General features: G+C 64.1%; 56 protein-coding genes (1 of these 56 running past the window's edge). 26 read left to right on the top strand and 30 right to left on the bottom strand.

Features of this window, described 5'->3' with window-relative positions; translation table 11 throughout:
- Positions 1–151: sigma 54 modulation/S30EA ribosomal C-terminal domain-containing protein (locus ACT6QG_RS14535; RefSeq protein ID WP_444978584.1), on the top strand; the 151-nt coding region annotated here is incomplete at its 5' end.
- 87 nt (positions 152–238) lie between these two features.
- Positions 239–703: a PTS IIA-like nitrogen regulatory protein PtsN gene (ptsN, locus tag ACT6QG_RS14540; RefSeq protein WP_444978308.1), complete on the top strand. Its 465-nt coding sequence runs from the start codon at positions 239–241 to the stop codon at positions 701–703.
- Positions 704–846: 143 nt separating this feature from the next.
- On the opposite strand, the gene rplS is transcribed toward ptsN, so the two are convergent.
- From rplS to ACT6QG_RS14555, 3 genes are all read right to left on the bottom strand, one after another.
- Positions 847–1,257 (bottom strand): 50S ribosomal protein L19, encoded by a 411-nt coding sequence (gene rplS, locus ACT6QG_RS14545; protein ID WP_444978309.1) that lies wholly within the window; start codon positions 1,255–1,257, stop codon positions 847–849.
- Between the two features lie 126 nt (positions 1,258–1,383).
- On the bottom strand, positions 1,384–2,253 hold the full coding sequence (locus ACT6QG_RS14550) for a carbon-nitrogen hydrolase family protein (protein ID WP_444978310.1): 870 nt from the start codon (positions 2,251–2,253) through the stop codon (positions 1,384–1,386).
- Positions 2,253–2,831, bottom strand: coding sequence for a GNAT family N-acetyltransferase (locus tag ACT6QG_RS14555; RefSeq protein ID WP_444978585.1), 579 nt, complete (start codon positions 2,829–2,831; stop codon positions 2,253–2,255). Before ACT6QG_RS14555 ends, ACT6QG_RS14550 begins: the two co-directional genes overlap by 1 nt.
- 109 nt (positions 2,832–2,940) lie before the next feature.
- On the opposite strand from ACT6QG_RS14555, the gene ACT6QG_RS14560 reads away from it, so the two are divergent.
- From ACT6QG_RS14560 to ACT6QG_RS14595, 8 genes are all read left to right on the top strand, one after another.
- Positions 2,941–3,342, top strand: a complete 402-nt coding sequence (locus ACT6QG_RS14560) for a ketosteroid isomerase-related protein (RefSeq protein ID WP_444978311.1) — start codon at positions 2,941–2,943, stop codon at positions 3,340–3,342.
- Between the two features lie 479 nt (positions 3,343–3,821).
- Positions 3,822–5,759: a TRAP transporter large permease gene (locus ACT6QG_RS14565; protein ID WP_444978312.1), complete on the top strand. Its 1,938-nt coding sequence runs from the start codon at positions 3,822–3,824 to the stop codon at positions 5,757–5,759.
- A 92-nt stretch (positions 5,760–5,851) separates the two neighbouring features.
- Positions 5,852–6,862 carry a TRAP transporter substrate-binding protein gene (locus tag ACT6QG_RS14570; RefSeq protein WP_444978313.1) on the top strand — a complete coding sequence of 337 codons (1,011 nt, stop codon included), beginning with the start codon at positions 5,852–5,854 and terminating at the stop codon, positions 6,860–6,862.
- A 710-nt stretch (positions 6,863–7,572) separates the two neighbouring features.
- A complete protein-coding gene (locus tag ACT6QG_RS14575) occupies positions 7,573–8,370 on the top strand; it encodes an SDR family NAD(P)-dependent oxidoreductase (RefSeq protein WP_444978314.1) in 798 nt (265 codons plus the stop codon).
- 253 nt (positions 8,371–8,623) lie between these two features.
- The gene (locus tag ACT6QG_RS14580; protein ID WP_444978315.1) at positions 8,624–9,487 is read left to right on the top strand and encodes an IclR family transcriptional regulator; all 864 of its coding nucleotides are present in this window, start codon (positions 8,624–8,626) and stop codon (positions 9,485–9,487) included.
- Entirely contained in the window at positions 9,484–10,653 is a 1,170-nt protein-coding gene (locus ACT6QG_RS14585) for an acetyl-CoA acetyltransferase (RefSeq protein ID WP_444978316.1), read from the top strand. Before ACT6QG_RS14580 ends, ACT6QG_RS14585 begins: the two co-directional genes overlap by 4 nt.
- Positions 10,650–12,275 carry an acyl-CoA synthetase gene (locus tag ACT6QG_RS14590; protein ID WP_444978317.1) on the top strand — a complete coding sequence of 542 codons (1,626 nt, stop codon included), beginning with the start codon at positions 10,650–10,652 and terminating at the stop codon, positions 12,273–12,275. Before ACT6QG_RS14585 ends, ACT6QG_RS14590 begins: the two co-directional genes overlap by 4 nt.
- Before the next feature lie 36 nt (positions 12,276–12,311).
- The gene (locus ACT6QG_RS14595; RefSeq protein WP_444978318.1) at positions 12,312–13,076 is read left to right on the top strand and encodes an SDR family NAD(P)-dependent oxidoreductase; all 765 of its coding nucleotides are present in this window, start codon (positions 12,312–12,314) and stop codon (positions 13,074–13,076) included.
- Positions 13,077–13,150: 74 nt separating this feature from the next.
- On the opposite strand, the gene ACT6QG_RS14600 is transcribed toward ACT6QG_RS14595, so the two are convergent.
- The gene (locus ACT6QG_RS14600) at positions 13,151–13,672 is read right to left on the bottom strand and encodes an Lrp/AsnC family transcriptional regulator (RefSeq protein ID WP_444978319.1); all 522 of its coding nucleotides are present in this window, start codon (positions 13,670–13,672) and stop codon (positions 13,151–13,153) included.
- A gap of 325 nt (positions 13,673–13,997) precedes the next feature.
- On the opposite strand from ACT6QG_RS14600, the gene ACT6QG_RS14605 reads away from it, so the two are divergent.
- The 4 genes from ACT6QG_RS14605 (at position 13,998) to ACT6QG_RS14620 (ending at position 16,815) form a co-directional block, all read left to right on the top strand.
- On the top strand, positions 13,998–14,555 hold the full coding sequence (locus ACT6QG_RS14605; protein ID WP_444978586.1) for a PPC domain-containing DNA-binding protein: 558 nt from the start codon (positions 13,998–14,000) through the stop codon (positions 14,553–14,555).
- Between the two features lie 43 nt (positions 14,556–14,598).
- Positions 14,599–14,961 (top strand): PPC domain-containing DNA-binding protein, encoded by a 363-nt coding sequence (locus tag ACT6QG_RS14610; protein ID WP_444978587.1) that lies wholly within the window; start codon positions 14,599–14,601, stop codon positions 14,959–14,961.
- 276 nt (positions 14,962–15,237) lie between these two features.
- Positions 15,238–15,930 carry a GntR family transcriptional regulator gene (locus ACT6QG_RS14615; RefSeq protein WP_444978320.1) on the top strand — a complete coding sequence of 231 codons (693 nt, stop codon included), beginning with the start codon at positions 15,238–15,240 and terminating at the stop codon, positions 15,928–15,930.
- 81 nt (positions 15,931–16,011) lie between these two features.
- Positions 16,012–16,815, top strand: coding sequence for a phytanoyl-CoA dioxygenase family protein (locus ACT6QG_RS14620; RefSeq protein WP_444978321.1), 804 nt, complete (start codon positions 16,012–16,014; stop codon positions 16,813–16,815).
- A 202-nt stretch (positions 16,816–17,017) separates the two neighbouring features.
- Here the strand turns inward: ACT6QG_RS14620 and ACT6QG_RS14625 are convergent, their stop codons facing one another.
- Complete coding sequence (locus ACT6QG_RS14625; protein WP_444978322.1) at positions 17,018–17,947, bottom strand: PPC domain-containing DNA-binding protein; 930 nt, start codon at positions 17,945–17,947, stop codon at positions 17,018–17,020.
- Positions 17,948–18,181: 234 nt separating this feature from the next.
- Between ACT6QG_RS14625 and ACT6QG_RS14630 the strand changes: the two genes are divergently transcribed.
- Positions 18,182–18,658 (top strand): Lrp/AsnC family transcriptional regulator, encoded by a 477-nt coding sequence (locus ACT6QG_RS14630; protein WP_444978323.1) that lies wholly within the window; start codon positions 18,182–18,184, stop codon positions 18,656–18,658.
- 74 nt (positions 18,659–18,732) lie between these two features.
- Here ACT6QG_RS14630 and ACT6QG_RS14635 read toward each other — a convergent pair whose 3' ends face one another.
- From ACT6QG_RS14635 to ACT6QG_RS14655, 5 genes are all read right to left on the bottom strand, one after another.
- On the bottom strand, positions 18,733–20,307 hold the full coding sequence (locus ACT6QG_RS14635; RefSeq protein ID WP_444978324.1) for a 2-isopropylmalate synthase: 1,575 nt from the start codon (positions 20,305–20,307) through the stop codon (positions 18,733–18,735).
- Positions 20,308–20,657: 350 nt separating this feature from the next.
- Positions 20,658–21,143: a MaoC/PaaZ C-terminal domain-containing protein gene (locus tag ACT6QG_RS14640; protein ID WP_444978325.1), complete on the bottom strand. Its 486-nt coding sequence runs from the start codon at positions 21,141–21,143 to the stop codon at positions 20,658–20,660.
- Positions 21,144–21,158: 15 nt separating this feature from the next.
- A complete protein-coding gene (gene ychF / locus ACT6QG_RS14645; protein ID WP_444978326.1) occupies positions 21,159–22,256 on the bottom strand; it encodes a redox-regulated ATPase YchF in 1,098 nt (365 codons plus the stop codon).
- 180 nt (positions 22,257–22,436) lie between these two features.
- Positions 22,437–23,045 carry an aminoacyl-tRNA hydrolase gene (gene pth / locus ACT6QG_RS14650; protein ID WP_444978327.1) on the bottom strand — a complete coding sequence of 203 codons (609 nt, stop codon included), beginning with the start codon at positions 23,043–23,045 and terminating at the stop codon, positions 22,437–22,439.
- Between the two features lie 50 nt (positions 23,046–23,095).
- Complete coding sequence (locus ACT6QG_RS14655; protein ID WP_444978328.1) at positions 23,096–23,701, bottom strand: 50S ribosomal protein L25/general stress protein Ctc; 606 nt, start codon at positions 23,699–23,701, stop codon at positions 23,096–23,098.
- Positions 23,702–23,939: 238 nt separating this feature from the next.
- Here ACT6QG_RS14655 and ACT6QG_RS14660 point away from each other — a divergent pair, with 238 nt between their 5' ends.
- Both ACT6QG_RS14660 and ACT6QG_RS14665 read left to right on the top strand, forming a co-directional pair.
- Positions 23,940–24,773 (top strand): universal stress protein, encoded by an 834-nt coding sequence (locus ACT6QG_RS14660; RefSeq protein WP_444978329.1) that lies wholly within the window; start codon positions 23,940–23,942, stop codon positions 24,771–24,773.
- 101 nt (positions 24,774–24,874) lie between these two features.
- Entirely contained in the window at positions 24,875–26,029 is a 1,155-nt protein-coding gene (locus tag ACT6QG_RS14665; protein WP_444978330.1) for an NAD(P)/FAD-dependent oxidoreductase, read from the top strand.
- Between the two features lie 24 nt (positions 26,030–26,053).
- On the opposite strand, the gene ACT6QG_RS14670 is transcribed toward ACT6QG_RS14665, so the two are convergent.
- The 4 genes from ACT6QG_RS14670 to rplU all read right to left on the bottom strand — a co-directional run bounded on the left by ACT6QG_RS14670 (position 26,054) and on the right by rplU (position 28,212).
- Positions 26,054–26,569 carry an RNA pyrophosphohydrolase gene (locus ACT6QG_RS14670; RefSeq protein WP_444978331.1) on the bottom strand — a complete coding sequence of 172 codons (516 nt, stop codon included), beginning with the start codon at positions 26,567–26,569 and terminating at the stop codon, positions 26,054–26,056.
- Between the two features lie 166 nt (positions 26,570–26,735).
- The gene (locus ACT6QG_RS14675) at positions 26,736–27,368 is read right to left on the bottom strand and encodes a GNAT family N-acetyltransferase (protein WP_444978332.1); all 633 of its coding nucleotides are present in this window, start codon (positions 27,366–27,368) and stop codon (positions 26,736–26,738) included.
- A 168-nt stretch (positions 27,369–27,536) separates the two neighbouring features.
- On the bottom strand, positions 27,537–27,806 hold the full coding sequence (gene rpmA, locus ACT6QG_RS14680; RefSeq protein ID WP_444978333.1) for a 50S ribosomal protein L27: 270 nt from the start codon (positions 27,804–27,806) through the stop codon (positions 27,537–27,539).
- Between the two features lie 22 nt (positions 27,807–27,828).
- Positions 27,829–28,212: a 50S ribosomal protein L21 gene (gene rplU, locus ACT6QG_RS14685; RefSeq protein WP_444978334.1), complete on the bottom strand. Its 384-nt coding sequence runs from the start codon at positions 28,210–28,212 to the stop codon at positions 27,829–27,831.
- A 382-nt stretch (positions 28,213–28,594) separates the two neighbouring features.
- Between rplU and rpmH the strand changes: the two genes are divergently transcribed.
- From rpmH to yidC, 3 genes are all read left to right on the top strand, one after another.
- The gene (gene rpmH, locus ACT6QG_RS14690) at positions 28,595–28,729 is read left to right on the top strand and encodes a 50S ribosomal protein L34 (RefSeq protein ID WP_444978335.1); all 135 of its coding nucleotides are present in this window, start codon (positions 28,595–28,597) and stop codon (positions 28,727–28,729) included.
- 74 nt (positions 28,730–28,803) lie between these two features.
- Entirely contained in the window at positions 28,804–29,493 is a 690-nt protein-coding gene (gene rnpA / locus ACT6QG_RS14695; protein ID WP_444978336.1) for a ribonuclease P protein component, read from the top strand.
- On the top strand, positions 29,490–31,316 hold the full coding sequence (gene yidC, locus ACT6QG_RS14700) for a membrane protein insertase YidC (RefSeq protein WP_444978337.1): 1,827 nt from the start codon (positions 29,490–29,492) through the stop codon (positions 31,314–31,316). Before rnpA ends, yidC begins: the two co-directional genes overlap by 4 nt.
- A 285-nt stretch (positions 31,317–31,601) precedes the next feature.
- On the opposite strand, the gene coaA is transcribed toward yidC, so the two are convergent.
- The 8 genes from coaA to ACT6QG_RS14740 form a co-directional block, all read right to left on the bottom strand.
- The gene (gene coaA / locus ACT6QG_RS14705) at positions 31,602–32,585 is read right to left on the bottom strand and encodes a type I pantothenate kinase (protein WP_444978338.1); all 984 of its coding nucleotides are present in this window, start codon (positions 32,583–32,585) and stop codon (positions 31,602–31,604) included.
- A gap of 38 nt (positions 32,586–32,623) precedes the next feature.
- Positions 32,624–32,950, bottom strand: a complete 327-nt coding sequence (locus ACT6QG_RS14710; RefSeq protein ID WP_444978339.1) for a phosphoribosyl-ATP diphosphatase — start codon at positions 32,948–32,950, stop codon at positions 32,624–32,626.
- A 171-nt stretch (positions 32,951–33,121) separates the two neighbouring features.
- Positions 33,122–33,898 (bottom strand): imidazole glycerol phosphate synthase subunit HisF, encoded by a 777-nt coding sequence (hisF, locus tag ACT6QG_RS14715; RefSeq protein WP_444978340.1) that lies wholly within the window; start codon positions 33,896–33,898, stop codon positions 33,122–33,124.
- Positions 33,899–33,907: 9 nt separating this feature from the next.
- Entirely contained in the window at positions 33,908–34,645 is a 738-nt protein-coding gene (hisA, locus tag ACT6QG_RS14720; protein ID WP_444978341.1) for a 1-(5-phosphoribosyl)-5-[(5-phosphoribosylamino)methylideneamino]imidazole-4-carboxamide isomerase, read from the bottom strand.
- Positions 34,633–35,292: an imidazole glycerol phosphate synthase subunit HisH gene (hisH, locus tag ACT6QG_RS14725; RefSeq protein WP_444978342.1), complete on the bottom strand. Its 660-nt coding sequence runs from the start codon at positions 35,290–35,292 to the stop codon at positions 34,633–34,635. Before hisH ends, hisA begins: the two co-directional genes overlap by 13 nt.
- Entirely contained in the window at positions 35,289–35,819 is a 531-nt protein-coding gene (locus tag ACT6QG_RS14730; RefSeq protein WP_444978343.1) for a DUF2628 domain-containing protein, read from the bottom strand. The genes hisH and ACT6QG_RS14730 overlap by 4 nt, the downstream gene beginning before the upstream one ends.
- A gap of 5 nt (positions 35,820–35,824) precedes the next feature.
- Complete coding sequence (hisB, locus tag ACT6QG_RS14735; protein ID WP_444978344.1) at positions 35,825–36,418, bottom strand: imidazoleglycerol-phosphate dehydratase HisB; 594 nt, start codon at positions 36,416–36,418, stop codon at positions 35,825–35,827.
- A gap of 82 nt (positions 36,419–36,500) precedes the next feature.
- Positions 36,501–36,953, bottom strand: coding sequence for an HIT family protein (locus ACT6QG_RS14740; RefSeq protein ID WP_444978345.1), 453 nt, complete (start codon positions 36,951–36,953; stop codon positions 36,501–36,503).
- A 329-nt stretch (positions 36,954–37,282) separates the two neighbouring features.
- Between ACT6QG_RS14740 and ACT6QG_RS14745 the strand changes: the two genes are divergently transcribed.
- From ACT6QG_RS14745 to ACT6QG_RS14755, 3 genes are all read left to right on the top strand, one after another.
- On the top strand, positions 37,283–38,683 hold the full coding sequence (locus ACT6QG_RS14745; protein ID WP_444978346.1) for a porin: 1,401 nt from the start codon (positions 37,283–37,285) through the stop codon (positions 38,681–38,683).
- 202 nt (positions 38,684–38,885) lie between these two features.
- Positions 38,886–40,181: an adenylosuccinate synthase gene (locus ACT6QG_RS14750; protein WP_444978347.1), complete on the top strand. Its 1,296-nt coding sequence runs from the start codon at positions 38,886–38,888 to the stop codon at positions 40,179–40,181.
- A gap of 38 nt (positions 40,182–40,219) precedes the next feature.
- Entirely contained in the window at positions 40,220–41,605 is a 1,386-nt protein-coding gene (locus ACT6QG_RS14755) for a hypothetical protein (protein ID WP_444978348.1), read from the top strand.
- Positions 41,606–41,887: 282 nt separating this feature from the next.
- Here the strand turns inward: ACT6QG_RS14755 and mutS are convergent, their stop codons facing one another.
- Together mutS and ACT6QG_RS14765 are read right to left on the bottom strand one after the other, a co-directional pair.
- Positions 41,888–44,620 carry a DNA mismatch repair protein MutS gene (mutS, locus tag ACT6QG_RS14760; protein ID WP_444978349.1) on the bottom strand — a complete coding sequence of 911 codons (2,733 nt, stop codon included), beginning with the start codon at positions 44,618–44,620 and terminating at the stop codon, positions 41,888–41,890.
- A 130-nt stretch (positions 44,621–44,750) separates the two neighbouring features.
- A complete protein-coding gene (locus ACT6QG_RS14765; protein WP_444978350.1) occupies positions 44,751–45,764 on the bottom strand; it encodes a zinc-binding alcohol dehydrogenase family protein in 1,014 nt (337 codons plus the stop codon).
- Between the two features lie 95 nt (positions 45,765–45,859).
- Between ACT6QG_RS14765 and ACT6QG_RS14770 the strand changes: the two genes are divergently transcribed.
- A complete protein-coding gene (locus ACT6QG_RS14770) occupies positions 45,860–46,216 on the top strand; it encodes a winged helix-turn-helix transcriptional regulator (protein ID WP_444978351.1) in 357 nt (118 codons plus the stop codon).
- A 111-nt stretch (positions 46,217–46,327) separates the two neighbouring features.
- Here the strand turns inward: ACT6QG_RS14770 and htpX are convergent, their stop codons facing one another.
- The 3 genes from htpX to aptA all read right to left on the bottom strand — a co-directional run bounded on the left by htpX (position 46,328) and on the right by aptA (position 49,287).
- The gene (gene htpX / locus ACT6QG_RS14775; RefSeq protein WP_444978352.1) at positions 46,328–47,365 is read right to left on the bottom strand and encodes a zinc metalloprotease HtpX; all 1,038 of its coding nucleotides are present in this window, start codon (positions 47,363–47,365) and stop codon (positions 46,328–46,330) included.
- 118 nt (positions 47,366–47,483) lie between these two features.
- Positions 47,484–47,921 carry an EamA family transporter gene (locus ACT6QG_RS14780; RefSeq protein WP_444978353.1) on the bottom strand — a complete coding sequence of 146 codons (438 nt, stop codon included), beginning with the start codon at positions 47,919–47,921 and terminating at the stop codon, positions 47,484–47,486.
- 28 nt (positions 47,922–47,949) lie between these two features.
- The gene (gene aptA, locus ACT6QG_RS14785; protein WP_444978354.1) at positions 47,950–49,287 is read right to left on the bottom strand and encodes an omega-aminotransferase AptA; all 1,338 of its coding nucleotides are present in this window, start codon (positions 49,285–49,287) and stop codon (positions 47,950–47,952) included.
- 421 nt (positions 49,288–49,708) lie between these two features.
- Between aptA and ACT6QG_RS14790 the strand changes: the two genes are divergently transcribed.
- Both ACT6QG_RS14790 and ACT6QG_RS14795 read left to right on the top strand, forming a co-directional pair.
- On the top strand, positions 49,709–51,739 hold the full coding sequence (locus ACT6QG_RS14790; protein ID WP_444978355.1) for a tetratricopeptide repeat protein: 2,031 nt from the start codon (positions 49,709–49,711) through the stop codon (positions 51,737–51,739).
- A gap of 88 nt (positions 51,740–51,827) precedes the next feature.
- Positions 51,828–53,264, top strand: a complete 1,437-nt coding sequence (locus ACT6QG_RS14795) for a sigma-54-dependent transcriptional regulator (RefSeq protein WP_444978356.1) — start codon at positions 51,828–51,830, stop codon at positions 53,262–53,264.
- Between the two features lie 29 nt (positions 53,265–53,293).
- On the opposite strand, the gene ACT6QG_RS14800 is transcribed toward ACT6QG_RS14795, so the two are convergent.
- The 3 genes from ACT6QG_RS14800 to ispG all read right to left on the bottom strand — a co-directional run.
- Positions 53,294–53,659, bottom strand: coding sequence for a helix-turn-helix domain-containing protein (locus ACT6QG_RS14800; RefSeq protein WP_444978357.1), 366 nt, complete (start codon positions 53,657–53,659; stop codon positions 53,294–53,296).
- 231 nt (positions 53,660–53,890) lie between these two features.
- Positions 53,891–54,691 carry a DUF2076 domain-containing protein gene (locus tag ACT6QG_RS14805; RefSeq protein ID WP_444978358.1) on the bottom strand — a complete coding sequence of 267 codons (801 nt, stop codon included), beginning with the start codon at positions 54,689–54,691 and terminating at the stop codon, positions 53,891–53,893.
- A gap of 110 nt (positions 54,692–54,801) precedes the next feature.
- A protein-coding gene (gene ispG / locus ACT6QG_RS14810; protein WP_444978359.1) for a flavodoxin-dependent (E)-4-hydroxy-3-methylbut-2-enyl-diphosphate synthase crosses the window boundary here: on the bottom strand, positions 54,802–55,730 show its 3' portion. It continues 433 nt past the right edge of the window; 929 of the gene's 1,362 nt are visible here — the last part of the coding sequence; its start codon lies off the right edge, out of view; its stop codon occupies positions 54,802–54,804.

Consider the following 55,730-nt stretch of genomic DNA (forward strand, 5'->3'; position numbering starts at 1 on the left):
TTCGGTGGCTGATGCGGTGGTGGAGCTTGAGATTACCGGCGCGCCGGTGGTGGTGTTCCGGCATGCCGGACATGGCCGCATCAGCGTGGTGTATCGGCGTGCCGATGGACATGTCGGCTGGATCGACCCCGCCGCAGACCAAGGCCATTGACCCGTGTCCGGCTCGGGATTAGCGTCCGCGGCTTCAAAGAGCCCGTCCAATTCCGAGCCGGGATCACTTGTCGCCAGGACCCGAGCAATGCCTCTTGCCGATATTCTCGTGCCGAACGCGGTGTTTCCCATGTTGCGTGCGAGCAGCAAGAAGCAGCTTCTTCAGGAGCTGGCGCAGCATGCCGCCGCGCTGATGGGGCGCGACTCGCGGGAGATCTTCGAAACGCTCCTGCAGCGCGAGCGGCTGGGCTCCACAGGTGTCGGCAACGGCATCGCCATTCCCCATGGCAAGCTGCCGGATATCAACAGGCTGTTCGGCATGTTCGCCCGGCTGGACACGCCCATTGATTATGATGCGCTGGATGGGGAGCCGGTTGATCTGGTGTTTCTGCTGCTTGCGCCGGAAGCCGCGGGTGCGGATCATCTGAAGGCGCTGGCGCGGGTCGCCCGGCTGATGCGGGACCCGGAAATGGTGGAAAAGCTGCGCGCCACCCATGACTCGGCCCTGATGTACCGGCTTCTGACCACGACAGCCGAGGCCAGCGTCGCCTGATACCCTTGCGCGGGGCAAGAATCCTTCAGGGCATGAAAAAGCCGCCGGAAACGGCGGCATCAGGCAGATATGGCAGATATGGGCTGCACGCGGTTGCCGCGTGTGAAGCGCGGAGGCTGCGCATGGCAGCCTCCGGCCTGATCTCACTTCGCGGCGGGCTTGGAAGGCTTCACGCGCTTCTTGCCGTCAACCGTGATGTCCGTACGCTCGGCGATACGGGCGGACTTGCCGCGACGGTCACGCAGATAATACAGCTTGGCGCGACGCACCTTACCGCGACGCACGACCTTGATGGAGTCGATCAGCGGGCCGTAAACCGGGAACACGCGCTCGACACCCTCACCATAGGAGATCTTGCGAACGGTGAAGTTCTCGTTGATGCCGCCGCCGGAGCGGGCAATCACGACGCCCTCATAGGCCTGCACACGGGTGCGCTCACCTTCGCGGACCTTCACATTGACGATGACGGTATCGCCGGGAAGGAAATCGGGAATCGGGCGCAGTTCGGCCAGGCGGGCAGCCTGTTCGGCCTCGAGGGTCTGAATAATGTTCATTGTCGCCAACCTTTTAGGGCTTACCGGTTGATGCAGGCTGTCCGGCCTGCCCGGCATCCCGTCATGTCGTTTTCAGTTCAGGGGACGCGGCTCCATACATGATAAAGCCGACCCTGTCATGTCTTTTCACAGCAGGAACTGTTCCGGCCAGTCGCGGAACAGGGCGACCTGACCCTGTGTGCGCAGGGCCCGGACGCCGGAAAGGTCGATCTCCCCGCCCAGCCAGCAGCGCGTATCCGTGAACATCCGGGGGCTTTGTGCGAAGATCCCGTCGGGCGGCATGCCATAATCGGAAGGCACATAAAGGGCGGCGCGGCCGAAATTCTCATCCACCGCCGGAGACCATGGCGCCTTGCCGGCCGTGGGGGAAACCAGAACCGCGAACTGGTTCTCCAGCGCGCGCGCCTGCGCCCCGATGCGCACCCGGTGTGCGCCGGCCTCTGTATCTGTACAGCTGGGGGCGAGCACCAGATCCACCTCCCGCTCGGCCAGATGGCGCGCCAGCATGGGGAACTCATTGTCGTAGCAGATGAGAATGCCCAGCCGCCCAATGGCGGTTTCAAACACCTCCAGCCCCTCGACGCCCGCGCCGATGAACCACTGTTCGCGCTCGAAGCGCGTCATGATGATCTTGTCCTGATGGCCGATCAGCCCTTCCGGCCCGAACAGGAAGGCGCGGTTGCGGTAGATGCCGTCCTCATCCAGCACGGGGGCGGAACCGGGGCAGAAATGGATCTGGTGCCTGCGGGCCAGATTCTCGCACAGCTCCAGCCATTGCGGAATCAGCGGCTGCAGGGCCGAGATGGAATGATGCAGGTCTCCGCGCTCCTCCCCGGGCAACAGGCCGGTGAGGGCCATGGCGGCATATTCGGGCAACAGCAGGAGGCTTGCGCCGTCCCTGGCTCCCTCGGCCACGCAGTCTTCCAGATGGGCGGCATAGGCCGCCCAGTCCGGGCACAGGGGAAAGACATATTGGCAGGCAGCAAAACGCAGCATCAGCGGATTTCCTTCAGCCAGAACGACATGGGCTTGGCGGTCTCGGTGGTTTCCCCCACATCACGCCATGAAAACTGCGTGCGCAACTCCGGGTGGTGCACATAGCCACGCCTGGCCCAGAAGGCATTGAGGGGTTCATGGTCTGCCGGGCGCAGCTTGTGGTCATCGGGCCGCTCCACGGCGCAGAAGCAACAGGTGCGGAACCGGCCGAGACGGCGTGCATGGGCCTCGCGCTCCTCGAAGAAGCGCACGCCGATTCCCTGCCCGCGATAGTGCGGCAGCAGGACGGATTCGCCGAAATAGAAGATCTCTTGCGGGTTCAGCCCGGCTTTCAGGAAGGGAGCCTTGAAGGCCTCATTCTCCGCGCTCATGGGCAGGCCGGTTGAAACACCCACCACATCCTCTCCATCCAGAGCCAGCACGAACACGCTGTCGGGCGTGCGGGCATAGTCGGTCAGATAGGTCTGCTCATATGCCCTGTCGCCTTCATAGAGATAGGGAAAGGCCCGGAAGACCGTGATGCGCAGGCGCGCCAGGTCATCAATGAAGGGGGCCGCGCCTTCGCCCTGCCGCACCATGATCCGGATATCTGTCACGCTGGTCGTCTCCCGTCTTTCAATATACTCCCCCCCTGTATATATCACAGGGACGGCCGCAATCCATGGCCGCATGAAAAGAGGAGAGGATATGAGCGCCAGGGATGTGATCCGCGCCTATTATGAAGCTTTCAACCGGCAGGATGTCGAAGCGTTTCTCGCGCTGCTGGCCGATGATGTGGCGCATGATGTGAACCAGGGGGAGCGCCGCACTGGCAAGGCGGCCTTCCGTGAGTTTCTGGAGCACATGAACCGCTGCTATCGCGAAAGGCTGACAGATATGGTCATCATGGAAAATGATGACGGCACGCGCGGCGCGGCGGAATTCGTGGTGAATGGCACCTATCTGGCAACCGATGAGGGGCTGCCTGAAGCGAAGGGCCAGACCTATGTGCTGCCTGCCGGGGCCTTCTTCGAGATTCGCGACGGCAAGGTTGCGCGCATCACCAATACCTACAATCTCAATGACTGGATCGCGCAAGTGCGTGCGTGAATGCACATGTGAGAACCGCACGGGCGCGTGCCGGGCCGGCCCCGGCCGCGCCCCTTGCCGGACCTTTCCCGGCAACAGGCCGGATGGCGCAAGGACCAGTCGGCTTCAGCCTTGCCACCCGCGCCTCCTCATCATTGCCATACGGATATATTGCGCCGCACCATGATGCAGGGCCGAGGCCGGTTCTGCACAGGTCTTGTGCTGTCGTCCCCATGCCCGCGAACAATGACATTACATTGCTGGAATCGGGACTCCCGAGGTTGTAATCCATATTGTGGATCATCAACAATCCGTGTGCACCCGCAAAACATCAATCTCCTGCTCAATTCTGGATTTGCAACGGCCGAAAAACAGGCTAAGCATGTTCTAAGCAAATAAATAGATCCGCTATATGGATCAATATACGCCACTTCATCCCGGCGTATTCCAGGGGAAGGATGATCAGGATGCCATCAACCGGGCACCAGAATAACAAGACCATGGCACTTGCTGCCGGGGGGACGGGAGCGGCCCCTGACGTGGCCGACGCCAGCAGTGAAATCGTCCATCACGGTTCGCATGGTGGCGGGCTGGGCTTTTCGAATTCACCCCTCGCCAATGTCGCCGGGCGCATCGAAAACGTTCTGGGTGTGCTGGTCGAGATTCCTGTCGCGTGCATTGTCGCGATCGAGATCGTCATCCTGCTTGCGGGCGTGATTGCCCGTTATGTCTTCCACCAGCCCCTGCTGTGGTCGGATGAACTGGCTTCCATCCTCTTCCTGTGGCTGTCCATGATGGGTGCGGCTGTCGCCTTCCGGCGCGGCGAGCATATGCGCATGAACGCCATCTCCAGCAAGATGAGTCCTGCCGGGCAGGCGTTTCTGGATGTGGTGGCGGTGGTGGTGGGTCTGGCCTTCTGCCTTCTGGTGCTGCCGCATGCGCTCGAATATGCGCATGAGGAAACCTATATCCGCACACCCACGCTGGATATCCAGAATTCCTGGCGCGCCTCGGCCATGGTGGCCGGCCTCTCGCTGATGGCCGCCTTCGCGGTGCTGCGTCTGGTGCGTTATGGCCGCCCGAAGCTGGTGCTCTCCGCGCTGGTGACGGTGGGTGTGATTGTCGGTGTTTTCTGGCTGCTCGGCCCGGCGCTGAAGGGTCTGGGCAATATCAATCTGCTGATCTTCTTCGTCGGCGTGGTGGGCTGCTCGGTTTTCGCCGGCATGCCGATCGCCTTCGCCTTCGGCATGGCCACTGTCGGCTATCTGGCGCTGACCACGACAACCCCGCTGCTCATTGTGGTGGGCCGCATGGAAGAGGGCATGAGTCATCTCATCCTGCTCTCCGTGCCGCTGTTCGTGTTCCTGGGCATGCTCATCGAGATGACCGGCATGGCGCGCGCCATGGTGGCTTTCCTTGCGACCCTGCTGGGCCATGTGCGCGGCGGCCTGCACTATGTGCTGATTGGCGCGATGTATCTGGTGTCCGGCATTTCCGGCTCCAAGGCGGCCGACATGGCGGCTGTGGCCCCGGTGCTGTTCCCGGAGATGAAGGCCCGTGGCGCGAAGGAGGGCGATCTGGTCGCACTGCTCGCGGCAACCGGTGCGCAGACGGAAACCATCCCGCCGTCCATCGTCCTGATCACCATCGGTTCTGTCACCGGCGTGTCGATTGCGGCGCTGTTCACGGGCGGCCTGCTGCCGGCAGTGGTCGTGGGCGCCATGCTCTGCTTCGTGGTGTGGTGGCGTTATCGCAATGAGGATCTCAGCCATGTGCAGAAGGCGAGCTGGGGTGAGGTCGGCAAGACCTTCATCATCGCCCTGCCGGCCATCGCGCTGCCCTTCATCATCCGCGCCGCCGTGATCGAGGGCGTGGCGACGGCCACCGAGGTCTCGACCATCGGCATCGCCTATTCCTTCGTCGTCGGCCTGCTGCTGTATCGCCAGTTCGACTGGGGCCGCCTGAAGGCCATGCTGGTGGACACCGCCTCCCTTTCGGGCGCCATCCTGCTGATCATCGGTACGGCAACCGCCATGGCCTGGGGCCTCACCCAGTCCGGCTTCTCCCGCTCGCTGGCCGATTTCATGATGAGCCTGCCCGGTGGCGCCATGACCTTCATGATCGTCTCTGTCCTGGCCTTCATCATTCTGGGTTCGGTGCTGGAAGGTCTGCCCGCCATCGTGCTGTTCGGCCCGCTGCTGTTCCCGATCGCGCGTGATGTGGGCATTCACGAGGTGCAGTATTCGATGGTGGCGATCCTCGCCATGGGTATCGGCCTGTTCGCGCCGCCCTTCGGCGTGGGCTACTACACTGCCTGCGCCATTGGCCGGGTGGATCCGATGAAGGGTATCCGGCCCATCATTGCGTACATCATTGCCCTGTTCATCGGTACAATCGTTGTCGCAATGATTCCGTGGATCTCGATCGGCTTCCTGTGATCCTTGCCGCACCCCGGTTTTCGGGCCGGGGTGCAGATGTCCTGAACAATCAAAACTACAGCGCCCGAGAGCGCGAACCGGGGAAAGAAAACATGTTGAATCGCCGCCAGATGCTGACGATGACCGCCCTTGGCGCGGGTGTTTTGGCCATGCCGCATATCGCGCGTGCAAAGGGCCCGGAATTCACCTTCAAATATGCCAACAACCTGCCCATCACCCATCCGATGAACCTGGAGGCCAAGGCGGCTGCGCTGCGGATCAAGGAACAGACCGACGGGCGTTTCGAGCTTCAGGTTTTCCCGAACAACCAGCTTGGTTCCGATACCGACATGCTCAGCCAGCTGCGCGCGGGCGGCATCGAGTTCTTCACCCTTTCGGGCCTGATCCTCTCCACTCTGGTGCCGCTGGCCGCCATCAGCAATCTGGGCTTCATCTTCCCGGACTATGCCGCCGTGTGGAAGGCGATGGACGGTGGCCTCGGCGCCTTCATTCGTGAGCAGATCGCCAAGGTCAACCTGCATCCGATGGAGAAGATCTGGGACAATGGCTTCCGCCAGACGACCACCTCCACCGTCGCGATCGAGACCCCGGACAACTTCCGCGGCCTGAAGATCCGTGTTCCGCCGAGCCCGATCCTCAGCTCCATGTTCCGCACCCTTGGCGCCTCCCCGGTGGCGATGAACTTTGCGGAGGTCTATTCCTCGCTCCAGACCAAGGTCATTGATGCGCAGGAAAACCCGCTCGCGGTGATTTCCACGGCCAAGCTGTATGAAGTGCAGAAGTATCTGTCCCTCACCAATCATGCCTGGGATGGATACTGGTTCCTGGCCAATGGCCGCGCATGGCGCCGCCTGCCGGATGACCTGAAGGAAATCGTGGCCAACAACATCAATCAGGCCGGCATGGCCGAGCGTGTTCAGGTGGAAAAGCTGAACATCGATCTGGCCGAGGGCCTGAAGAATGACGGCATGTCCGTCAATTCTGTCGACACCACCCCCTTCCGTGAGGCGCTGCGCGCCGGCGGCTTCTATGAGGAGTGGAAGGGCAAGTATGGCGATGCGGCCTGGGACGTTCTTGAGAACTATACCGGCAAGCTGATCTGATCGATGCGCGGATACGCCATCGTATCCGCCAGTATTCAGGATGCGGGAAAGGTCCGCCAGACTGGTCCCGCATCCGGCCTTTCCCTGTAAAGGATGCGCTCCGGCCAAGGCCGTCGCGCCATAATATAAAGATCAAAGCGCCATACAGAGCGTGATCGGGAGAGAAACATGCTGAACCATCGTCAGATGCTGACGCCTGGTGCAGTCAGTGCGGGGATGCTGGCCTTGCCGCATGCCGCACGCGCCGGGGAGCCTGAATTTACATACAGCTCTGCAGGCAGCCTGCCCCTTTCGCGCGCCATGAACAGTGTCGCCAGGCGCGCGGCAGTGCGGGTTCGCGCGCGGACCGACGGGCGGTTTGGCCCGGGTGCGTTCATGCCTGGCCCGCTGCGTGCGGGAAGGGATGAAGCTCCCGGTCTGCCGGAATGTCTTCTGTCCATTCTGGTTCCGGTTGCCGCGATCAAAAGACCCGGTTTTTCCGGCCCGGCCTGAATGGCGCACCATGGCCGGGGGACATGAACATTGTTCTGGAGAATAAAGTTCGTTCCGGCTGCTGGTGAACAGTATTGATGCATCCGCATCCAGACAAGCGCATGGAAGATGCAGCTTTATCGGGCGTGGATCCGGAATTTCAAGGATAAATCCCTGTATGCGCTGGGCGCTGCACGGGCAATCTGGTCTGATGTGTGAAGATATCTGGAGAATGTGACATGGCAGGTCGTATGAGCGGTAAGCGCGTCCTTGTGACGGGTGCCGGCTCCAGTGGCGAGGGGTGGGGCAACGGCAAGGCCGCTGCTGTCCTCTATGCACGGGAAGGCGCTCAGGTTCTGGCGGCCGATCTGCGTATCGAGGCCGCGGAGGAAACCCGTGACATCATCCGCGCCGAGGGCGGTGCGTGTGAGGTGGTGGCCGGCAATGTCGCCAAGTCGGCAGATTGCGCCGCCATGGTGCAGGCCTGTGTCGATGCGTTTGGCGGCATCGATGTGCTGCACAACAATGTGGGCATTGCCGAAACCGGCGGCCCGGTGGAGGCGAGCGAGGAGAGCTGGAACCGCGTGATCGCGGTGAACCAGACCAGCGTGTTCCTCACCTGCAAGCATGCGCTGCCGCACATGATCGCGCAGCAGCGTGGCGCTATCGTCAATGTGTCCTCCATTGCCGGCCTGCGCTGGATCGGCTTCCCCTATGCGGCCTATTCCGCTTCCAAGGCGGCGGTTCTGGCGCTGACGCAGAACATGGCGCTGCAATATGCGGCACAGGGCATTCGCGCCAATTGCGTGCTGCCCGGGCTGATGCATACGCCGATGATCAAGGCCCCGCTGGTGGACAGCTATGGCGGGGATCTCGACGAGATGATCGCCAAGCGGGACCGCATTTCGCCCACGGGCAAGATGGGGGATGCGTGGGATACCGCCTATGCCGCCCTGTTCCTGGCCTCTGATGAGGCGCGTTACATCAATGGCGTGAACCTGCCGGTTGACGGTGGTCTGGTCGCCCGTTGCGCGTGAGTTTGAACACGGCCCGCAGGGGCTGAGAACAAGAACGGCCTGCCGCAGGAAAGAGCAGGCCATGGTGTGGCGCCCATGCGGCGAAAGCGGAAATGAGCGGCCCACGCCGAACTGGGTCTGATGTGGTCCATAATATGGATTACATCAGACAATATTCGCAAGCTGAGACTGCTTTTTCGTGGCAAAACTCTTTTGATAGGCCTATCCTGCGGATGGTTCTGACTCATAAAGAGTTCCATTAAGTGGACCGTCAATGACTATGAGCGATGACAAACGGGATGGGGCCCAGAGCATCGAGCGGGCATTGATGCTCATGCAACTGGTTGGCCGCGCCGGGCAGGATGGTATCCGCCTTGCAGATCTCATTGCACAATCCGGGCTGGTGAAGCCGACAGCGCGGCGGCTGCTTCTGGCGCTGATCCGCGGCGGTCTGGTGGAGCAGGACGAGGTGTCCCGGCGCTATTTCATCGGGCCTGAGGCCTATCTGCTCGGGGTCTCGGCGAGTGCGCGTTTCGGCATTCATGCCCTGTCCCTGGGCGGGCTGTCGCGCATTGCGCTGGCCAGTGGCGACAGTGCGTTTCTCTCGGTGCGCCGGGACAGCTTCTCGGTCTGTCTCCATTGCGAGGAAGGCGCGTTCCCCATCCGCACGCAGGTGCTGAAGGCGGGTGACCGTCATCCGCTGGGCATTGGCGGCGGCAGTCTTGCCATTCTCTCCGCGCTTTCGGATGAGGAAATCACACAGGTTCTGGAACAGAACGCGCAGATTCTGAAAGACAAATACCCCACCTATTCGCCGGAAATACTCTGGCGCTGTGTCGAGGAAACCCGCGCGAACGGATATGCCTGCAATCCCGGCATTCTGATGCCGGGCTCATGGGGCATTGGCCTTGCGGTGCGTGATGCGCAGGGCCGCCCCATTGGTGCGCTGTCCATCGCCGCCATCGAGAGCCGGCTGCAGGAAGCGCGGCGCACGGAACTTGTTCCCCTTCTGCGCGAGGAGGTCAGCGCGCTGGAGGCGGCATTGAGACAGCCCTCGTCACGGGCTGGGGAAACACATTCCAATATCAAGCGTAGCCCGGCCATGGGCGTTACGCGCAACAGAAAGGTGTCCAAATGACGCGAGCCTGCATTGTGGGTTATGCCCATTCGCCGTTCGGGAAGCTGGAAGACCCGGATACCGAGAGCCTGATGGCGCGCGTTTCCGGCGCGGCGCTTGAACATGCCGGCGTCTCGCCGGAGCAGGTGGATGGCATCTATGTCGGCGTGATGAATTCCGGCTTCCAGAAGCAGGATTTCCAGGGCGGTCTGGTCGCGCTTGCAGATGAGCGCCTGTCCTATACACCGGCCACGCGCCTTGAGAATGCCTGCGCCACCGGTTCGGCCGCCATCTATTCCGCGCTTGATTTCATCGAGTCCGGCCGTGGCCGCGTCGCGCTGGTCGTCGGTGCGGAGAAGATGACCGCAAAGCCCACGGCGGAAGTCGGCGATATTCTTCTCAATGCCTGCTATCGCAAGGAAGAAGACCATATCGAGGGCGGTTTCGCCGGGGTATTCGGGCAGATCGCGCAGAACTACTTCCAGCGTTATGGTGATCGCTCGGAAGAGCTGGCGCGCATCGCCGCCAAGAACCACAGGAATGGCGTTGCCAATCCCTATGCGCAGATGCGCAAGGATCTGGGCTTCGAGTTCTGCAACACCGTTTCCGAGCGCAATCCGCTTGTGGCCGGCCCGCTGCGCCGCACGGACTGCTCGCTGGTTTCCGATGGTGCGGCCGCGCTTGTGCTGGCCTCGGAAGATATTGCCCGCGAGCTGCCGCGTGCCGTTGCCTTCCGGGCGCGCGCCCATGTCAATGACATCATGCCGCTTTCGCGCCGTGACCCGATCGCGTTCGAGGGGGCACGCCGCGCCTGGGCATCTGCCCTGGAGAAGGCCGGCATGACGCTGGACGATCTGAGCCTTGTCGAAACCCATGACTGTTTCACCATGGCCGAGCTGATCGAATATGAGGCGATGGGTCTGGCCCGTCCCGGCGAGGGCTACAAGGTGGTGCGTGAAGGCATCGCCGAGAAGGGCGGCCGCCTGCCGGTCAATCCCTCCGGCGGCCTGAAGGCCAAGGGGCATCCGGTTGGCGCCACCGGCGTGTCCATGCATGTGCTGTGCGCCATGCAGCTTCTGGGCGAGGCCGGCGACATGCAGATCCCGGACGCATCCGTGACCGGCATCTTCAATATGGGCGGCGCTGCCGTCGCCAACTATGTGTCTATCCTGGAGCGACTGAAGTGAGCACTGTTGCACCCAAGGGCGGCGTTGCGCCCTATAGCAAGCGGGTCATGAACCTTGCGCACTTTCTGCGGCAGTCGGCGCGTCGGTTCCCGCAGGAGGTGGGTTTCGTTCATGGCGATCTGGTTCTGGACTGGAGCCGGCTCGATGCGCGTGTCGATGCCATGTGCGTGGCGCTGGCCAAGCGTGGCGTGACCAAGGGCGACCGGGTTCTGGTCCAGTCCAAGAACTGCGTGCAGATGTTCGAATCCATGTTCGCCTGCTTCCGTCTGGGCGCGGTATGGGTGCCCACCAATTTCCGGCAGACGCCGGATGAGGTGGCGTATCTGGCCGAGGCCAGCGGCGCGACGGCGATGATCTGCCATGCCGATTTTCCCGATCACGTCACCGCGGCGCGCCGCGATGCGCCGGGCATCAGCACGGTGGTGGCCATTGGGGATGCCGCTTTCGGCGAATCCTATGACGCGCTGGTGGAGGAGAATCTCGGCACGCGCTTCACCCCGGCGGATGTGGAGCATGATGACCCCTGCTGGTTCTTCTTCACCTCCGGCACCACCGGCCGCCCGAAGGCCGCGGTGCTGACGCATGGCCAGATGGGCTTTGTCGTCACCAACCATCTGTGTGACCTCATGCCCGGCACCACGCAGGCGGATGCCTCGCTGGTGGTGGCGCCGCTCTCCCATGGGGCCGGCATCCACCAGCTGGTGAACACGGCGCGTTCCGTGAAGACCATCCTCCTGCCGACCGACAGCTTCGACATTGCCGAGGCCTGGCGCATCGTGCAGGACTGGAAGGTGACGAACATCTTCACCGTGCCCACCATCACCAAGATGCTGGTGGAGCATCCTTCCGTGGATCAGTTCGATCATTCCACGCTGCGCTATGTCATCTATGCCGGCGCGCCGATGTATCGTGAAGACCAGAAGCGCGCGCTGAAAAAGCTCGGCAAGGTTCTGGTGCAGTATTTCGGCCTTGGCGAGGTGACCGGCAACATCACCGTGCTGCCGCCGGCCCTGCATGAGGTGGAAGACGGCCCGCATGTGAAGATCGGCACCTGCGGCTTTGAACGCACCGCCATGCAGGTGCAGATCCAGGACGAGCAGGGCGTGGAGCTGAACCCGTTTGAAACGGGCGAGATCTGCGTCTGTGGTCCGGCTGTTCTGGCCGGTTACTACAACAATCCGGAAGCCAATGAGAAGGCTTTCCGCAAGGGCTGGTTCCGCACCGGCGATCTTGGACACATGGATGAGCAGGGCTTCGTGTATATCACCGGCCGTGCCTCGGACATGTATATCTCGGGCGGGTCGAATGTGTATCCGCGCGAGATCGAGGAAAAGCTCCTCACCCATGCCGCGATCGAGGAAGTGGCCATTGTCGGCGTGCCGGACCCCAAATGGGGCGAGGTGGGCATTGCGGTGTGCGTGGCCCGCGCCGGCACGGCGGTGTCCGAGGCGGATGTGCTGGCTTTCCTTGAGCCCAAGGTCTCCCGCTACAAGCTGCCCAAGCGGGTGATCTTCTGGGAGAGCCTGCCCAAGTCCGCCTATGGCAAGATCACAAAAAAGATGGTGCGTGAAGCACTTGAGGAACGCGGCGAGATTTCCTCGCAGGGTGTGGCGGCTCAGTAGAGCCGCCCTTGCTCAAGGATGGATGGAGAACAGATCTTGTCTCGTGAAGGTACGATCATCGTAACTGGCGGTGCATCCGGTATCGGGCTCGCGCTGGTTGAAAATCTGCTCAATGAAGGCTGGCGGGTGATTGCCGCCGATATTGGCGAGCAGGCCATTGCGGCTGCGCGCGGCCATCTTGCCGCATTTGCCGACAGGGTGCATTTCACCCGCCTCGACGTTTCGGATGAGGCTGCGGTGATGTCCGCCGTTGAATCCTGGGCGGAGGAGTTTGCACCGCTGCGCGGGCTGGTGAATTCCGCCGGTATTGGTGCCGTGACGCCGGCGCTGGAAACAACTGTGGAGCAGTTCCGCCGTATTCTCGATATCAATCTGGTGGGCAGCTTCGTCATTTCGCGTGAAGTGACGCGGGCCATGAAGCAGACTGGCGGTGGCTCCATCGTCAATATTGCCTCTGTCTCCGGTCTTGTTGGCAGCCTTGGGCGCACCGCCTATGGCTCTTCAAAGGGCGGCGTCATCCAGATGACCCGTATTCTTGCGGTTGAGCTGGCGGAATATGGCATTCGCGTCAATGCGGTTGCGCCCGGCCCCATCGAGACGCCGATGGCCAAGGCGATGCATTCGGCCAAGGTGCGCAAGCAGTGGGAAGATCGTGTGCCGCTGCGCCGCTATGCGGCCCCGGAGGAAGTCACCGGCACGATTGCCTTCCTTCTGGATGACACAAAGTCCAGTTATGTGACTGGACAGACCATCGCCGTGGATGGCGGTTTCAGTATTGGTGGCCTGTTGCAGCCTGAATAGTTTTTTCGAAACCTGTCTGCCCGGACGGATGAAAGGCCCTGCATCTCGTGTGCGGGGCCTTTCTCTTGTCCGGGTCATGTAAAGTCCGTGGGATCAACCGATATGGAGCGCTTCAGGGCGCGCAGGGCGAAAGTGGAGCGGGACTGGCGGATGCCCTCGATACGGTACAGATGCTCGCGCAGGAAGCGTTCATAATGCTCGGTTCCGGCAACAGCGACCTTGACCAGATAGTCATACTCCCCGGTGACGAGATGGGCCTCCACCACCTCGGGTATGCGCGCGAGCAGATCGCCGAACCGGTCCAGCATCTTGTCGTCATGGCGCTCAAGGGAAATCTCGATGAAAACGATGTCTGTCAGGCCAATCGCCTTGTGGTCCAGAACGGCGACATAACCCTCGATCACGCCAAGCTGTTCCAGCCGTTTTACCCGGGTCCAGCAGGGGGACTGGGACAGGCCCACCTTCTGCGCCAGCTCCGCCATGGTGAGGCGTGCATCGGCGCGCAGGGCGGAGAGAATCTTGCGATCCATCGCATCAATGGGGCGGCCCGCCGGAGGGGTGGGCTGGGGGGCAGATCGCCTGTTCTGCTGTTTCATCTTTTTCCCCGGTTTCGTTCCGTTCATTCTGCCATCAGTCGAAAAATAAGAAAGAATTTTCTCGCATCTCCGTATATGATGAAAAAACAATCTGGCGCTGAATGTATATGCCGGGAAAGCATCCTGAAGAAGATGCCCAGTTGCAGGTGAGGAACATATTCGTTGTGCACTGCGGAAAGGATTGCGCGCTGCGTACTTCAGGGTGCGATCTTTGCGTGTGTATCCGCCAGATGCAAGCGAAGTAAAATCACGATAATGCAATCAGGGCGGGTGTGTCCCGGTTCAGGTCACTGCATGCGGGCATGCAGGATTTTGGAGACCCATGATGAGAGCCGCAGCATCGTCCCAGTTTCCGCGTTCAAGAACACTGATCCATCCGGGGCGCTTCAATCCTGTGCGCATCCAGAGCATGTCCTCGCAGGCCGCCCGGCATATTCGCCTCGCGCTGGAGCCGGGGCAGAGCCTGTTTGATGCACTGGTGCGGCCGCTGGCGGATATCGGTATCACGAACGCCTCCACCACCATTCTGGGGGGCTATTTCGAGTCCCTGGACTATTGCGTCGCGCCGCCCGATCCGAGCGGCAATGCCGTCATCGCCTATACCCGGCCGATCCATGCGGGGCAGACCTATATGGTCTTCGGCAATGCCACGATCGGCGTGAACATGAAGGGCAACCCGCTGGTGCACTGCCATGCCGCCATCCGCACCGAAAGCGGCGTGGTGAAGGGCGGGCATATCCTGACCGAAGCCTCGATCGTCGGCCCCACGCCCATTCCGGTGCTGGTGACCTCGCTCGACAGTTTCGAGCTGCGGCAGGCCTTTGATCCTGAAACCAATATTCCTCTTCTCCAGCCCCATGCGAAGGCGGATCTCCATGACTGATACAGCGACAACTGAGCACAATCTTGTGGTTGAGGCCGGCCGCATGGGTCGTGTGGCCTATGCCCGCATCGCCCCGAATGAAGATCTGGTGCAGTGCATCGAAAAGCTCTGTCTGGCCGAAGGGTTCCGCAATGCCTTCGTGCGGGGGGCGCTGGGCAGCCTGGTGGATGGATGCCTCGGCACGCTGGAGGGTAAATATATCCAGATCAAGGGGCCGGCGGTTGAGATCGTCAGCCTTGCCGGGGAAGTGCGCGAGCAGCCGGACGGCTCGCTGACAGCCGCGCTCACCGGCGTGGTGGCGGACCCGGAAGGCAATGTCTATGGCGGTCCCTTCATTGCCGGCTCCAACCCGGTCTGCATGACCTTTGAAGTCACTCTGGAAGAGTGGTTGCCCGAAGCGGCGTGAGTACAGTGCCTCCTCACTGATCGGATAACTTTCAGGCCCTTGTCCGGCAAAACCGGGCAGGGGTCTTTTTCATTGTATCTTGCAGGTTGCATCGCCTTTACTGCGAAGGCGGAAGTATTTCAGGATTCACCATGTGGATCACGACCTGTGCGTGCATCTGAAAAAGCTGAATTTCTGACCCTTCTCACATTTTCCTGTTCGCAGAGCTTGACCAAAGAGCGGATCTGAGTCCAGAATTCGGAATTCCAAATTCAGAGTTCAGAGTGTGAAGCCGCCATGACAACCGCCATGAACCTTCTGGACCAGTCCCCCATCCTCGTGGATCGTGTCTATGAACAGCTGGTGTTCGCCATCACGGCGCGGCGGCTGGAGCCGGGTGCGCGGATCCTGCAGGCCGAGCTGGCCGACCAGCTCGGTGTTTCCCGCCAGCCGGTGAGCCATGCGCTCCAGCTTCTGAAAAAACAGGGGCTGGTGCAGGAGGCGGGGCGCAAGGGGCTGGAGGTCACGCCTCTGGACCCGCAGCATATCCGCAATCTCTATCAGGTGCGTAGTGCGCTGGATGCGCTGGCCTCGCGCCTTGCCGCTGGCCGTATCCGTGCAGGAGAGATCGCACAGGCGGAAAAGACCGCTCTGGACAAGATCGTAAAGGCCGGGCTGAAGCTGGATCTGGGTGCCCCGCCCATCGATTTCGTGCTGGCGGATGTGGAGTTTCACAACGCGATTTATCGGCTTTCGGGCAATGCCAGCATTGTGGAAACGCTTGAGCCGCAGATGCCGCACATCATGCGCGCCATGCATGTGGTGCTTCAGGCGCTGGATGTGCGCACGCTGCGCAACCGCGTGTGGGCCGAACATGCCGCCATTGCCGATGCCGTCCTGTCCGGGGATGCGGACAGGGCCGCGCAGGCCGCCTTCGCCCATGCCGATGTGGCGGGCAGCGAGACGGAACGGCATTTGAGATCCGCCTGAACCAGATGCCGCGGTTCAGGCCACACGGGTTTTCCGGCACAAGAAAAACAGCCGGAGAACAGGCCCCAAAGGGAGGAAAACATGAAGCTTACCCCAGAACAGCTTGAAGTGTTCGATCGTGAAGGCTGGATCTTCATTCCCGACGCCTTCAGCCCCGAAGAAGTGGAGCTGATGCGCGAATCCGCCAATGAGGTGTTCAGAACACAGCGCCCCGAGATCTGGATGGAGAAATCCGGTGTGCCCCGCACCGCATTCGCCTGCCACACCTATAATGAATGCTTCCGCATTCTGGCGAACGATCATCGCCTCGTGGAGCCGCTGGAGCAGATCTTCGGCGAGAAGTGCTACATGCACCAGTTCAAGATCAACGCCAAATCATCCTTCTCCGGGGATGTGTGGCAGTGGCACCAGGACTTCCCGACCTGGCACAAGGATGATGGCATGCCCGAGCCGCGGGCCATGAACATCTCCGTGTTCCTGGATGATGTGATGCCCATCAATGGCCCGCTGATGCTGGTGCCGCGCAGCCACAAGAGTGGCACCATCGATACCGAGCATGACACATCAACCACCGCCTATCCGCTCTGGACGCTGGACAATGCCAAGGTGGCCGAGCTGGTGGAGCAGGGGGGCATCGTGGCACCCACCGGCAAGGCCGGCGGCCTGCTGATGTTCCACGCCAATCTGGTGCATGGCTCGGCGGGCAATATCACGCCCTTCCCGCGCAAGATCGTCTATCTCACGCTCTCGGCCCTCTCCAACAAGATCCAGAAGCCGACGCGCCCCGAATTCATCGCGCACACGGATTTCACCCCCGTGAGCACCCTGCCCGAAGACACGCTGGCAAACCATGCCCGTGCCCGGAAAGCCGAAGCTGCGGCCTGAAGGGAAGGCTGCCGCGCATGGGTCTGCCATGCGCGGTGGGCTGGCAGGGGATCCGGCGGTCCGTGCGCACGCGTCGGAAGCTGCTCCGGCCTGCTGCCTGAAGAGCGCGGCCACGGGCAGAAGCCCTGAGGGGGCAAGTGTGATCAAATGTGGTCGTGTGTGGCCGTCGCCTGCGGGCGGCGGCCTTTTCTTAATGTTGCTCTCAGGCGCCCCGGGCCAGAACGAGAAGCTCGGCGGTGACACAGACAGGATTGGCGCCCCGGCGGATCCGCCCCATGCGCATGGTGCCATACACATCCACCACGCTCATCTGGATGCGCGTGATGCCATCTTCCAGCCGGCCATCCTCAATGGCGATTTCGGTGATGGGGCAGGTGATGCGCTCCGCATCCTCGAATTCGGGCGAAATCACGCTGCCAAGCCCGAAGATCTGGCCATGGGTGATGCCATGCGCCCGGCAGGCCGCCTCTATGGCGTGGGACAGATCCTCATGCGGGCGGATGCGCAGGAACAGGCCCATGGCCCGGCTTTCATCCGCATGCGCCTTGCCGGCGAGGGTGTAGAGGGTGAAATTCGTTTCCGCATCGGGCTGTCCGTCAAACCATGCGGAGGGGCAGCCCAGCGCTGTCACGGCAATCGGCTGATCCACAATGCAATCGGTGGGCAGCATGTGCCCCATGGGCGGCACATGGCCATCTGCAGTCCAGCGGCCATGACAATGCACGAAGGGCACCCCCTCGCGCCGGCCCACCGTGGCCGTGGCGGCCAGAAGCGTGGCGTTGCCTTGCGGGGTGCGCGTCTCGCTGTACCAGGCGGCGTGCGTGTCATCACTGGGAAAGGCGGGGCCGACGAAATGGAACGGCCTGAAAGCGCCCCCCTGCATCTGCGCCACGCCGCCCTGACAACCGGCCGCGCTGAAGATGCGGTGCAGGCCATCGGTCAGGGTTTCACCCGGCTTCAGTTCCCCGGAAAGGGGAATGAGGCCGGTGCGCAGGCTTTCCACCCGCTGTGTGGAGGGGGGGCCGGGATGGCGGATAGGGCAGGGGGCATTCTGCGTGGCACCGGCGAAAGATGCGGCATGAATCTGCGCATCTTCTCGTTCCGGGGCATCCGGGATGGCGATATCGGTCATGGTTCTGCTGTGCCTTGGGCCGTTGCGTGCTGTGTTTGTGGATCGGGCTGAAGCGCTGTCCGGGCAGATGCCGCTCCCGCTTTTATCCCGTTCCGGTTATGGCCACACCTGTGCGAAGGTGTTCTCCCTATGGCCATTATACGCCTTCCTTGCTCGGATTCATGTGCGTTTTGATTTATCATCAGATTGTATTTTGGATCATTTGATCCACATTCTTGAAATTTACGGGATCATATGAACTCAGAACGCGAACTCGATGTTTTCGACCTGCGCATTCTTCAGGTGCTCTCCAGCGAGGGGCGCATCAGCTGGCGTGAGCTGGCGGAGAGAATCGGCCTTTCCTTTTCCCCCACCCTGCGGCGCGTGCACCGGCTGGAGGCGGAAGGCACCATTCGCGGCTATATGGTGGATATTGATGAAAGACGCATTCTCGGCAGCATGACCGTGTTCATCTCGGTGACGCTGGAGCGGCAGGTGAAGGAGATTCTCGATCATTTCGAGGCCCGGGTTGCGCAGATGCCGGAAGTGGTGGGCGGCTTCCTCATCAGTGGCAGCACGGATTACATGCTGCATGCGGCGGTGCGTGACCTGGCGCATTATCAGGCGACGCTGGATTACCTCACCACCCTGCCGGGGGTTGCGCGCATCCAGTCCAATTTTGCGGTGAAAACCTTTGTGCGGCGCACCAATCCGCTGATTGCGCCGGGCTGAACCAACCTGCGCCACGCATGAAAAAAGCGCGGCCCGAAGACCGCGCTTTTCTGCATTCCTTCAATGCGGGAGGCTCAGCTCGCCACGCTCTGGGCGTTCACGCTCTGGCGCTTCACCTGCAGCTTGTTCAGGGCGCTGATATAGGCGAGGGCGGAAGCCACCAGCGTGTCCGGGTCTGCCGCACGGGCGGTGACAGCCTTGCCATCCTCTTCCAGACGCACTGAAACCTCGGCCTGTGCATCGGTGCCGCCGGTCACGGCATGCACCTGATACAGCTCCAGCTTGGCGGAGTGGGGCACCAGCGCCTGAATGGCGTTGAAGATGGCATCCACCGGGCCATTGCCTTCGGCTTCCTGCGCGCGGGTCTCGCCTTCCACCTCGATTTCCATGGTGGCGCGCTGCGGTCCGCGGGTGCCGGCGATGATCGACAGGGATACCAGGCGGATATGCTCGCTGGCGGTGGCGATGCCGCTGTCCACCAGCGCCTCGATATCCTCGTCATAAACCACCTTCTTGCGGTCAGCGAGGCTCTTGAAGCGGGTGAAGGCGTCGTTCAGGGCATTCTCGCCCAGCTCGTAGCCCAGTGACTTCAGCTTGTCGCGGAAGGCGGCGCGGCCGGAATGCTTGCCCATGACCAGCGAGGTCTTGGTGACGCCGACACTCTCGGGGGTCATGATCTCATAGGTCTGGGCGTGCTTCAGCATGCCATCCTGATGGATGCCGCTTTCATGCGAGAAGGCGTTGCGACCGACGATCGCCTTGTTGTACTGCACCGGGAACGAGGTCACGGCAGAGACCAGCTTGGAGGCGCGGGTCAGCATCCGGCTGTTGATCTCGGTCTGGTAGGGCAGGATGTCCCGGCGCACGCCCAGCGCCATGACCACCTCTTCCAGCGCGGCATTGCCGGCGCGCTCGCCGATGCCATTGATGGTGCACTCGATCTGCCGTGCGCCGGCGGCGATGCCGGCCAGCGAGTTGGCGACCGCGACACCCAGATCATTATGGCAATGCACGGAGAAGATGGCCTTGTCGGCGTTCGGCACCTTCTCGATGATGGCGCGGAACATGGCGCCATATTCTTCCGGCATGGCATAGCCCACCGTATCCGGCAGGTTGATGGTGGTGGCGCCGCAGGTGATGGCCATTTCCACGCAGCGGGCCAGATAGTCGATCGGCGTGCGGGTGGCGTCCATCGCCGACCACTCGACATCCTCGACCAGATTGCGGGCCTGGGTGACGGTGGCCTTGATGATGTCCAGCACCTCTTCCTGGGTCTTGCGCATCTGGAATTCCAGATGGATGGGAGAGGTGGAGACGAAAGTATGGATACGCCCGCGCTGGGCATGGCGCACGGCTTCGCCAGCCCGGGCGATGTCGGCGGGAATGGCGCGAGCCAGACCGGCAATGGTGGCGCGCTTGGCGTGGCGGGCAATTTCAACGACGCTTTCGAAATCGCCCACCGAGGCGATCGGGAAACCGGCCTCGATGACATCCACACCCATCTCGTCCAGCAGGTCCGCCACTTCCAGCTTCTCTTCCATGGTCATGGAAGCGCCGGGGCACTGCTCGCCATCGCGCAGGGTGGTGTCGAAAATGATGACCCGGTCCTTGTCGGAAACGGCGGCGGGGGTGTTTGCGGATTCAGTCATGGTAACGGTCCTTCTCACATTCCGGCGACGCGCGAGGCGCAAGGTTCAGCCGGTTGTCTTGCCGATTCAATGGCCGGGTCGCGTCCCCGGCATGACGATCCCCTGAGCGCCCAGGCACAAGCCCGGCCGGCCCTCAGGGGCGGCTAAGGAGGAGAAGCGAAAGCAGAACGGTCGCGTTGCCCGTGGCCAGGCTGGCCCGGGGGAGAGAAGTGGCAGTCATGGTCGTGCAGAACGACACGGGATGCGGACTCTCATCTTTGAACGCGATGTGACACTGAAATAGACGCCCGTCCGGCAAAATGCAAGGCCGGGCATCTCATGCCTTCGGGTGAGAGGGCTGAAGACGGGCCTCAGCCTCCGGTGGAAGGGGTGCGTATGGGCATGAGATGGGTGATCTCATGGCTCATCGCCACTGTGCCATCCTCAAGCCGGGCATGGTTGCGCCGCACGATGACCTCCCATCCGGGACGGCTTGCGCTGGTGCGGCGCGAGATCACCTCGGTCTCGAAGATGAGGGTGTCATTCACCCGCACGGGCGCATGCCAGCGCATCTTGTCGCAGCCGATTCCCAGACCGGCAGGGCACAGGAAGCGGGCCTCGTCCGTCTCCATGCCCTCCACATGATCGGGCGGCATGCCGACATGGCGGACAAAATGGGCCATCCACTCCATCGCCACATGCCAGCCCGAGGCGATCAGCATGCCGAACATGCCCCGCCCCGCCGCTGCCGGATCCGTATGGAAGGGCTGGGGGTCATACAGGCGGGCGAACCGGACGATTTCATCCTCGGTGAAGGTGAACCGGCCCAGTTCTTCCGGTCCCGAAGCTTCAGGCATGGGGCCCTTCCTCCATCAGTTGGCGAAGCGGAAATGCAGCACGTCGCCATCCGCGACGATATAGTCCTTGCCTTCCAGACGGAAGCGCCCGGCCTCGCGCGCGCCGGCTTCGCCCCGGTGCTTCACATAGTCCTCATAGGCGATGGTTTCGGCGCGGATGAAGCCCTTCTCGAAATCCGTATGGATGACGCCGGCGGCGGCGGGGGCGCGGGTGCCCTTGGTGATGGTCCAGGCGCGCGCTTCCTTCGGGCCGACAGTGAAATAGGTGACCAGATCAAGCAGCGCATAACCCTCGCGGATGACGCGGTTGAGGCCCGGCTCGTCAAGCTCGATGGCCTCCAGATAATCCTTCTGCTCGTCGGGCGGCAGCACGGCGATCTCGCTCTCGATCTTGGCGGAGACCACAACGGCGCGCGCGCCTTCCTGCTTCGCCCGCTCGAACACCTGCGCGGAAAGGGAGTTGCCCTCGGCGGCGGAGGCTTCCTCCACATTGCACACATAGAGCACCGGCTTGGCGCTCATCAGGCCCAGCATGTCGAAGGCCTTCTGCTCCTCCGGCTTGATGTCCGCAAGACGGGCCGGCTTGCCCTCGCGCAGCAGAACCAGCGCGCGGTTCATCAGCTCCAGCGTTTCCTTGGCTTCCTTGTCCGCGCCCTTGGCCTTCTTCTCCAGCGCGGTGGCGCGCTTCTCAAGGCTTTCAAGGTCGGCGAGCATCAGCTCGGTCTCGATGGTCTCGATATCGTCGAGCGGCGAGATCTTGCCGTCCACATGGGTCACGTCGCCATCCTCGAAGCAGCGCACCACATGGGCGATGGCATCGCATTCGCGGATATTGGCAAGGAACTGGTTGCCCAGCCCCTCACCGCGCGAGGCGCCGCGCACGAGGCCGGCAATGTCCACGAAGGTGAGGCGGGTCGGCAGGATCTGGCCCGAGCCGGCGATCTCGGCCAGCGTGTCGAGGCGGGCATCGGGCACGGCCACATCGCCCACATTCGGCTCGATGGTGCAGAAGGGGTAGTTGGCGGCCTGGGCTGCCGCGGTCTGGGTGAGTGCGTTGAACAGGGTCGACTTGCCGACATTCGGCAGGCCGACGATACCGCATTTGAAGCCCATGATGCCTTACCTGATCTGGTCCGCCACGCTGGCGAGAGGAAAGTGAAAGCGCAGGGCGGACATGCTCCGCCGCGCAAGGAGGAAAATCTGGCGCAGCTTGGCCGGAACGCCTCGCAAGTCAAGCATTCCGGTGGCCTCGCGCGGGTAAAACCGGCATGGGCAAAGCGGCAGGACGCGCTGTCAGGCCTTCTCGCCCACCATCTTCGGATCGGCGAAGCCCTGCGCTTCCATGAAGACATGCACGCGATTCTGGAAGGCATCCGCCTTGCCGCTCACCAGCAGGCCGGCATTGTCGGCGCAGGCATCGCCCAGCGCATCGACCCAGCCCTTTTCAGCCTTGGCGAAATCACTCAGCACATAGGAGTGCACGCGCGCCTTGTCTCCGGGATGGCCGATGCCGAGGCGGATGCGCCAGTACTCATTGCCGCACTGGGCGGTGATGGAGCGCAGGCCATTATGCCCGGCATTGCCGCCGCCCTTCTTCAGGCGCAGCTTGGCGGGGGCAAGGTCCAGCTCATCATGCAGGACAAAGACATTCTCGAGCGGGATCTTGTAGAAGCGCATGGCTTCCGCCACGGCTCGCCCGCTTTCATTCATGAAGGTCTCGGGAAACAGGGCAAGAACCTTCCGGCCCTCGATCTCGCCTTCAGCCGCGATGCCCTGAAAGCGCCGGCGCGGCGGCCCCAGGCGATGACGGCGGCAGATGGCGTCCAGCGCCATGAAGCCGATATTGTGCCGGTTTCCGGCATATTTCGGGCCGGGATTGCCCAGCCCTGCGAACAGGAACATATGGCGCCTCCAGCCCGAAAAAGTATCCAGTGGAGTGAAGACGAAGCCGATCAGGCCTCGGCTGCACCCTCTTCTTCGCCCGGCTCTTCCGAGACGGTCGGCGGAACGATGGAGGCCAGCGTGTCTTCACCACGGCCGGTCCACACCACGCCCTTGGGCAGCTTGATGTTGTCCAAGTGGAAGATGGTGTCGAAGTCGGCGCCGGTCAGGTCCACCTCGATGCCATCGGGGATGGCGTCGGAGGGGCATTCCACTTCCAGGGTGTGGGCAATGATGTTGAGCACGCCGCCTGCCTTGATGGCCGGGGAGGCTTCTTCATTGCGGAAGTGCACCGGCAGTTCCAGCGTGATGGTCGCGCCCTTGGCCACGCGCAGGAAGTCCACATGCAGCGGGATGTCGCGCACGGGGTCGAGCTGGTAGTCGCGCGGGATGACGCGGTGGGGGGTGCCTTCCACGTCGATCTCGAACAGGGTGGAGAGGAAGTGACCGGAATAGATCGCCTTGTTGAGGGCGATATATTCGAGCGAAATGGTCACCGGCTCCTGCTTGTCGCCATAGATCACGGCGGGAACGCGACCGGCGCGGCGCTCTGCACGGGCGGCCCCCTTGCCGGCCCGCGGACGCGCCACAGCGCTCAGCTTCTTGGTGGCAGTCATGATACAAGTCCTGAATTCTGGATAAAAGAATTTCGCGCGCGGGCACGCCTCCAGGGGGGCGCATGCCGGCCACGAAGGCGCGCTTATAGCGGCCCGGGGCGGCAATTGCAACAAACGCCCGGAACGCCAGAACGGGAAATCATGCCCCCGGCAGAGGTTTCCTCTGGCCGCAGAGCACTCTACACTTGCCACGGGAGCAAGTTGAAAGACCGGGGTTCCCCGGATTCGAGGAGGCAATATGCTGCGACGTGTTCTGGTTCTGCTTGGAGAAACCGAGCCGGCAGTAGCGGCCCGTGACTATGCTTTCCGCATGGCGCGGGAAAACAATGTGGGGCTCACCGGGCTTGCCGGCATCGACCCTTCCGCTCTCTATGTTCCCAATCTGGCACGGGCTGGCGCATCCGGCATCCAGCAGCAGATCGAGGAGGAGCTGCGCCAGCAGGCCGAGGATCTGCGCCGGCGGCTGCATGAGAATTATCAGCGCGCCTGCGCCGAGCGGGGGATCACCTTCGAATGGCAGACCTTTGACGGAGACCCGGACGAGGCGCTGGGCCTTGCGGTGGAAACGCGGGATCTGGTGATTGCCGGGCATGATGCCAGCTTCCATCCGCGTTCCGGGAGACCCCTGCCGGATACGCTGGCGCGTATGCTTGCGGCAACGCCGCGCCCCTTCATCCTGTGCGGGCCGCATGTGCCGGAGGATGGCGGGGTCGTGGTGGCCTATGATGGCAGTGTGCCGGCCATGCGGGCCCTGCAGATGTTCACCCTCATCGGCCTTGCCGGCGGGCAGGAGATCAAGGTGCTCAGTGTTGATGCCGATGCCGGGGAGGCCGAGCGCCGGGCCGGGGGTGCGGTCTCCTATCTGCACAGCCATGGGCTGAAGGCAACGGCTGTGGCTGTCGCCGCGCGCACCAATCCGGCCGAGGTGGTTCATGAGGAAGTCATCGCCCTGAAGGCGCGGACTCTGGTGATGGGTTCTTACGGGCGCCGGGGTTGGCGGCAGGTGCTGTTCGGCTCCACCACCAGCCGGCTGGTGGAAAAGCCGCCCTGCGCGCTGTTCATCTATCACTGATGATCTTGCGGTGAGGATGCGCGCCCGGCTCGATAAAGGCTGCCGGGCGCCGTCTTCCGCAGGCGCGGGCGGAAGGGGGCTGTGATGGGGAGGGGCAGGCCATGGGCGCACCATTGATCATCATCGGGGCCGGGCAGGCGGCGGCGCAGGCCATCGCCTCGCTGCGGACAGAGGGCTATGGCGGCCCCATCATCCTGCTGGGTGATGAGCCCTGGCTGCCTTATCAGCGCCCGCCCCTGTCCAAGGCCTATCTGGGCGGGGAGATGGAGGAGGAGCGCCTCGCCCTGCGGGCGCCCGGCTTTTACACCCAGCATGGCGTGGAAGTGCATGTGGGGGTGCGTGTTGTCCGCATTCTGCCGCAACAGAGGGAAGTGGAGCTGACCGGCGGGGTGCGCCTGTCCTATGGCGCGCTGCTGCTGGCGACAGGTACCCGCGCCCGCCCGCTGGATGTACCGGGGGCGAAGCTCGCCGGCGTCCATTCCATCCGCACCATTGATGATGTGAAGCGGTTTCGCGCCGAATGTCATCCCGGAGGCCGGCTGGTGATCATCGGCGGGGGATATATCGGGCTGGAGGTGGCCGCCAAGGCCCGGAGGATGGGGCTGGAGGTGTGTGTGCTGGAAGGGCGCGAGCGCCTTCTGGCGCGGGTCGCCTGCCCGGATGTGTCGGCCTTCGTTTCCGGCCTGCATCGCGCGCATGGCGTATCCCTGCGGACCGCTATGTCTGTTGTGCGGCTGGTGGGCGAGGAGCGGGTGCGCGGCGTGGAAGTCGCCGGGGGGGAGATTCTGGAGGCCGATATCGTGCTGTCCGCGGTGGGGGCCCTGCCCAATATGGAGCTGGCGCAGGCGGCCGGGCTGGAGCTGGACAATGGCGTGAAAGTGGATGCCGCCACCCGCACCAGCGTGGCGGATATCTATGCTGTCGGCGATGTCGCATCCTTTCCCAGCGCCCGCTATGGCCGCAGGGTCCGTCTCGAATCGGTGCAGAACGCCATTGACCAGGCCAAGGCCGCCGCACAGGCCATCACCGGGCAGGAGGTGGTGTATGATCCGGTGCCGTGGTTCTGGTCAGACCAGTATGACGTGAAGATCCAGATTGCCGGCCTTCTGGATGGCTATGAGAGCACACGGATCGAGGGCGACCGCGAGGCCGGCCGCTTCAGCGTGCATTATTATGCCGCCGAGCGCCTGCTCGCGGTGTGCTCCATCAATGATCCGCGCAGTCACATGCTGGCCCGGCGCGCTCTGGCGGGCTGAGCGGCTCCCGCTTGCACCCGCCTTTCAGCCCTGCGCCACGGCAAAGGGCTGAAAGTGGCGGGCGACCTGCAGGTAGACATCGCGCTTGAAGGGCACGATGAGATCCGGTGCGCGCGCCAGTTCCTCCCACCGCCATTCCACGAATTCCGGCTTGTGCATGCCGCCACCGGGCGTGTGGATATTGATTTCCGAGTCATCGCCGGTGAAGCGCAGGGCGAACCATTTCTGGGTCTGGCCGCGATAGCGCCCCTTCCATGCATTGCCCACCACATCTTCCGGCAGATCATAGGGCAGCCAGTGCTCGATCTCGCCCAGAAAGGCGATGGAGCGCACGGAGGTTTCCTCATAAAGCTCGCGCAGCGCCGCGGCATAGGGATCCTCCCCCTTGTCGATGCCGCCCTGAGGCAGTTGCCAGGCATGGGCAAGGTCGATCTGGTCCGCTCCGCCCGCGCGCCGCCCCATGAACACCTTGCCCGCGCCATTGAACAGGCACAGGCCCACGCAGGGGCGGTAGGGGAGCGGCTCTTGCTGGTGGCTCATGGTGCTCTCTCCGGCGATTCTCTCGGGCGGGACTGCGGGATGGATGACCCGACAGGCCATTCCGCGCAAGAGGCGACACATGAAAAGAAAAGGCGCGACACGCAACAAAAGAAGGGCATGAGCGGTCCATGCCGGTCATGCCCTTCCGAATGACGTCGCGAATCCCTCAGTGCGGGAAGGGGACGATCTTTGCCTCGGCCGCCCGTTCTGCCTGCCGGGCAAGCCAGACCTTGCGTTCCAGCCGCATGCGATCCACCGGGAGTGAGGCGCCCAGGGCCTTGACCTGCCACAGGCCCACGCCCTGCCACTCAAACCCGCACTTCTCCAGCACCCGCCGCGCGCCGCTGTTCACCACGCGGGTGGAACTGGCCAGCGCCTCCAGCGGAGTGGCGTTGAAGGCGTAGTCGATCACCGCATTCAGGGCTTCAGTTGCCAGTCCCTGTCCCCAATAGGGCTCACCCAGCCAGTAACCGATGACCGGGTCCGGGCTGTAGGCGCGGGAGGTGTAACCGCACATGCCCACAAGGCTCAGCTCCTCCCCCCGCTTCAGCAGCAGGGAAAAGATGGCGGAATCAGCCGTGAAGGCGGCCTGGCTCACGAAAGCGCGGGCATCCTCGGCGGTATAGGGAAAGGGCAGGGTCGCGGTCATTTCCGCGATTTTGCGATTGTTGGCGAGCTCTGCAATGGCGTTTACGTCCTCGATGCACGGCATGCGGAGCACCAGCCGGTGGGTTTCGAGGACGGGGGTACTGCTGTTTTCCTGCAGTGTCGCGCGGGGCGACGGCTCGACAACGGACATGGGGCAGACTCCTGTAAGGCAGATAAACGAAAACCGGGAAGACGCCCGTCTCCCCGGTTCCGGAAATCCTGCCCCTGAACATGCCTTCTGGCGGCTCAGGTTCCCAGACAGGTTTTCCCCGGTTCGACGAGACCGGCGGAAAACTTCATGTCGAGGTCTTTCGCCGGCTTACTCTGCTGCTTCCGCAGCGGGTACGACCGATACATAGGTACGGTCGTTCGCTTTGGTACGGAAAGCCACGCGCCCGTCAGTCAGCGCGAAAATGGTGTGGTCCTTGCCGATGCCGACATTGTCGCCGGGGTGCCACTTGGTGCCGCGCTGACGCACGATGATGTTGCCGGCAACGACTGCCTGGCCGCCCGAGCGCTTCACGCCAAGACGACGGCCTTCCGAGTCGCGGCCGTTGCGGGACGAACCGCCTGCCTTTTTATGAGCCATAGTCGCTCTCCTTGTTCAGTGATCAGGCGCTGGCAGCGGCTTCAGCAGCCGGCGCGCCTTCGGTCTTGGTTGCGGCGGGCTCAGCCTTCACGGACTTGCCCAGGCCGGAAATCTCGGTGATGCGCACCACGGTCTGCTCGGCGCGGAAACCGCGCTTGCGGCGCGAGTTCTGGCGGCGACGCTTCTTGAAGGCGATGACCTTCTTGGCGCGGCTCTGCTCGATCACTTCACCGACCACGCTGGCGCCTTCCACGAGGGGAGCGCCCACGGCAGTGGTCTCGCCGCCCAGAAGCAGCACGGGGAAGGTGAGGGTCGCGCCGGCTTCGGCTTCAACCTTGTCGATGGTGATGACATCGGCGGCGGCAACGCGATACTGCTTGCCACCCGTCTTGATGACCGCGAACATCTTATGTCTCGCTTTCGTGTTCAGCCACACCTGCGAGGGCGGGCTTTTTCCGGTCCTGCGGGAGTGCGGCCGCCTTCTTCTGAAGACAGACCGCGCGAAGGGAAGCGCCTACAACATTCAGCCCGTCCCCGTCAATGCGCACCGCACACTGCGCCGCCTAAAATGACAGGGGGACATTGACGGAAGGGCGCGGCACCCCTATAAGCCCGATCCGAACTCAGGCGGCCCCGGCAGCCGGAGCCCGACTTATCGTTCCCTCTCATGTTTCATTGCAGGCATGGCAGGGCGGGTGATGCGAAAAGCATTGCCCTGTCGGGGTCCAGTAGCCATGCGGTCGCCTTGATCCTTTGTGATATCAATCAGCTAATCCGGAGATGAAACCGTGAAGCGCACCTATCAACCCAGCAAGCTCGTGCGCAAGCGCCGTCACGGCTTCCGTGCGCGCATGGCGACTCGCAGCGGCCGCAAGATCATCGCTGCCCGCCGTTCGCACGGCCGTCAGCGCCTGTCGGCCTGACAAGGACACGCCACGGAGCCGGCCTGAACAGGGTCGGCCCGCCATGGAACGTCCTCGCCGCTGTTGCGCCTGCCTTGGATCGCCTTTGTAAACGCCGGGATTTTCTCGCTGCCGCGAAAGCGCGACGGGCGGGTGTCGGCTGTTGTCTCATGCAGGGGCGGGACCGGGGTGATGCCGGCACCGTTCGTGTCGGCTTCACCGTCACGAAAAAAATTGGCAACGCGGTGGTGCGCAATCGCATCCGCCGCCGTTTGCGTGAGGCTGTAGAGCATGTCCTGCCCAAGGGAACACATCCTGGGCATGATTATGTGCTGGTCGCCCGCCATCAGGCCCTGAGCGCCTCTTTCGATGATCTCGTGCGCGATATCGCACGCGCCTTGCGCAAGCTTCATGACCCCGGTTCCGGCCCCGCCAGAGCCGGCGCGCACAAGCCGGGTGGCCACAAAAGCGGTGCGCCGCCCGCATCCGCTTTCGAAGGCCGCTCTCCCGCACAGCGTCAGCATTCCCGTGCGACACCTGTTTCTCATGTGCGTGATGCACATGGGGGCCTTGATGGATGCGTTCCAACCGGCGATACACAGTTGGCAATCCGCAATCCGCCTGACCTGTCCGCATCGAAGACGCGGCCGGGAGCAGGGCAGACCGATCAAAACCAGACCCTTGAAACTCAGATGCGCATATGCCCAGCGCCTTCCAGCCCGGATGGGCCGGGAAGCGCGCGCTCCGAGTCGCCCAGCGCCACCGACGGAGGCAGTCCGGCATGAGTGACAACCGAAATATGATCCTCGCCGTCGTCCTTTCGTTGGCGATTCTTCTCGGCTGGCAGTATTTTTTCGCCCTTCCGCAGGCAGAGCAGCAGCGTGAGGCCCAGCAGGCCGCACAGCAGGCGGCTTCCCCTGCTGCCGCAGCCCAAGGCCAGGCGCCAACACCGGCCACTTCCGGGCCGGATGCGGTGCCTCAGGCCGGACAGGGTGTGACGCCCGGTGTGGAGATGACCCGTGCGCAGGCGCTTGCCGCTTCCCCGCGCGTGGCGATCGAGACCCAGAGGCTCAACGGCTCCATCTCGCTCAAGGGTGGGCGTATCGATGACCTGCTGCTGATCCAGTATCACGAGACGGTCAACCCCACGAGCCCGAACATCGTTCTGCTTTCCCCGTCCGGTGCGCCGAATCCCTTCTATGCCGAATTCGGCTGGGCCTCCTCGGCCGGCGCCACGGTGAAGCTGCCCGGCCCCGACACGCTGTGGACCGCGGAAAGCACCACCCTGACCGACAAGGCTCCGCTGGTGCTCACCTATGACAATGGCGAGGGCCTGATCTTCCGCCGGACCTTCACGGTGGACGATCACTACATGTTCGCGGTGAAGGACGAGGTGGAGAACACCACCGGTGCGCCGGTGACGCTCTATCCTTATGCGCTGGTCTCGCGCCATGGCGTGCCGCATGTGGAAGGCTTCTTCATCCTGCATGAGGGCCTGATCGGCGTCGTCGGCGAGGAAGGTCTCCAGGAAATCGGATATTCCAAGCTTGAGGCCGGCAAGCCGCAAGCCTTTTCTGGCGTGACGGGCGGCTGGCTCGGCATCACCGACAAATACTGGGCGGCGACCGTTATTCCCGACCAGAATGTGAAATATGACGCGCGCTTCTCCACCGCCATGCAGGGCAACAAGCCCACATATCAGGCGGACTTCCTCGCCGGCCCGATGACGGTTGGCGCAGGCGAGAGCGCCACCGCCAAGTCCCAGCTCTTTGCCGGGGCCAAGGTGGTGAATGTGGTGGACGGCTACCAGACCACCTATAATATCGACCGCTTCGACCTGCTGATCGACTGGGGCTGGTTCTACTTCATCACCAAGCCGCTCTTCCTGCTGATCGACTGGATCTATCGCGTCGTCGGCAATTTCGGCGTGGCCATCCTGATCGTCACGGTCATGCTGAAGATCGTCTTCTTCCCGCTGGCCAACAAGTCCTACGCCTCCATGGCCAAGATGAAGGCTGTCCAGCCTGAACTGGTCGCCATCCGCGAGCGCTACGCCGATGACAAGGTGAAGCAGCAGCAGGCCATGATGGAGATGTACAAGAAGGAGAAGATCAATCCGATCGCCGGCTGCCTGCCGATCCTGATCCAGATCCCCGTCTTCTTCGCGCTGTACAAGGTGCTGTTCGTCACCATCGAAATGCGTCACGCGCCCTTCTTCGGCTGGATTCGTGACCTTTCGGCGCCGGACCCGACCACCATCTTCAACCTGTTCGGCCTGATTCCGTGGGACCCCTCCACGGTTCCGGTGATCGGTGTCTATCTCATGCTCGGCGCATGGCCGCTCATCATGGGTATCACCATGTGGGTGCAGATGAAGCTGAACCCGGCTCCGACCGATCCCACCCAGCAGACCATCTTCAACTGGATGCCGGTGATCTTCACCTTCATGCTGGCGCATTTCGCTGCGGGTCTGGTCATCTACTGGGCGTGGAACAACACCCTCTCGGTGGCGCAGCAGGCCTTCATCATGAAGCGCCATGGTGTGAAGATCGAGCTTTGGGACAATATCAAGGGCATGTTCCGCAAGAAGAAGCCCGCAGCAAAATAGGCCCTGTGGCGCAAGCCACACGGTGCCAGACACAAGGCGCGCTCCCGCAACCGGGAGCGCGCCTTTTCTTTTTGCCGGACGCATGGGCAAGGCCCGCCCGGTAGACTCCGGAGGGCTGTTGCGATCATGACGGCAGGAGAAGAGCAGGAGGCAGTGCAGGGCTGAAGCCGGCACAGGCGGACAGGCCCGGCTCCATGCAGGAGCAAGGCCGGGGCTGGAGGTCTGCCCCTTCAGCGTGAAGGAATAGCCCGGGCAGCAAGGCGCGCCATGGGGCGCGCCTTCAGCTTACAGGCGTCGCAGGCTCACTTCCGCCACTTCATGATCTCCCGCCTTGCGCAGGATGAGATCCGCCCGCTGGCGGGTGGGCAGGATATTGGCGGTGAGATTCGGCAGGTTGATGGTGCGCCAGATGGAGAGCGCCCGTTCGCGCGCGCCATCTTCCGTCAGCTCCGAATAGCGATGAAAATAGGAGAGCGGATCACGGAAGGCCGTGTGGCGCAGATGCATGAAGCGGTCCACATACCAGTGCTCCAGCACGTCTTCATCGGCATCGATATAGATGGAGAAGTCGAAGAAGTCGGAGACGAAGGGAATCGCCTTCCCATCCTTGGGCGGACGGGTGGTCTGCAGCACGTTCAGCCCCTCGACGATGAGAATGTCGGGCCGGTCCACCTCCACCATCTGGTCGGGCAGAACATCATAGAAGAAGTGGGAATAAAGCGGGGCGCGCACCCGGCGGCGGCCGGCCTTGATCTCGGAGAGGAAGCGCAGCAGCAGCGGCAGGTCATAGCTTTCCGGGAAGCCCTTCTTCTCCATCAGCCCCTCGCGCCGCAGCACGGCATTGGGGTAGAGAAAGCCGTCCGTGGTCACCAGATCCACCTTGGGCGTGTTGGGCCAGCGCGCCAGAAGCGCCTGCAGCACGCGCGCCGTGGTGGACTTGCCCACAGCCACGGAGCCGGCAATGCCGATGATATAGGGCATCTTGCCCTCACCATCGCGGGTCTCCTCACCCTTTCCTTCCGGCCGGTCCAGAAAGTAGCTCATGGCGCGGAACAGCTTCTGTGTCGCGGCCACATAGAGCGAGAGCAGGCGCGAGAGCGGCAGATAGATCTGTTCCACCTCCGCCAGCGAGAGATGCGCGTTCAACCCGTCCAGCCGCTCGATATCGGCTGGCGTCAGGGTCATTGGCGTGTCCTGGCGCAGGGTTGCCCATTCCGCACGCGAGAAGGTGCGGTAGGGCGAAAGACTGGGGTCGAGGGGCTGATCCATGGCAGGCTGCCTCGGCAGAGGGTAAAAACCCTGGAATGTCAGTCGTGCGGGCGGCTGGCCTTTTCCGCAAGACCGGACTGGCCGGTGCGGCGGGCAAGCTCTGCATGAATCTCGGCCAGCGTGATATTGCGGGCCTTCAACACCACCATCAGGTGGTAGAGCAGGTCAGCAGCCTCGCTGATCACCTCGTCGCGTGCGCCGCTGACAGAGGCAATGACGGTTTCCACGGCTTCCTCGCCCAGTTTCTGGGCGCATTTGTTGATGCCCTTGTCGAGAAGGCTGCGGGTATAGGACTGGCCCGCATCCGTCCCCGCACGCGCGGCGATGGTTGCTTCAAGGTCCGAAAGGGTGAAGGCGTCGCTCACGGCGGTCTCCCCAAGAGTCTTCAGATCTGCCCGCAGGCGGGGCAGGAAACAGAATGCGCGGGGCGTGGTCCGCACAGAAAGGATACAGAACCGGCGCAGGCTGGGGGCACACCGGGAGACAGAAGGGGCATCCTGCCAGATTGCACAGTCCGCGGGCGCGGGCGATACGTCTTAAGGATCAAGACGCACCGGAAGGCCGGCTGCGGCCAGATGTTCCTTGGCCTCGCGGATGGTGTAGGTCCCGAAATGGAAGATGGACGCGGCCAGCACGGCCGAGGCCCCGCCATCGCGAATGCCTTCAACCAGATGGTCGAGATTGCCGACACCGCCCGAGGCGATGACCGGAACGGAAACGGCATCCGAGACCGCGCGGGTCAGCGCGCAGTCAAAGCCGATTCCCGTGCCGTCGCGGTCCATGGAGGTGAGCAGGATCTCGCCGGCGCCCAGCTCCACCACGTCACGCGCGAATTCAATGGCGTCGATGCCGGTGGGTTTGCGCCCGCCATGGGTGAAGATTTCCCAGCGGTTCTCCTCGCCCTCGGCACTCACCTTCTTGGCGTCGATCGCCACCACGATGCACTGCTGGCCGAATTTCTCGGCAGCCTCGCCCACAAAGGCGCGGTTGTTGACGGCGGCGGTATTGATGGACACCTTGTCTGCACCCGCATTCAGCAAGGCGCGCACATCCTCCACCGTGCGCACGCCGCCACCCACGGTGAGCGGCATGAAGCACTGCTCCGCCGTGCGGCGCACGACATCCAGAATGGTGCCACGGTTCTCCTGGCTGGCGGTGATGTCCAGAAAGGTCAGCTCATCCGCCCCGGCCGCATCATAGGCGCGGGCCGCCTCCACCGGGTCCCCGGCATCGCGCAGATCGACGAAATTGACACCCTTCACCACGCGACCGTCTTTCACGTCGAGGCAGGGGATGACACGCACCTTCAGCATGATGTCCTCTCAGCGTCCGGCGATGAGGGCGAGCGCCTCACGCGGGTCAAGTCGGCCATCATAGAGCGCCCGGCCGGAGATGGCGCCTTCAAGCTTTGCCGCGCGCGGTTCCAGCATCGCTTCCACATCCTGGAGGGAGGCGAGGCCGCCGGAGGCGATGACGGGAATGGAGATCGCCTCGGCCAGCGCAATGGTGGCATCAAGGTTCAGGCCCTTGAGCAGGCCGTCACGGGCGATGTCCGTATAGATGATGGCGGCGACGCCGGCATCCTCGAAGCGGCGGGCAATATCCTCGGCGGCCAGATCGGATGTCTCCGCCCAGCCTTCCACGGCCACCCGGCCATCACGCGCATCCAGCCCCACGGCCACGCGGCCGGGATGAGCCCTTGCGGCGGCCTTGACGAATTCCGGGTCGCGCACGGCGGCGGTGCCCAGAATGACGCGGGTGATGCCCTTCCCCAGCCACATCTCGACAGTGGCCATGTCGCGGATGCCACCGCCCAGCTGCACCGGAATGGAGACGGTTTCCAGAATCCGCTCCACCGCGGCCCCGTTCACCGGCTTGCCGGCGAAGGCGCCATTCAGGTCCACCAGATGGAGATAGCGGAAACCGAGGGTCTCGAACTCCTCCGCCTGGGCGGCGGGGTCGTGGTTGAAGACGGTGGCGCGCGCCATGTCGCCCTGTTCGAGGCGAACGGCGAGGCCGTCCTTCAGATCAATGGCCGGAAAGAGAATCACGGATGCCACTTCAGAAAATTGGCGAGCAGGGCAAGACCGAGGGTCTGGCTCTTCTCGGGGTGGAACTGGGTGCCGGCCACATTGCCGTGGGCAACCATGGCGGTGATGGTACCGCCGTAATCGGTTGTGGCCACGAGGTCCAGCCCGTTGGCGGGTTTCAGGTGGTAGGAATGCACGAAATAGGCGTGCAGGCCCTTTTCCCCGGTGGGAATGCCGGCGAGCAGGGGATGCTCACACCGGGTGGAAAGCGTGTTCCAGCCCATATGCGGCACTTTGAGCTGCGGATCGGAAGGCATGATGCGGTCCACTTCGCCGGGCACCCAGCCGAGTCCCTCGGTCACGCCATGCTCGCGGCCACGCTCGGCCAGAAGCTGCATGCCGACGCAGATGCCGAGAAACGGCTTGCCGCGGGTCTGCACCGCTTCATGCAGGGCCTCCACCATGCCGGGCACGGCATCAAGGCCGGCGCGGCAATCGGCGAATGCGCCGACGCCGGGCAGCACCACCCGGTCGGCCCGGCGCACCACGTCCGGGTCGCTGGTCAGCACCACCTGCGGGGCGGGCCGGCCGTTGTCCAGCTCGCTCGCGGCGCGTTCCATGGCCTTCTGGGCGGAGTGAAGATTGCCCGAATTATAGTCAATGATGGCGACGCTCATGCGCCAGTATTCCCTGTGTCGAGGCTCCCGATGATGGGGCCTTTGGCCTGTCCCTGCACTGCGCGCCAGGAGGGAGGCCCTTCGATGAGACCGGGCGGGCGGCCAGAAGGTGCGGGGGGCGGTGTTACCGGTTGCGCCGGAGCGGATGGCCCGCTCCACCGGTCGAAAAAGCGCTGCTCCGCCTCGACGAGGCTGGGGGCGCTGATCACCGTTTCCTCGTCATAGCCCTGCCGGACCAGCTTGCGTGCCCGCAGGCCGGCCAGATCGAGCGCCACCAGGAGGCTCGCGCCCGCCAGAATGATGGGGGGCACCATGGGAGGGATGCCGGCGATGAAGACAAGGGCCTGAAGCCCCGCCGCCAGCGCCATGAAGAGAATGAAAGCCAGCCAAAGGCCATGCCAGAGCAGGACGATGGGGGTAAAAATCAGCGCCAGCCAGGAGAAGCGGTCACGCACGAACACCACCCGGTCGGCGGCATCATCCGCCGATCCGGGGTCATTGCGCGTGAATACGATCCAGCTCGCCATATTGCCTAGCCGCCCAGTGCGCCCTTGGTGGAGGGAATTTCACCCGCCGCCGCCGCATCCAGCGCCACACCTGCGCGCAAAGCGCGGGCCAGGCCCTTGAAGCAGCTTTCCGAGATATGGTGGGAATTGTCGCCATAAAGCGTTTCCACATGCAGGGTTATGCCTGCATTCATGGCGAACGCCTGGAAGAATTCACGCACCAGCTCGGTATCGAATGTGCCGATCTTCTGCGTGGGAAAAGTGGTGCGGAAGACGAGGAAGGGCCGGCCCGAAATGTCGATGGCGACACGGGTCAGCGTCTCATCCATGGGCAGCAGGCAATCGGCATAGCGGGTGATGCCGCGCATGTCGCCCAGCGCGCGCTTCACGCCCTGGCCCAGCACGATCCCCACATCTTCCGTGGTGTGGTGATGATCCACATGCAGATCGCCCGTGGCCTTCACTGTCAGGTCGATACGGGAGTGCCGCGCGAGCGCGTCCAGCATATGGTCCAGGAACCCGATGCCGGTGGAAATCTCGCTCTTTCCCGTGCCGTCAAGATTGAGCGAGAGGGAAATGCTGGTTTCCTTCGTCTCGCGGACGATATGTGCCGTGCGCATGATCTGCCTCCGAAGATGTGCTTTCTATCAGCATCACGCCCGCGATGCCATATGGCGCGAAGATGACAGCTGCAACTTCAGCTCATGGCAGCGCGAGCGGCTGGAGGGCCGCGCGGATGGCCTTCAGCCGTTCCTGCATGGCGGTGTCATCCAGCGGTTCACGGGTGCCCGCGCCAAAGACCGGGCCGGGCCATGCGGCATCACCCGGATTGCGCGCCACCAGATGCACATGGAGCTGGCGCACCATATTGCCCAGCGCGGCAATGTTCAGCTTGGCGCAGCCGGAAACGGCCTTCAGCGCCGCGCCGGCAAGGCAGATCTCCTCCATCAGCAGCAGCCGCTCCTCCGGGGGCAGGTCCATCACCTCCACCAGCCCTTCCCGGCGGGGAATGAGCGTGAGCCAGAAGAAGCGCGCATCATCGACGAGCCGCACATGGCACAGGGGCAGATGGCCGACGAGCGGTCCGTCGGCCTGAAGGCGCGGGTCCGGCTGGAAGGCATGGGGGGCGGGGGAGACTTCAGGCAGATGGGACATGCGGATATCCGTGGGAAGGGGCCGTTTTTCCGTCCGGCTTGCGGGCGCCGTGCGCGGCCGGGCTGGCGGCCATGTGAGCCGACATGCGGGGGAGAGGCAATGTGTCATCCTTGCAACGCATGGCTTGAATGTTCAAACCAGGGCAGGGCAAAAGATGGTAAAGGTACCCTTGTATGGCTTATGACTGCCCTGTCACGGAACATAGCCGGTTTTGCATGTGGCCCTGCGCTTTCATGCCGTGAGCATATGGGTCCTGCGAGGATATATGGGGCGGGCCTGGGCAAGCTTCCGGATTTTCATCCTGCACCGCGAATTTGGGGGAAATGAGCGTGCTGAAGACCATTCTACTGGGCGGCGCGGCCGGCCTTGTCGTCATGAGCGCAAACATGCCGGCCGTGCTGGCCGCAGACCTGCCCGTGAAGGTGAAAGCCGTTGAATATGTGAAGGTCTGTTCGGCCTATGGGGCGGGCTTCTACTATATTCCCGGCACGGATACCTGCCTGAATATCGGTGGCTATGTGTGGCTCGGCACGATGGTGAGTGCCGCCGACACCTTCAACCCCGCCATCAGCAATGAAATTCTGAGCAATGGCCTGCGCGCCGACGGGCGCACCAATGACTACAACACCCGCCTGCGCGCCATCGCCCAGTTCGATTCCCGCACCGAAACCGAATATGGCACCCTGCGCGGCTTTATCGGCCTTGGCGCCAATCTGGACAGCTGGAGCGCGGACAATGGCAGCGCCCAGGGGGATGTCCAGAACCTGTTCATCCAGTTTGCGGGCCTCACCGCCGGCTATACGACATCCTTCTACCAGTCCAGCCTGAACTATATGTTCACCAACGCGCTCACCCAGACCAACCGCAAGGGCAATGTGCTGGGCTATACCACGCAGTTCGGCAACGGCCTTTCGGCATCCGTGGCGGTGGAGGACGGGCGCTTCAAGAGCGTGCTGAACACGCAGGGGCTCGGCCCCACCTATGCCGCGCTGCATCCTGCCGACATCAATGCGGTCGGTGGCAGCCAGGTGCCGGATTTCGTTGGCACCGTGCGGCTGGACCAGCACTGGGGGCTGGCGCAGGTCTCGGTTGCGGCGCACCAGTCGCATGTCGCCTATGAGCAGACCTCTTTCCAGAGTTCGGCCGATCACTGGGGCTGGGCCATTGGCGGGGCGCTTGAGTTCAACCTGCCCGCGCTCGGCGCGGGGGACAGTCTCTTCGTCGTTGCCTCCTATGGCGCGGGCGCGATGAACTATGTGGGCTTTTCAGGCTCGGACCGCACCTCAAGCCTGGCCACCCAGTTCGGCCGTGTGAACGCGCTGGGGCATGGCGCTTTGTACCAGCTTTCGGACATCGTCTATAATGATGCCACGGGCGGGTTCGACAGCACCAAGGCCTGGTCTGTCACCGGCCAGTATCGTCATTTCTGGACCCCGGGCCTGCGTTCGGCGGTGATGGCCGGCTATACCGGCGTGACCGCACCTGATTCTGCCTATGCACGGCAGAACGGGTTCGTGGACTTCAATATCTGGCAGCTGGGGGCGAACACCGTGTGGTCGCCGGTGCGCAATCTCGATATCGGGCTTGAGGTGCTCTATACGAAGGTGGATGGAGACCAGCCGCTCGGCTACAATCTGCCGACCCAGAATCTCGCCATTACCAAGGGGCAGGCTTATGGGGGCACGACGGACCTTGTTTCCGCCGGCCTGAAAATCCAGAGAACCTTCTGAGACATGAGGGAAATCTGGTGCGGGGCGCAGGGGTGAAGCCTGTGGGTTCGTATCAAAGTTGACACTGCGTCGGCCGCAGTTTGCTTGCACCTGACGCAGCGATCTCGTAAGACGCATGAGTAATGCCCCGGACCAACGCCGGGGCTTTGCTTTGTTCGCGCGGGCCGATGTGACCCGCGCCGCGCGAGGAGGCATTCTAGCCGTGGCCAACGTTGTTGTGGTGGGCTCCCAGTGGGGCGACGAAGGTAAGGGCAAAATTGTGGACTGGCTCTCGGAGCAGGCGGACGTGATCGTTCGCTTCCAGGGCGGGCACAATGCCGGGCATACTCTGGTTATCGGAGGTGTCACCTACAAGCTGTCGCTTCTGCCATCGGGCGTTGTGCGTCCTGGCAAGCTTTCTGTTATCGGCAATGGCGTGGTGCTCGACCCGCAGGCGCTGGTGGACGAACTCGGCCGCCTGGCGGCGCAGGGCGTCGTCATCGGGCCGGATCGCCTGCGCATCGCCGAAAATGTGCCGCTCATTCTCCCCCTGCACCGCGAGCTGGATGCACTGCGCGAGAACAACAGCACCGGCGGCACCCGCATTGGCACCACCAAGCGCGGCATCGGCCCGGCCTATGAGGACAAGGTGGGCCGCCGGGCCATCCGCCTCGTGGATCTGGTGGATGCCGAAGCCCTTCCGGCCAAGGTGGAGCGCCTGCTCTCCCATCACAATCTGCTGCGCCGCGGGCTCGGCATGGAAGAGGTGAAGGCCGACGAGCTCGTCGCCGAGCTTCTGGCCATTGCCCCCAAGGTTCTGCCCTTCATGGACCGGGTCTGGGAACTGCTGGACCGTGCGCGCGTCGAGGGCAAGCGTATCCTGTTCGAGGGCGCGCAGGGCGCCCTGCTGGATATCGACCACGGCACCTATCCCTTCGTCACCTCCTCCAACACGGTGGCGGGTTCGGCGGCAAGCGGCACCGGCATTGGTCCCGGCGCGCTGGATTATGTGCTGGGCATCACCAAGGCCTATACCACCCGCGTGGGTGAGGGCCCGTTCCCGACCGAGCTGAAGGATGAAGTGGGCGAGCGCCTCTCCACCCGCGGCCGCGAGGTGGGCGTGGTCACCGGCCGTGCACGCCGGTGCGGCTGGTTCGATGCCGTTCTGGTGCGCCAGACAGTGCGGACCTGCGGCATCAAGGGCATCGCCCTGACCAAGCTGGATGTGCTCGACGGGTTTACTGAACTTAAAGTATGTGTCGGTTATAAGGTGGATGGTCGCGAAGTGGACTATCTGCCGGCTGAAAGCGGGGCGCAGGCCCGCGCCGAACCCATCTATGAAACGATGGAAGGCTGGCAGGATTCCACGGCAGGTGCACGCTCCTGGGCGGAACTGCCGGCAGCGGCTGTCAAATATGTGCGGCGTGTCGAGGAGCTGATTGGCTGCCCGGTGGCCGTGCTGTCCACGAGCCCTGAGCGGGATGACACGATTCTCGTGCACAATCCCTTTCAGGACTGATCAAGCCCCTAGGGCCCGAAGACGAGCCAGCAGCACCCATGGCTGACTATTATCCGCTTCTTGTGCGCGCGATTTCAAGCCTGCCCCAGAATACCGCCGAAAACCGTCGCGCGGTATTCGACAGGGCACGCGCTGCTTTGATGCGGCAATTGCGCAGTGTCGATCCCCCCCTCCCCGAGGGGGAGATCACCCGTGAACGGCTCACTCTGGAAGAGGCCATTCGGCGGGTGGAGGCGGATTTCGCTCCGCAGGATAATGAGCCCGAGGGTGAGCTGGAATCGGCGCCGGATGTCCATGAGGCACCCGGCGATGTGGAGCCGGCCGACAACTTTCCGGACCATCCGCAGGATGTGGACGCCGCTTCCGGGGACGATGGCCATCCCGACCCGCGGGACAGGCAGGAGTCTTTCGGCACGGCAGCGCCCATGCCGCCCCCGCTTGTGCGGACATCGGGCGGTGATGCCGGTGATGACAAGGACGCCGATGCCGCCCCCCGGCCCGGTGAGCCGCGTCCCCCGCTCCAGCGGGGCACCGTGCGCAGCCGCGAGGCGGCGAAGGAAGCCGGCAAGGATATGCGCCGTCCCGGCCTGCGTCCCGCCGGGGAGAAGAGCTCGTCCTGGAGGAAGCCGGCTCTGTGGGCCTTCCTTGTCGTGCTCCTGCTGATCGTGATCGGTCTCTTCGTCGTCAATCGCGATTTGATTCTGGGGGGCTCGCAGTCCACCACCAGCGCACCGGCGGCCGCCACCCGTGAACAGGCGGAACGGCCCAAGAGCACGGATCGTGTCGCCGCTGCCGCATCGGAGGAGAGCCGCCGCGCGCCGGCCGCACCCGCCCGCCAGCAGGTTGCCGGCACCCAGCGCGCCGTACTGCTGGAGGAAAGCCCCGGTGGCACCAGCGCACCGCAGACCTTCGAGGGCACGGTGACATGGCGCACCGAAACCTTCGATGGTGGCCCCGGCCTCCCGCCGGAAGTGGGTATTCGCGGTGTCGTCACCATTCCCGAGCGCCAGATCTCGATGGATTTTGTGTTGCGTCGCAATACGGATCAGGCCCTTCCGGCCTCCCACACCATCGAGTTGCAGTTCAAGCTGCCGGAAAACTTCGCCTTTGGCGGTATCGCCAATGTGCCCGGCATCCGTGTGAAGCCGAACCAGCAGGCGCAGGGTGTGCCGCTTGCGGGGCTGACGGTGCGGGTGAACCCGCAGCTGTTCCTTGTCGGCCTGTCCACCGAGCCGCAGGATCGCCAGCGCAACATCACCCTTCTGCAGGTCTATCCGTGGCTGGATGTGCCGTTCGTGTACACCAACAATACGCGGGCCGTGATCCTGTTCGACAAGGGCGAGACCGGGGATCAGGTCTTCCAGGATGCGTTCTCCGCATGGGGTGAGCTGGTCGAGCGCCAGCCCCCACCGCCCCCGCAATAGGGCGCAGGAAACGGTCTGAACAAGATCATCTGAAGAGTGCAAGCTGGCCGGATCTGCTGATCCGGCCAGCTTTTTTGTGTCCTGCAGCAGAAGAGCCGGCACGGCGGGCATGAGCGGCCGGATAAAGGCGGGATGCAGACCCCCGGCGCCGTTGATTTTTTTCGAGGTGCCGCAGAACGCCAACACGCACCGCCACATGCACCGGCTTGACAGCGCTCTACGCGAAAATACCCGCCAGAAGGGCGGGCTTCCGGCGGGGCCATGGTGTCTGGGACAGGAATGCTATGCCCCGTTCAGGCTCTTGAGCCTGTAGAGCGCCTCCAGTGCTTCACGCGGGGTGAGGTCATCGGGGTCGATCTCCTCCAGCGCCTCCAGCGCGGGAGAGGGGCGTGCAGGTGCGGCCTGCGCCTTGGCGGGCGCGCGGGCGGCGATGGAAAAGAGGGGCAGGTCATCCACCAGCTTCTGGGCCGGGGATGCGCGCTCCGCCGCCTCCAGCTCCGCCAGAACGGATTGGGCGCGGGTAATCACCGCTTCCGGCAGGCCGGCCAGCTTGGCCACCTGAATACCGTAGGAGCGGTCTGCCGCACCGGGCACCACCTCATGCAGGAAGATGACCTCGCCATCCCATTCGGTGACCTTCACCGTGGCATTGGTGAGGCGCGCGCAACGCTGGCTCAGCGCTGTCAGCTCATGGAAATGGGTGGCGAACAGGGCGCGGCAGCGGTTCACCTCATGCAGGTGCTCAAGACTTGCCCAGGCAATCGACATGCCGTCAAAAGTGGCGGTGCCGCGGCCAATCTCATCCAGAATCACCAGTGAGCGGTGGGTGGCCTGATTGAGGATGGCGGCGGTTTCCACCATCTCCACCATGAAGGTGGAGCGCCCGCGGGCAAGATCATCCGCCGCGCCGACACGGGAGAACAGCCGGTCCACAATACCGATGCAGGCCGCGCGCGCGGGCACGAAGGCGCCGGCCTGCGCCAGCACGGCGATGAGCGCATTCTGCCGCAAAAAGGTGGACTTGCCGGCCATGTTCGGCCCTGTCACCAGCACGATGCGGCCATCCGCATGCCCCTCCGGCGGGGAGAGATCACAATCATTCGGCACAAAGGGGCCGCCATCGCGGGCCAGCGCCTGCTCCACCACGGGGTGGCGGCCACCCTCGATGCGGAAGGCGCAGCCCTCTTCCATATGGGGGCGCACATGGCGCTCCACGCTGGCGAGTTCCGCAAGGCTGGAGAGCACATCCAGCTCCGCCAAGGCATCGGCGGCAAGGCGGATGGTCTCGGCCTCCTCCACGATGGCGCTGGACAGGCGCTCGAAAGTGGCCTGCTCCAGCCCCAGCGCCCGCTCGCCCGCGCTGGAGATGCGGCTTTCCAGCTCGCCCAGCTCGAGGGAGGAAAAGCGCATGGCTCCGGCCATGGTCTGGCGATGAACGAAAAGGGTGTCGAAAGGCGCTTCCTGCAGGCGCTGGGCATTCTGGGCGGTGACTTCAACGAAATAGCCCAGAACCGCATTGTGGCGGATCTTCAGGGATTTGACGCCGGTTTCCTCGGCATAGCGCTTTTCCAGCGCGGCAACCACGCGCCGGCTTTCATCGCGCAGGGCACGGGTCTCGTCTAGTTCCGCATCATAGCCCGGACGGATGAAGCCGCCATCACGCCGGTGCACGGGCAGCTCATCGGCCAGCGCGGCGGCAAGCTCCTGCGCCAGGGCTTCGGAGACATCGGACAGATCATCCAGGCAGCGAGCAATATCTGTCGGCGGCGGAGCGGTGAACAGGGTGCGCAGGGCCAGTGCGCCGCCAAGCCCATCGCGCACGGCCGCCAGATCGCGCGGGCCGCCGCGGTTCAGCGCCAGACGGGTGAGGGCGCGGGCCATGTCCGGCGCGCTGGCCAGACGCCGGCGCAGCTCGGTCCGCAGGGCATTGTCATCCAGCAGATGGTCCAGCGCATCATGGCGGGCGCGAATGGCGGCAAGGCTGGTGAGCGGTTCGGCGATGCGCCGGGCCAGCAGCCGGGCACCAGCGGCTGTCACCGTGCGGTCCACCGCCGCCAGCAGCGAGCCCTTGCGCTCGCCCGACGTGGTGCGCACCAGCTCCAGATTGGCCCTTGTGCCGGCATCGATCACCATGATGTCGCTGGCCGCCTCCTTTACGGGACGGCGCAGGGCAGGGCGCGCGCCAAGCTGGGTGCGCTCCACATAGGCGACGATGGCGGCCGCGGCGACCAGTTCCACCCGGCTGAAGGTCCCGAAGGCATCCAGCGCCGCCACGCCATAGAAATCGGCCAGCCGGCGCTCGGCCCCCGCCCCCTCGAAATGCTGGCGGGGCAGGGGGGTGACAGCGGGCCATTCCCGCAGCAGGGCTTTCAGTTCCGCATCATCCAGCAGGGCATCGGAGACGAGGATCTCAGCCGGATTGATGCGGGCGAGATCCCCGGCCAGATCCTCATGGGTGGTCTCCGCCACCCGGAAGCTGCCGGTGGACATATCGGTGAAGGCCAGCGCATAGGCAAAGGCATCGGCTCCCGCGCGGATGCGGGCAAGGGCGGCGAGCACATTCTCGCGCCTTGCATCCAGCAGCGTGTCCTCGGTGAGGGTGCCGGGCGTGACAAGGCGGGTGACACCGCGCTTCACCACCGATTTGTTGCCGCGCTTCCTGGCCTCCGCCGGGTCCTCCATCTGCTCGCAGACCGAGACCCGGAAGCCCATGGCGATGAGCTTGTTCAGATATTCCTCCGCGCGCTCCACCGGCACGCCGCACATGGGAATATCGAGCCCCTGATGCTTGCCGCGCTTGGTGAGCACGATGCCGAGCGCGCGCGAGGCCATTTCGGCATCATTGAAGAACAGCTCGTAGAAGTCGCCCATCCGGTAGAACAGCAGGCTGTCCGGATTGGCTGCCTTGATCTCCAGAAACTGCGCCATCATCGGTGTCACCTTGCCATCCGCGGGGGCGGCGGGCGGGGTGGACGGGGCGGCGAGGGTTTCAGGCGCTGCGGATTTTCTGCTCATGGCCGCCAAGCTAGCCAGACAGAGACCGCCTGTCAGCGGCGAGGCTGTGGATGAGCGCGGGATTTGAAAAGAAAGGCGGGCCGGAGGCGGCTGTACGCCTCCGGCCCGTGGGGCAGACGTTTGAAGATGCTCAGAAGCCTTCGAGCACCACCTTGCCGCGCGCCTTGCCGCTCTCGATGAGCGCATGCGCCCGGCGCAGGTTTTCAGCGGTGATTCGCCCGAAGCTCTCGGTGGCGGTGGTGCGGATGCGCCCGGCATCCACCAGTGCGCCCACCTCATTGAGCAGGAGACCCTGCGCACCGATATCCTGAAGCTTCCACACCGGCCGGGCGAACATCCATTCCCAGTGAACCGAGATGCATTTGCGCTTGAGGGGGCGGATATCCAGTTCCGCCGGGTCATCGATCAGGCCGAAGCGGCCTGTCGGGGCAATGAATTTTGCAATCTCGCCCAGATGGGCGTCACTCTGGGTGGTGCCGAACACCCAGCCGGGCGCGCCAAGGCCCAGCGCCTCGATCTGGGCCGCCAGAGGCTTGCTGTGATCGACCACATGATGCGCCCCCAGCGCCTTCACCCAGTCCTGCGTTTCCGGGCGCGAGGCGGTGGCGATGATGGTGACATCCGTGAGGGCGCGCAGAAGCTGGATGGCGATGGAGCCGACCCCGCCCGCGCCACCAATCACCACAATGGCATTGGCCGCTCCCGCCACCGGGCGGCGCACCTCCAGCCGGTCGAACAGCATTTCCCAGGCGGTGATGGTGGTCAGCGGCAGGGCGGCGGCCTCGGCGAAGGACAGGGAGGACGGCTTCCGGCCCACGATGCGCTCATCCACCAGATGCAGTTCGCTGTTGGTGCCCTGCCGGTCGATCGTGCCGGCATACCAGACCTCGTCACCCGGCTGGAAGAGGGTGACATCCGGCCCCACGGCCTTCACCACCCCGGCGGCGTCATAACCCAGAATCCGCACATCCCCTTCCGCCGGCGGCATGGAATTGCGCACCTTGGTATCCACGGGATTGACCGAAACGGCGCGCACCTCCACCAGCAGGTCATGTCCCCGGGCGAGGGGAGCGTCCAGTTCGGTGTCGAACAGGGCGTCGGGGCGCTCAATCGCACCGGGGGTCCTGTAGGCTATGGCTTTCATCGCAATCTCCATTTCCGGATGAGGGCAGGATAGCCTAAGTTTCGGAACAGCCAATACGCACAAGATTCGCTTATACTATCAAAAAGGATACTGTCATGGCCAAGCGCCCCCACAGCCGTTTCGATTGCAGCCCGGGCTGTGCGGTGGAGGCGGCGATCAGCGTGATTGATGGCAAGTGGAAGAGTGTCATTCTCTGGCATCTGCTCAATGAAGGCACGCTGCGCTTCAGTGAACTGAGCCGCCGTGCCCCGAGCGCCACCGCGCGGATGCTGACAAACCAGCTGCGCGAACTGGAGGAGGACGGGCTGGTGCATCGCGAGGTTTATGCGCAGGTGCCGCCAAAGGTGGAATATTCACTCACGGCGCGCGGGCGCGGGCTTGAGCCGGTGCTGCTGGCGCTGAAAGCGTGGGGCGATACGCATATGGAGATGTTCACGGGGGCGCAGGGCTGAGGCGGGCCTTGCCTCCCCGGTACCGCGAACTCCTGAACGGGCGGTTGGGTGATGCTGGCCGGCGCGGGGTTCAGGGCTGTAGTCCGCCCCCTCATCCGGCCCGGCAAAAGGCTATCCCCATGGTCCCGGTCTGCGACCGGCATTGCCCGTCCTGCCCCCAGTGCCTGCCCCGCCCCATGGCCCGGAAGGTGTGCCGGAAGCCGGCGGGCGGGTGGTGCCGGAGGTGTTCCAGCGCCCCTGCGGGCTGCCGGCAGGGGCGGGCCGCGACGAAGCACCCCCGAAACCGCTTCCATGGCTGCCACCGCCGCCCATCCTTCCGGCCAGATCCCGCAGGGCGGCGATGCGGTTCTCGGTGGCCGGATGGGTGGAGAACAGATTGTCCATCCGCGCACCGGAAAGCGGATTGATGATGAACATGTGCGCGGTGGCCGGGTTGGCTTCCGCCTCGTCATTGTGCACCAGATGGGCCGCGCCGGAAATGCGCGCCAGTGCGGCGGCCAGCGCCATGGGCTGGCCGCAGATTTCAGCGCCCGCCCGGTCCGCCTCATATTCGCGCGAGCGGGAAATGGCCATCTGCACCAGCATGGCCGCCAGCGGCGCAAAGATCATCATGGCAATGGTGGCGATGGGGCCGGGGCCGTTATTGTTGCGGTTGTGGGAGAACATGAAGGCGAAATTCGCCAGCATGGAGATGGCGCCGGCAAGGGTTGCCGTGATGGTCATGGTCAGCGTGTCATAATGCTTGATATGCGCCAGTTCATGCGCCATCACGCCGGCCACCTCATCATAGCTGAGGGTGTTGAGCAGGCCGGTGGTGGCCGCAACGGCGGCATTCTGCGGGTTGCGGCCGGTGGCGAAGGCGTTGGGCTGGGGATTGTCCATGATATAGACGCGCGGCATGGGCAGGTCCGCCCGGTGGGCCAGTTCCCGCACCATGGCCACCAGTTCGGGGGCGGTGTGGTCATCCACCTCCCGCGCGCCATACATGCGCAGGACCATCTTGTCCGAGTTCCAGTAGCTGAACAGGTTCATGGCGCAGGCCACCACGAAGGCGATCACCATGCCCTGCGTGCCGCCGATCGCCCCGCCCACAACCATGAAGATGGCCGTCATGCCGGCAAGAAGGATCACCGTTTTCAGATGGTTCATGCCAGAACTCCACGCATCGGCAGCTTGGGACGTGTCTTCATGGACCAAGGATGGGGATGGCCGGGTCCATGTGCAAGAGAGGGCGCCATTCACAAGCCTGTATGGCCAGACATGCCCCCTACGCCCTGTATGCCACCAGAATTGCGCCTGCGGCGATGAAGGCAACACCTGTCCAGTTGATGGCCGAGAGCTTCTCGCCAAGGAACATGACGGCGAAGACGGCGACAAACACGACGCTGAGCTTGTCTATGGGAGCAACCTGCGCCGCATTTCCAAGTTGCAGCGCCCGGAAATAGCACAGCCATGATGCGCCTGTCGCAAGGCCGGACAGGATCAGGAAGATCATCGATCGCCGCGAGACGCTGCCAAGACCCTGCCAGCCATCTGTCAGGGTGAGGATGGCCCCCAGCGCCAGCAGAACCACAATGGTGCGTATGAAGGTGGCAAGGTCGGAGCCGATATTCTCGACCCCGACCTTGGCGAAAATGGCGGTGAGCGCCGCGAAGACCGCAGACAGGATGGCCCAGAATGGCCACATGGAAATCCAGAGCTTCATCTGCCATCCCGTCTCGCGAGTTTCGATCTCAGGCGGTCTTCTCGATCAGCCGTCCGGCCTTTTCTACCATCTCGCCGATCTGCGCCTCGGAAACGATGAGCGGCGGGGCCAGCACCATGGTGTCGCCGGCGGTGCGCAAGATCAGCCCTTCCTCATGGAACGCCTTCTCCAGCACATCGAAGCCGCGCGCACCGGGGGCGCCGTCGCGCGGTTCCAGATCAAAGGCCGCGGTGAGGCCCACGGTGCGGATGTCGCGCACGCCGGGCTTGTCGCGCAGGCTCATGGCGGCATCGGCAATCACCGGCTCCAGCGCACGGGCCCGCTCGAACAGGCCCTCCTCGGCATACAGATCCAGCGTTGCAAGGCCGGCGGCGCAGGCCAGCGGATGGGCGGAATAGGTATAGCCATGGAACAGCTCGATGGCATGGGGCGGGCCCTTCATGAAGGCCTCATGGATCGGCGTGCGCACCAGCACGCCCCCCATGGGCACGGCCCCGGCGGTGATGCCCTTGGCGAAGGTGATCATATCCGGCACCACGCCATAGCGCTCGGCCGCGAACGCGAAACCCAGACGGCCGAAGCCGGTGATCACCTCATCGAAAATGAGCAGGATGCCGTGCCTGTCGCAGATCTCGCGCAGGCGCTTGAGATAGCCCTTGGGCGCAGGCAGCACCCCGGTGGAACCGCTCATAGGCTCCACGATCACGGCCGCGATGGTGGAGGCATCATGCAGGGCGACGATCCGTTCCAGCTCATCGGCGAAATGGGCGCCATAGTCCGGCTCGCCCTTGGTGAAGGCCTGGCGGGCATGATCATAGGTGGCGGGCAGATGGTCCGTGCCCGTGAGCAGCGGGCCGAAGGCGCGACGGTTGGGCACCATGCCGCCCACCGAGATGCCGCCAAAGCCCACGCCATGATAGCCCCGCTCGCGCCCGATGAGCCGCGTGCGCGCGCCCTGTCCGCCAATATTGTGATAGGCGAGGGCGATCTTCAGCGCGGTATCCACCGCCTCCGAACCGGAATTGCAGAAGAAGACATGATCCAGATCGCCGGGGGCGAGGGCGGCCACACGGCTGGCCAGTCGGAAGGCGTCGGGGTGGCCATACTGGAAGGTGGGTCCGAAATCGAGCGTGGTGGCGGCCTTGCGAATCGCCTCCACGATGGGCGGGCGGTTATGGCCGGGATTCACGCACCACAAACCGGCGCAGCCATCCAGAATGGCGCGGCCATCGGTGGTGTAATAGTGCATGTCCTGCGCGCGCGCCACGATGCGCGGCCGGGCCTTGAAGGCGCGGTTGGCCGTGAAGGGCATCCAGAAGGCGTCCAGATCATTGGGGGCATGGACAGCCGCGTCATTCACACTCATGGGTCAGCCTCATCTGTGAGCGCAATGCACCGGGCGGCTCGGGCCGCTGCCGGATCAGCCTGCGCCATGCAGGCTAATGCGCTTTGCAATCAAACGAAATCATTTGATGGCCGAGAATGGAAAGCAGCGTCAAAACGCACAGGTCATCGTCCCGCGGGGCGGGGCTGCCCGCGACGGGGGAGGATGGCGGCTCCGCCCCGGTGCGGGTCGCACTTGCATCCGCCTGTGTTCTGGCCGACAAGAAAGCATGACCATAGGGAATGATGGGCCACCCAACCAGAAGACGGAGCCTGCACTGCGGGAACCGGCTGGGCAGGTTCCCCTTGCTGATCATATTCCGCAGACCGGGGCGCCGGCTGCTTCCTCATCCGCGCCGGAGTCGGAGCCCGGGGCATCGCCGTCTGATGTCCCGCTTCCGGAGGTGGAGGCCAGGGAGCTGGAGCATTCCGGGCCCGGGCATCTGTGTGAGGAGGCCAGCGCACATGAGAGCGAGCGCGAGACCATCATCCGCGCCGCGCTGAACCGTGTTCTGTCCTCGTCCGATCTGCGCGGCTCTCCCCGCCTCGCCACCTTCCTGCGCTATGTGGTGGAAACCACGCTGGCGGGGCGCGCGGAGCAGATCAAGGGCTATACCATTGCGGTGGAGGCGCTGGAGCGCCCGCCGACCTTCGATCCCCAGGCCGATCCCATCGTGCGTGTGGAGGCCACCCGCCTGCGCCGGGCGCTGCAAAGCTATTATGCCGGTGAGGGGATCGACGATCCGCTGCGGATCCATATTCCCAAGGGCGGCTATGTGCCCAGTTTCGAGATGCAGGCGCCGCCCGAAGCGCCGGCATCCACACCGGACCCGGCCCAGACCGTCAATCCCGCCGCTGTTCCTGCCGCGCCTGCCGCCGAACCGTCTGATACGGCCATGAGGGACGCCCTGGAGGCAGAGGCGGAGCCCGCCCCCGCCCCCGCTGGAGCCCCGCTCCCCGGCGGCATGCCGACAGCCGATGTCCTGCCCTTCCAGCCCAGGGGCGAGACCCGCGACGGGGAGCCGGGGGAGAGGGAGAGCACACCCGCCGCCTGGGCCATATCGCCATCGCTGGAGGTGGAGGCGGTTTCGCCACAGAAGAAGCGCGCCGGCACATGGATCGCCCTGCTGGCGACGGCGGCAGTGGTGGTGACAGCCGTGATGGCGATCCTCGCTTTGCCTCTTGTTTCAGATGCCTTCCGGGGGCCGGTGGCGCAGACCGCGGACAAGGTGGTGCTGCCGCTTGTCACCGTTGGCCGGCTGGAGGGGGAAAGCCCGAAGGGCGTTGACCTTCACCGGCTGGCGGAGCGCATGCGCGATGCCTTCGCGCAGTTTGATTTTGTCGAGACCCGCGCCAATCTTGCCGGGGATGAGGGCGTCATGGCTGCCCAGTGCGCGGGGCCGGGCGCGCGTTCCGTCTTCAGTCTCGATGGCCTTGCCGTTCCCGCCGAGGATGGCCAGACCGCCCTGATGCTGCATCTGACAGACCATTGCGCGGGCGTGATCGTCTGGTCAAAGATCATAGATGGTCTGGGGGAGACAGCCAGCCAGCAGGGCGAGACGCAGATCGCCAACAGCGTCGCCACCGCCCTTGCGGAGAATTACGGGGTCATCCCCGTGCGGGCGCGTTCGCGCGCCCTGGCGCAGGCGCCCCATTCCGGTTTCGGCTGCATTGCCGAGGCCTTTGCCGTTCTGCGCGGTGATGGCAGCGCCTCGTCCGATGTGCCGCGCGCCTGTCTGGCGGAACTGACGTTGCGCGACAGGGAGTTCGCGCTCGGCCATGCGGTGCGGGCCGCCGCATTGCTGGATGAGGCGGTGCGCAGCCCCGATCCGATTTCCGAGGCTGATGCGGCGATGATGCTGCATGAGGCGGAACTGGCGGCAGACCTTGCCCCCTCCAGCGCTTTCGCTGCCCGCACGCTGGCCCAGATCCAGATGTTTCTGGGGGAGACACAGACCGCGATGGAGACGGCGGAGCGCGCCCTGCGCCTCAATCCGCTTGATCTGGATGTGGCGGCAACCGCCGGGCAGATCTTCATCGCGGCCGGCGAGGTGGACAAGGGCGAGGCGCTGCTGATGCAGGCGCGTTCGCAGGGCGTTGCCCGCTCCCCGCTGCAGGAAACCTATCTGGCCTTTGCCGCTTTCTTGCGCCGCGATGCCTTTGCCGCACAGGCGCTGATGCCGCAACTGAGCCTGCATCCCAGCCCGCAGAACCGCATTGCGCTGGCACTGGCGCTCCAGATGCTGGGGCGGGGGCAGGATGCGCATGCCCTTGTCCGCACCCTCACCGAGGAATCCTCCGGCAGTTCAGATGCCGTGCGCCGTCTGGTCCAGCATCTGCTGCCGGCGCGGGAAGTGTGCCAGAAGGTTCTGGCGGCCCTTGAAAGTGCCGGTCTGGGGCAAAGCGCGGGCGGGAAAAACGAACCGCGGGGATAGGGCGGCCGTGCTGTTGCACCGGTGTGGATTTTCTATAGCATGGTCCATTGAAGCTGAATTTGCGCGCACCTCGCTCCTTTGAGTCTTGATGTCTGCCAGAATTTCGTCCGAAAAATTGCGCGTTCTGCTCTGTGATCCCGAAAATGGATTGCGCCGGCAGCTGCGGATCGCGGTCCGGCAGCGCGGGGTTCTTCAGGTGATGGAAGCCGAGAGCATTCAGGCCGCCTGCGCGCTGGCGTCACAGGCGGATGTCGCCTTTGTCGCGCTCGATCCGGGGCAGGAGGATCTGCTCGCGCGCCTGTGCGAGGCGGGCCTTGGCGGGGCGCTGCTCGCCGCTCTCAATCAGGGCTCCGTCACCAGCGCGGTTGCCGCCATGCGGGCGGGGGCGCAGGATGTGGTGCTCAAGCCCTTCCGGGTGGAGGATGTGGCCTTTCGGTTGCTGGAAATGGCGGAAGAGCGTCCAGTCCCCCGGAATGGCCGCAAGTCCAGCGCCGATTTGCGCGGTGCGCCCATGGCAGGGGCGGATTTCTGCGGGTTTATGGGCCGCTCGCCCGCCATGCAGAAGGTGTATGAGCATATCCACCGCATTGCCTCATCGCGCGCCCCGGTCTTTGTGACCGGCGAAAGCGGCACCGGCAAGGAACTGGCCGCCGCCGCCGTGCATGCGCGCTCGCAGCGCCATGCCGCCGCTTTTCACGCCCTCAATTGCAGCGCCATCCCCCGGGACCTGATGGAAAGCGAGATCTTTGGCCATGCCCGTGGCGCCTTCACCGGCGCGCATGCGGACAGGGCCGGCGCTGCCGAGCTGGCGGATGGCGGCACGCTGTTTCTGGACGAGATCGGCGAAATGGACATGGGCCTGCAGGCCAAGCTGCTGCGCTTCCTGCAGGATGGCAAGGTGCGGCGCATTGGCGAGGGGTTCGAGCGGCAGGTGGATGTGCGCATTGTCTGCGCCACCAACCGGGACCCGGTGGCCGAGGTGAAGGCCGGGCGTCTGCGGGAGGATCTGTTCTATCGCCTCCATGTGCTGCATCTGCATCTGCCGCCCCTGCGCGCGCGCGATGATGATGTGATCCAGCTTGCCGAAGCCTTTCTTGCACGCTTTTCACGGGAGGAGGGCCGGCCATTGCCCCGCCTTGGGCCGGAGGGCTGGGCGGCGCTGCGCCAGCGCCACTGGCGCGGCAATGTGCGCGAGTTGCAGAACCTGATGCGCCGGGCGGTGGTTCTCAGCGAGGGGGCGGTGGTGCCACCCGGATTGCTGGTGGAAGAGGCACTGGCGCCGGATCGTGCACGGGGGGTGGATCAGGCGCATGCCGGGGGAAGCCCTGCGGGGGCCGGTGCTGTATATCTTCCCGCCTCACCGGCCGGGATCGAACCCCTTGCGGTGACCGAGCAGCGCATCATCGAGCACGCGATCGCCCTGTGCGGCGGCAATGTGGTGCAGGCGGCATCGGCGCTGGATCTGGCGCCCTCCACCCTCTATCGCAAGCGGCAGGGCTGGCGGCACCGCTCCGGGAAGGACTGAGCCGGGCCAAAGCGCGGGCCCTGGCGGCCTCATGGCCGCATGAGCATGATCTTGAAATGTCCGAGCAATTCGGCCACCGCCTCGGGTGGCATGTGGCGGATCTGGCTGGCCAGCAGATTGGCAAGCTCCGTTGCCTCGGGGGTGAGGCCGGATGTATCCACCGTGACCTTGGGCTGCGAGAGTTCGGCGAGGCGCTGGAGATCTTCCGCCTCATCCCAGATCACGTTGAAATAGGCGATGATGCGCTGCACCAGCGCCCAGGTGGGCTTGCCGCGCTTGCCGTTTTCCAGCGCTGAAAGATAGGTCGGGGTGACGCCGATGGCATGGGCCATGTCGGTCAGGGTCACGCCCCGGGTGGTGCGGAGCTGGCGCAGGCGTCGTCCGAATGGCGTCATGGCGCGGCTGGCGATCCTTCTGTGGCCGGCGGGAGGCTGGCACCATAGGGGGCCGCACGGGAAGGCCGCAAGGGAGGGATATCCGGAAAATGAGGCGCGCCCGGAAAGTGGGGCCGGCGGCAAGGGAAGAAGGCAAAGAGAGAAGAGCGGGCGGGCCGCCACGCAAGACAAACCCCGCGCATGAGGCTCTGCGCGGGGTTGTCCGGGAGGGTTGAGGGGGAAAAACTGGGCTCAGGCCCAGTCGTCTCCACCATCAAACCCGCCATCATCCCAGCTTCCACTGTCATCCCAGCTTGCCTGCTGGGGCTCGGCATTCCAGCCGGTATCATCCGCGGCAGCGGTATCGGCGGGAGGTGCATCGGGGGTGGCCGCAGCCTGCGCATCGGTGCCGGCCGCGCCATTCTCGGCGGCAGCCTGCTGGGCAATCGGGCCTTCCCCGCCGGACATCAGGCTCTGGATGCCGCTGAAGAGCAGTGCGCCACCGGCGACACCGGCCGCCGTGGCCATGGCATTCTGAAGAAAGCCGCCACCGCCGCCCATGGGGGCGCGTGCCTGCTGTCCGCCCCACGGGCCGGCAGGGGCGCCGGGCTGGGGCTGGCCATTGGCGAAATTCTGGCCCTGTGCGGGGCCACGCTGGCCAAAGCCATTGGGCGCGCCCATCGGGCCGCCTGCCGCGGAGCCTGCCGCCTGCGCACGTGCGCCGGCGCTGGGCACGGAGGGGCGTCCCCCGCCCAGAAGTCCGCCCAGAAACCCGCCGGAAGCGGGCTGCGGCTGGGCGGCACGGTTTTCCGCATCCTCTATCCGGGCCTGCGCCTGCTTGAGCTGGCCTTCAAGCTCCTGCACACGGGCATAGGCCTGCTGCAGGGCATGGTCCTGCACCAGAACGCTCTGCACCAGCGCATAGGAAGCCTGTGGCGCCTGGGCGATGCGCTGTGCGATCAGCGCCTGCGCCTCGGGGTCGCGGGGGCCGGTTTCCACATTCTGCACGCGGTCAAACAGGCCGTCGATCAGGACACGTTCGTCGGGGGTCATCAATAAGGGCCTCCGGTAAGGGGTCCCTCACATATGCGCAGACAGATATGGCGAGGAAAGGGGGGCGCAGATGAAATTTTCGTAACGTAAGGTCATCCGCGCCGGAGCGCCTATTCCGCCGCGCTTGCAGAGCCGGGGACGCCAGTCGGGGCGGGGGGGGCCGCACCGTCTGGCGTCCTGGCTGCGGCGTTCACGCCGAAGCGCTTGTGCACATAGTCCTCGACCATTGTGCGAAACTCTTCCTGAATATGGGGACCGCGCAGGGTCGCCACCTTCTTCCCGTCGATGAACACCGGGGCCGATGGGGTCTCGCCGGTGCCGGGCAGGGAAATGCCGATATCGGCATGCTTGGATTCGCCAGGTCCGTTCACAATGCAGCCCATCACCGCCACATTCAAGGTCTCGACGCCCGGATAAAGCGTGCGCCAGCGCGGCATGGCATCGCGGATCATGGACTGGACGCTCTGCGCCAGCTCCTGGAAGACGGTCGAGGTGGTGCGGCCACAGCCGGGGCATGCGGCCACCAGCGGCACGAATGTGCGCAGACCCATGGTCTGCAGCATCTCCTGCGCCACCTGCACCTCCCGGGTGCGGTCACCGCCGGGTTCGGGCGTGAGGGAGACGCGGATGGTGTCGCCAATGCCCATCTGCAACAGAACGCCCATGGCCGTGGAGGAGGCCACAATGCCCTTGGAGCCCATGCCGGCCTCCGTCAGCCCCAGATGCAGGGCATAATCGGAGCGGCGCGCCAGCTCGCCATAGACGGTGATGAGATCCTGCACCGCCGAGACCTTGGCCGAGAGAATGATGCGGTTGCGCGGCAGGCCGATCTCTTCCGCCAGCGCCGCCGAGAGCAGGGCCGAGCGCACCAGCGCCTCCCGCGTCACCGCGCGCGCCTCGGCCGGGTGGGGCAGGCGGGCATTCTCATCCATCAGGCGGGTGAGCAGCTCGCCATCCAGCGAGCCCCAGTTTGCACCGATGCGCACCGGCTTGTTGTAGCGTATCGCGGTTTCGACAATGGCGGCGAACTGCCGGTCCT

This window comes from Haloleucobacter ellipsoideus, from assembly GCF_052491725.1.

Excerpts from the sequence above, each read along its gene's own strand:
- ptsN (WP_444978308.1), top strand. The coding sequence starts at position 239 with ATGCCTCTTGCCGATATTCTCGTGCCGAACGCGGTGTTTCCCATGTTG.
- rplS (WP_444978309.1), bottom strand. The coding sequence starts at position 1,257 with ATGAACATTATTCAGACCCTCGAGGCCGAACAGGCTGCCCGCCTGGCC.
- ACT6QG_RS14550 (WP_444978310.1), bottom strand. The coding sequence starts at position 2,253 with ATGCTGCGTTTTGCTGCCTGCCAATATGTCTTTCCCCTGTGCCCGGAC.
- ACT6QG_RS14555 (WP_444978585.1), bottom strand. The coding sequence starts at position 2,831 with ATGGTGCGGCAGGGCGAAGGCGCGGCCCCCTTCATTGATGACCTGGCG.
- ACT6QG_RS14560 (WP_444978311.1), top strand. The coding sequence starts at position 2,941 with ATGAGCGCCAGGGATGTGATCCGCGCCTATTATGAAGCTTTCAACCGG.
- ACT6QG_RS14565 (WP_444978312.1), top strand. The coding sequence starts at position 3,822 with ATGGCACTTGCTGCCGGGGGGACGGGAGCGGCCCCTGACGTGGCCGAC.
- ACT6QG_RS14570 (WP_444978313.1), top strand. The coding sequence starts at position 5,852 with ATGTTGAATCGCCGCCAGATGCTGACGATGACCGCCCTTGGCGCGGGT.
- ACT6QG_RS14575 (WP_444978314.1), top strand. The coding sequence starts at position 7,573 with ATGGCAGGTCGTATGAGCGGTAAGCGCGTCCTTGTGACGGGTGCCGGC.
- ACT6QG_RS14580 (WP_444978315.1), top strand. The coding sequence starts at position 8,624 with ATGACTATGAGCGATGACAAACGGGATGGGGCCCAGAGCATCGAGCGG.
- ACT6QG_RS14585 (WP_444978316.1), top strand. The coding sequence starts at position 9,484 with ATGACGCGAGCCTGCATTGTGGGTTATGCCCATTCGCCGTTCGGGAAG.
- ACT6QG_RS14600 (WP_444978319.1), bottom strand. The coding sequence starts at position 13,672 with ATGAAACAGCAGAACAGGCGATCTGCCCCCCAGCCCACCCCTCCGGCG.
- ACT6QG_RS14605 (WP_444978586.1), top strand. The coding sequence starts at position 13,998 with ATGAGAGCCGCAGCATCGTCCCAGTTTCCGCGTTCAAGAACACTGATC.
- ACT6QG_RS14610 (WP_444978587.1), top strand. The coding sequence starts at position 14,599 with ATGGGTCGTGTGGCCTATGCCCGCATCGCCCCGAATGAAGATCTGGTG.
- ACT6QG_RS14615 (WP_444978320.1), top strand. The coding sequence starts at position 15,238 with ATGACAACCGCCATGAACCTTCTGGACCAGTCCCCCATCCTCGTGGAT.
- ACT6QG_RS14620 (WP_444978321.1), top strand. The coding sequence starts at position 16,012 with ATGAAGCTTACCCCAGAACAGCTTGAAGTGTTCGATCGTGAAGGCTGG.
- ACT6QG_RS14625 (WP_444978322.1), bottom strand. The coding sequence starts at position 17,947 with ATGACCGATATCGCCATCCCGGATGCCCCGGAACGAGAAGATGCGCAG.
- ACT6QG_RS14630 (WP_444978323.1), top strand. The coding sequence starts at position 18,182 with ATGAACTCAGAACGCGAACTCGATGTTTTCGACCTGCGCATTCTTCAG.
- ACT6QG_RS14635 (WP_444978324.1), bottom strand. The coding sequence starts at position 20,307 with ATGACTGAATCCGCAAACACCCCCGCCGCCGTTTCCGACAAGGACCGG.
- ACT6QG_RS14640 (WP_444978325.1), bottom strand. The coding sequence starts at position 21,143 with ATGCCTGAAGCTTCGGGACCGGAAGAACTGGGCCGGTTCACCTTCACC.
- ychF (WP_444978326.1), bottom strand. The coding sequence starts at position 22,256 with ATGGGCTTCAAATGCGGTATCGTCGGCCTGCCGAATGTCGGCAAGTCG.
- pth (WP_444978327.1), bottom strand. The coding sequence starts at position 23,045 with ATGTTCCTGTTCGCAGGGCTGGGCAATCCCGGCCCGAAATATGCCGGA.
- ACT6QG_RS14655 (WP_444978328.1), bottom strand. The coding sequence starts at position 23,701 with ATGACTGCCACCAAGAAGCTGAGCGCTGTGGCGCGTCCGCGGGCCGGC.
- ACT6QG_RS14660 (WP_444978329.1), top strand. The coding sequence starts at position 23,940 with ATGCTGCGACGTGTTCTGGTTCTGCTTGGAGAAACCGAGCCGGCAGTA.
- ACT6QG_RS14665 (WP_444978330.1), top strand. The coding sequence starts at position 24,875 with ATGGGCGCACCATTGATCATCATCGGGGCCGGGCAGGCGGCGGCGCAG.
- ACT6QG_RS14670 (WP_444978331.1), bottom strand. The coding sequence starts at position 26,569 with ATGAGCCACCAGCAAGAGCCGCTCCCCTACCGCCCCTGCGTGGGCCTG.
- ACT6QG_RS14675 (WP_444978332.1), bottom strand. The coding sequence starts at position 27,368 with ATGTCCGTTGTCGAGCCGTCGCCCCGCGCGACACTGCAGGAAAACAGC.
- rpmA (WP_444978333.1), bottom strand. The coding sequence starts at position 27,806 with ATGGCTCATAAAAAGGCAGGCGGTTCGTCCCGCAACGGCCGCGACTCG.
- rplU (WP_444978334.1), bottom strand. The coding sequence starts at position 28,212 with ATGTTCGCGGTCATCAAGACGGGTGGCAAGCAGTATCGCGTTGCCGCC.
- yidC (WP_444978337.1), top strand. The coding sequence starts at position 29,490 with ATGAGTGACAACCGAAATATGATCCTCGCCGTCGTCCTTTCGTTGGCG.
- coaA (WP_444978338.1), bottom strand. The coding sequence starts at position 32,585 with ATGGATCAGCCCCTCGACCCCAGTCTTTCGCCCTACCGCACCTTCTCG.
- hisF (WP_444978340.1), bottom strand. The coding sequence starts at position 33,898 with ATGCTGAAGGTGCGTGTCATCCCCTGCCTCGACGTGAAAGACGGTCGC.
- hisH (WP_444978342.1), bottom strand. The coding sequence starts at position 35,292 with ATGAGCGTCGCCATCATTGACTATAATTCGGGCAATCTTCACTCCGCC.
- ACT6QG_RS14730 (WP_444978343.1), bottom strand. The coding sequence starts at position 35,819 with ATGGCGAGCTGGATCGTATTCACGCGCAATGACCCCGGATCGGCGGAT.
- hisB (WP_444978344.1), bottom strand. The coding sequence starts at position 36,418 with ATGCGCACGGCACATATCGTCCGCGAGACGAAGGAAACCAGCATTTCC.
- ACT6QG_RS14740 (WP_444978345.1), bottom strand. The coding sequence starts at position 36,953 with ATGTCCCATCTGCCTGAAGTCTCCCCCGCCCCCCATGCCTTCCAGCCG.
- ACT6QG_RS14755 (WP_444978348.1), top strand. The coding sequence starts at position 40,220 with ATGGCTGACTATTATCCGCTTCTTGTGCGCGCGATTTCAAGCCTGCCC.
- mutS (WP_444978349.1), bottom strand. The coding sequence starts at position 44,620 with ATGAGCAGAAAATCCGCAGCGCCTGAAACCCTCGCCGCCCCGTCCACC.
- ACT6QG_RS14765 (WP_444978350.1), bottom strand. The coding sequence starts at position 45,764 with ATGAAAGCCATAGCCTACAGGACCCCCGGTGCGATTGAGCGCCCCGAC.
- ACT6QG_RS14770 (WP_444978351.1), top strand. The coding sequence starts at position 45,860 with ATGGCCAAGCGCCCCCACAGCCGTTTCGATTGCAGCCCGGGCTGTGCG.
- htpX (WP_444978352.1), bottom strand. The coding sequence starts at position 47,365 with ATGAACCATCTGAAAACGGTGATCCTTCTTGCCGGCATGACGGCCATC.
- ACT6QG_RS14780 (WP_444978353.1), bottom strand. The coding sequence starts at position 47,921 with ATGAAGCTCTGGATTTCCATGTGGCCATTCTGGGCCATCCTGTCTGCG.
- aptA (WP_444978354.1), bottom strand. The coding sequence starts at position 49,287 with ATGAGTGTGAATGACGCGGCTGTCCATGCCCCCAATGATCTGGACGCC.
- ACT6QG_RS14795 (WP_444978356.1), top strand. The coding sequence starts at position 51,828 with ATGTCTGCCAGAATTTCGTCCGAAAAATTGCGCGTTCTGCTCTGTGAT.
- ACT6QG_RS14800 (WP_444978357.1), bottom strand. The coding sequence starts at position 53,659 with ATGACGCCATTCGGACGACGCCTGCGCCAGCTCCGCACCACCCGGGGC.
- ACT6QG_RS14805 (WP_444978358.1), bottom strand. The coding sequence starts at position 54,691 with ATGACCCCCGACGAACGTGTCCTGATCGACGGCCTGTTTGACCGCGTG.